The organism is Saccharopolyspora sp. NPDC047091 (genome assembly GCF_040643635.1).
In the GTDB taxonomy this organism is placed as follows: domain Bacteria; phylum Actinomycetota; class Actinomycetes; order Mycobacteriales; family Pseudonocardiaceae; genus Saccharopolyspora_C.
Genome location: NZ_JBEYUS010000049.1, coordinates 1 through 49713, shown reverse-complemented (window position 1 = coordinate 49713; position 49713 = coordinate 1). Strand labels below are relative to the sequence as shown.

41 protein-coding genes and 2 riboswitches are annotated in these 49713 nt (G+C 74.0%); of the genes, 18 read left to right on the top strand and 23 right to left on the bottom strand.

Translation table 11 applies throughout. The annotated features are described in order from the left end of the window. Positions 1-204, bottom strand: a 204-nt coding sequence (locus tag ABZ805_RS20285; RefSeq protein ID WP_358442396.1) for a hypothetical protein, incomplete at its 3' end; no start/stop codon positions are given. 225 nt (positions 205-429) lie between these two features. Here ABZ805_RS20285 and ABZ805_RS20280 point away from each other — a divergent pair. The 4 genes from ABZ805_RS20280 to ABZ805_RS20265 all read left to right on the top strand — a co-directional run bounded on the left by ABZ805_RS20280 (position 430) and on the right by ABZ805_RS20265 (position 4754). Next, positions 430-2103: a DNA repair helicase XPB gene (locus tag ABZ805_RS20280; RefSeq protein ID WP_358442393.1), complete on the top strand. Its 1674-nt coding sequence runs from the start codon at positions 430-432 to the stop codon at positions 2101-2103. Positions 2104-2262: 159 nt separating this feature from the next. Continuing rightward, the gene (locus tag ABZ805_RS20275) at positions 2263-2856 is read left to right on the top strand and encodes a suppressor of fused domain protein (protein ID WP_358442390.1); all 594 of its coding nucleotides are present in this window, start codon (positions 2263-2265) and stop codon (positions 2854-2856) included. Positions 2857-3044: 188 nt separating this feature from the next. Then, a complete protein-coding gene (locus tag ABZ805_RS20270) occupies positions 3045-4040 on the top strand; it encodes an o-succinylbenzoate synthase (protein WP_358442387.1) in 996 nt (331 codons plus the stop codon). A gap of 45 nt (positions 4041-4085) precedes the next feature. Further along, entirely contained in the window at positions 4086-4754 is a 669-nt protein-coding gene (locus ABZ805_RS20265) for a GNAT family N-acetyltransferase (protein WP_358442384.1), read from the top strand. A gap of 180 nt (positions 4755-4934) precedes the next feature. Here the strand turns inward: ABZ805_RS20265 and ABZ805_RS20260 are convergent, their stop codons facing one another. From ABZ805_RS20260 to ABZ805_RS20245, 4 genes are all read right to left on the bottom strand, one after another. Beyond that, positions 4935-6023, bottom strand: a complete 1089-nt coding sequence (locus ABZ805_RS20260) for an SRPBCC domain-containing protein (RefSeq protein WP_358442382.1) — start codon at positions 6021-6023, stop codon at positions 4935-4937. Positions 6024-6502: 479 nt separating this feature from the next. Next, the gene (locus tag ABZ805_RS20255; protein WP_358442380.1) at positions 6503-7039 is read right to left on the bottom strand and encodes a DUF4232 domain-containing protein; all 537 of its coding nucleotides are present in this window, start codon (positions 7037-7039) and stop codon (positions 6503-6505) included. An 87-nt stretch (positions 7040-7126) separates the two neighbouring features. After that, entirely contained in the window at positions 7127-8239 is a 1113-nt protein-coding gene (locus ABZ805_RS20250) for an XdhC/CoxI family protein (RefSeq protein WP_358442377.1), read from the bottom strand. A gap of 215 nt (positions 8240-8454) precedes the next feature. After that, positions 8455-9012, bottom strand: a complete 558-nt coding sequence (locus tag ABZ805_RS20245; RefSeq protein ID WP_358442374.1) for a suppressor of fused domain protein — start codon at positions 9010-9012, stop codon at positions 8455-8457. Between the two features lie 152 nt (positions 9013-9164). Between ABZ805_RS20245 and ABZ805_RS20240 the strand changes: the two genes are divergently transcribed. Then, the gene (locus ABZ805_RS20240; protein WP_358442371.1) at positions 9165-9518 is read left to right on the top strand and encodes a PspC domain-containing protein; all 354 of its coding nucleotides are present in this window, start codon (positions 9165-9167) and stop codon (positions 9516-9518) included. A 22-nt stretch (positions 9519-9540) separates the two neighbouring features. Here ABZ805_RS20240 and ABZ805_RS20235 read toward each other — a convergent pair whose 3' ends face one another. From ABZ805_RS20235 to ABZ805_RS20215, 5 genes are all read right to left on the bottom strand, one after another. Then, on the bottom strand, positions 9541-11559 hold the full coding sequence (locus tag ABZ805_RS20235) for a beta-N-acetylglucosaminidase domain-containing protein (RefSeq protein ID WP_358442368.1): 2019 nt from the start codon (positions 11557-11559) through the stop codon (positions 9541-9543). A gap of 449 nt (positions 11560-12008) precedes the next feature. Continuing rightward, the gene (gene groL / locus ABZ805_RS20230; RefSeq protein ID WP_224960042.1) at positions 12009-13643 is read right to left on the bottom strand and encodes a chaperonin GroEL; all 1635 of its coding nucleotides are present in this window, start codon (positions 13641-13643) and stop codon (positions 12009-12011) included. A gap of 301 nt (positions 13644-13944) precedes the next feature. Then, positions 13945-15369 carry a protein kinase gene (locus tag ABZ805_RS20225; protein WP_358442365.1) on the bottom strand — a complete coding sequence of 475 codons (1425 nt, stop codon included), beginning with the start codon at positions 15367-15369 and terminating at the stop codon, positions 13945-13947. A 134-nt stretch (positions 15370-15503) separates the two neighbouring features. After that, complete coding sequence (locus tag ABZ805_RS20220; RefSeq protein WP_184483357.1) at positions 15504-15707, bottom strand: cold-shock protein; 204 nt, start codon at positions 15705-15707, stop codon at positions 15504-15506. Positions 15708-16141: 434 nt separating this feature from the next. After that, positions 16142-16810 (bottom strand): TIGR00266 family protein, encoded by a 669-nt coding sequence (locus ABZ805_RS20215; protein WP_358442361.1) that lies wholly within the window; start codon positions 16808-16810, stop codon positions 16142-16144. Between the two features lie 99 nt (positions 16811-16909). On the opposite strand from ABZ805_RS20215, the gene glp reads away from it, so the two are divergent. The 5 genes from glp (at position 16910) to ABZ805_RS20190 (ending at position 25259) form a co-directional block, all read left to right on the top strand. Next, the gene (gene glp, locus ABZ805_RS20210; protein ID WP_358442358.1) at positions 16910-18154 is read left to right on the top strand and encodes a gephyrin-like molybdotransferase Glp; all 1245 of its coding nucleotides are present in this window, start codon (positions 16910-16912) and stop codon (positions 18152-18154) included. Between the two features lie 108 nt (positions 18155-18262). Next, positions 18263-20224: a M48 family metallopeptidase gene (locus tag ABZ805_RS20205; RefSeq protein ID WP_358442356.1), complete on the top strand. Its 1962-nt coding sequence runs from the start codon at positions 18263-18265 to the stop codon at positions 20222-20224. 633 nt (positions 20225-20857) lie between these two features. After that, positions 20858-21607 carry a phosphatidylserine decarboxylase gene (locus tag ABZ805_RS20200; protein ID WP_358442353.1) on the top strand — a complete coding sequence of 250 codons (750 nt, stop codon included), beginning with the start codon at positions 20858-20860 and terminating at the stop codon, positions 21605-21607. Next, positions 21604-22551, top strand: coding sequence for a CDP-diacylglycerol--serine O-phosphatidyltransferase (gene pssA / locus ABZ805_RS20195; RefSeq protein ID WP_358442351.1), 948 nt, complete (start codon positions 21604-21606; stop codon positions 22549-22551). Before ABZ805_RS20200 ends, pssA begins: the two co-directional genes overlap by 4 nt. Before the next feature lie 476 nt (positions 22552-23027). Continuing rightward, positions 23028-25259 (top strand): AAA family ATPase, encoded by a 2232-nt coding sequence (locus tag ABZ805_RS20190; protein ID WP_358442401.1) that lies wholly within the window; start codon positions 23028-23030, stop codon positions 25257-25259. A gap of 46 nt (positions 25260-25305) precedes the next feature. Here the strand turns inward: ABZ805_RS20190 and ABZ805_RS20185 are convergent, their stop codons facing one another. Further along, complete coding sequence (locus tag ABZ805_RS20185; RefSeq protein ID WP_358442348.1) at positions 25306-25959, bottom strand: LytR C-terminal domain-containing protein; 654 nt, start codon at positions 25957-25959, stop codon at positions 25306-25308. Further along, entirely contained in the window at positions 25959-26261 is a 303-nt protein-coding gene (locus ABZ805_RS20180; protein ID WP_358442398.1) for a DUF3263 domain-containing protein, read from the bottom strand. Before ABZ805_RS20180 ends, ABZ805_RS20185 begins: the two co-directional genes overlap by 1 nt. Before the next feature lie 370 nt (positions 26262-26631). On the opposite strand from ABZ805_RS20180, the gene ABZ805_RS20175 reads away from it, so the two are divergent. Next, positions 26632-27210 (top strand): peptide deformylase, encoded by a 579-nt coding sequence (locus tag ABZ805_RS20175; protein WP_358442345.1) that lies wholly within the window; start codon positions 26632-26634, stop codon positions 27208-27210. 229 nt (positions 27211-27439) lie between these two features. Here the strand turns inward: ABZ805_RS20175 and ABZ805_RS20170 are convergent, their stop codons facing one another. Beyond that, a complete protein-coding gene (locus ABZ805_RS20170; RefSeq protein WP_358442342.1) occupies positions 27440-28012 on the bottom strand; it encodes a Uma2 family endonuclease in 573 nt (190 codons plus the stop codon). A gap of 148 nt (positions 28013-28160) precedes the next feature. Further along, positions 28161-28286, top strand: a riboswitch (TPP riboswitch). A gap of 44 nt (positions 28287-28330) precedes the next feature. Between ABZ805_RS20170 and thiC the strand changes: the two genes are divergently transcribed. The 3 genes from thiC to ABZ805_RS20155 all read left to right on the top strand — a co-directional run bounded on the left by thiC (position 28331) and on the right by ABZ805_RS20155 (position 33200). Further along, a complete protein-coding gene (gene thiC, locus ABZ805_RS20165; RefSeq protein ID WP_358442340.1) occupies positions 28331-29923 on the top strand; it encodes a phosphomethylpyrimidine synthase ThiC in 1593 nt (530 codons plus the stop codon). A 149-nt stretch (positions 29924-30072) separates the two neighbouring features. Next, a complete protein-coding gene (gene thiD, locus ABZ805_RS20160; RefSeq protein WP_358442339.1) occupies positions 30073-30936 on the top strand; it encodes a bifunctional hydroxymethylpyrimidine kinase/phosphomethylpyrimidine kinase in 864 nt (287 codons plus the stop codon). Between the two features lie 296 nt (positions 30937-31232). Next, positions 31233-33200, top strand: coding sequence for an FUSC family protein (locus ABZ805_RS20155; protein WP_358442336.1), 1968 nt, complete (start codon positions 31233-31235; stop codon positions 33198-33200). A gap of 67 nt (positions 33201-33267) precedes the next feature. Here ABZ805_RS20155 and ABZ805_RS20150 read toward each other — a convergent pair whose 3' ends face one another. From ABZ805_RS20150 to thiO, 3 genes are all read right to left on the bottom strand, one after another. Further along, a complete protein-coding gene (locus tag ABZ805_RS20150; RefSeq protein ID WP_358442334.1) occupies positions 33268-34029 on the bottom strand; it encodes a thiazole synthase in 762 nt (253 codons plus the stop codon). A 1-nt stretch (position 34030) separates the two neighbouring features. After that, entirely contained in the window at positions 34031-34231 is a 201-nt protein-coding gene (gene thiS / locus ABZ805_RS20145) for a sulfur carrier protein ThiS (RefSeq protein WP_358442331.1), read from the bottom strand. Beyond that, on the bottom strand, positions 34219-35334 hold the full coding sequence (thiO, locus tag ABZ805_RS20140) for a glycine oxidase ThiO (protein WP_358442328.1): 1116 nt from the start codon (positions 35332-35334) through the stop codon (positions 34219-34221). The genes thiS and thiO overlap by 13 nt, the downstream gene beginning before the upstream one ends. Then, positions 35324-35429: riboswitch (TPP riboswitch) on the bottom strand. Its footprint overlaps the gene before it by 11 nt. 63 nt (positions 35430-35492) lie before the next feature. Here thiO and thiE point away from each other — a divergent pair. Continuing rightward, positions 35493-36167, top strand: coding sequence for a thiamine phosphate synthase (thiE, locus tag ABZ805_RS20135; RefSeq protein WP_358442326.1), 675 nt, complete (start codon positions 35493-35495; stop codon positions 36165-36167). Between the two features lie 92 nt (positions 36168-36259). On the opposite strand, the gene ABZ805_RS20130 is transcribed toward thiE, so the two are convergent. The 3 genes from ABZ805_RS20130 to ABZ805_RS20120 form a co-directional block, all read right to left on the bottom strand. Continuing rightward, entirely contained in the window at positions 36260-37381 is a 1122-nt protein-coding gene (locus tag ABZ805_RS20130; RefSeq protein WP_358442324.1) for a S1 family peptidase, read from the bottom strand. 173 nt (positions 37382-37554) lie between these two features. After that, entirely contained in the window at positions 37555-38559 is a 1005-nt protein-coding gene (locus ABZ805_RS20125; protein ID WP_358442322.1) for a hypothetical protein, read from the bottom strand. A 387-nt stretch (positions 38560-38946) separates the two neighbouring features. Further along, positions 38947-39702: a GntR family transcriptional regulator gene (locus ABZ805_RS20120; protein WP_358442320.1), complete on the bottom strand. Its 756-nt coding sequence runs from the start codon at positions 39700-39702 to the stop codon at positions 38947-38949. A gap of 316 nt (positions 39703-40018) precedes the next feature. On the opposite strand from ABZ805_RS20120, the gene ABZ805_RS20115 reads away from it, so the two are divergent. After that, complete coding sequence (locus ABZ805_RS20115; protein WP_358442318.1) at positions 40019-41050, top strand: SIS domain-containing protein; 1032 nt, start codon at positions 40019-40021, stop codon at positions 41048-41050. Positions 41051-41309: 259 nt separating this feature from the next. Here ABZ805_RS20115 and ABZ805_RS20110 read toward each other — a convergent pair whose 3' ends face one another. Beyond that, positions 41310-42149 (bottom strand): amidohydrolase family protein, encoded by an 840-nt coding sequence (locus ABZ805_RS20110; RefSeq protein WP_358442316.1) that lies wholly within the window; start codon positions 42147-42149, stop codon positions 41310-41312. Positions 42150-42265: 116 nt separating this feature from the next. Between ABZ805_RS20110 and ABZ805_RS20105 the strand changes: the two genes are divergently transcribed. Continuing rightward, positions 42266-43219 (top strand): BadF/BadG/BcrA/BcrD ATPase family protein, encoded by a 954-nt coding sequence (locus ABZ805_RS20105; protein ID WP_358442313.1) that lies wholly within the window; start codon positions 42266-42268, stop codon positions 43217-43219. A 174-nt stretch (positions 43220-43393) separates the two neighbouring features. Here the strand turns inward: ABZ805_RS20105 and ABZ805_RS20100 are convergent, their stop codons facing one another. From ABZ805_RS20100 to ABZ805_RS20090, 3 genes are all read right to left on the bottom strand, one after another. After that, positions 43394-44110 (bottom strand): DUF3159 domain-containing protein, encoded by a 717-nt coding sequence (locus tag ABZ805_RS20100; protein ID WP_358442310.1) that lies wholly within the window; start codon positions 44108-44110, stop codon positions 43394-43396. A 246-nt stretch (positions 44111-44356) separates the two neighbouring features. Continuing rightward, the gene (locus ABZ805_RS20095; RefSeq protein WP_358442308.1) at positions 44357-45067 is read right to left on the bottom strand and encodes an ESX secretion-associated protein EspG; all 711 of its coding nucleotides are present in this window, start codon (positions 45065-45067) and stop codon (positions 44357-44359) included. Positions 45068-45131: 64 nt separating this feature from the next. Further along, the gene (locus tag ABZ805_RS20090) at positions 45132-48299 is read right to left on the bottom strand and encodes a hypothetical protein (RefSeq protein WP_358442305.1); all 3168 of its coding nucleotides are present in this window, start codon (positions 48297-48299) and stop codon (positions 45132-45134) included. 549 nt (positions 48300-48848) lie between these two features. On the opposite strand from ABZ805_RS20090, the gene ABZ805_RS20085 reads away from it, so the two are divergent. Next, on the top strand, positions 48849-49713 hold an 865-nt coding region (locus ABZ805_RS20085; RefSeq protein WP_358442303.1), incomplete at its 3' end, for an SGNH/GDSL hydrolase family protein.

Genomic DNA, 49713 nt, shown 5'->3' with positions numbered 1-49713 from the left:
CTCACCGCGGTCCCGCTCGCGGTGGTTCTGCCAGTCGTGGTCCCGCCAGTCGTGGTCCTGCCAGCCCGGGTACTGCTGGTCCGGCTGGGACGAGAACCCCTGCGGATGGCCCTGCGCCACCCTCGGATGCCCGCCCGGCCCCCACTCCGGCGACGATCCCGACGGCTCGACCGGCGAGTGCGGACCCTGCGGCGGAACGCTCACGAAGACACAACTCCTAAATGATCTACGTCCGAGCGAAACCTAGCCGACGCCCGCGCGCGCCACGCAGGAACCGGGGGAAACGTTTCCAGAACCGTTCGGTTCCGACATCGCGGACGCCGCACCCGGGCGCGCCCGCGGCGGTGGAATACTGGAGCCCGGCCCGACCGTTGTCCCCGCAGGCCGATCACCTGCGCAAAGAGCCGCCCAGCCCGAGGAGCCGCACCCGTGACCGACGGACCGCTCATCGTCCAGTCCGACAAGACCCTGCTGCTCGAAGTCGATCACGCCCAGGCCGACGAAGCCCGCGGCGCCATCGCCCCGTTCGCCGAGCTGGAACGCGCCCCCGAGCACGTGCACACCTACCGGATCACGCCGCTGGCGCTGTGGAACGCGCGCGCCGCGGGGCACGACGCCGAGCAGGTGGTGGACGGCCTGGTCCGGTTCTCCCGCTACCCGGTGCCGCAGCCGCTGCTGGTGGACATCGTCGAGACGATGGGCCGGTTCGGCCGGTTGCAGCTCGCCCAGGACCCCGCGCACGGACTGGTGCTGATCTCGCTGGATCGCGCGGTGCTCGAAGAGGTGCTGCGGAACAAGAAGGTGCAGCCGATGCTCGGCGCGCGCATCGACGACGACACCGTCGCGGTGCACCCCAGCGAGCGCGGCAGGCTCAAGCAGCTACTGCTCAAGATCGGCTGGCCCGCCGAGGACCTCGCCGGTTACGTGGACGGCGAAGCGCACCCGATCGAGCTGAACCAGGACGGCTGGACCCTGCGCGACTACCAGCGCCAAGCGGTGCAGTCGTTCTGGGCGGGCGGCTCCGGCGTGGTCGTGCTGCCCTGCGGCGCGGGCAAGACCCTCGTCGGCGCGGCCGCCATGGCCGAAGCGGGCGCCACCACGCTGATCCTGGTCACCAACACCGTCGCGGGCAGGCAGTGGAAGCGGGAGCTGATCGAGCGCACCTCGCTGACCGAGGAGGAGATCGGCGAGTACTCCGGCGAGAAGAAGGAGATCCGCCCGGTCACCATCGCCACCTACCAGGTGATCACCCGCAAGTCGAAGGGCGAGTACAAGCAGCTGGAGCTGTTCGACTCCCGCGACTGGGGCCTCGTCGTCTACGACGAGGTGCACCTGCTGCCGGCGCCGGTGTTCCGGATGACCGCGGACCTGCAGTCCCGCCGCCGCCTCGGCCTCACCGCCACGCTGGTGCGCGAGGACGGCCGGGAGGGCGACGTGTTCTCGCTGATCGGGCCGAAGCGGTTCGACGCGCCGTGGAAGGACATCGAGGCGCAGGGCTGGATCGCGCCCGCCGACTGCGTCGAGGTGCGGGTGACGCTCACCGACGACGAGCGGCTGCGGTACGCGACCGCGGAAGCCGAGGAGCGCTACAAGCTGTGCTCCACCGCCCGTACCAAGGCGCCCGTGGTGCGCGCCATCCTCGACCAGCACCCCGGCGAGCCGGCGCTGGTCATCGGCGCCTACCTGGAGCAGCTGCACGAGCTCGGCGAGGCGCTGGACGCGCCGATCATCGAGGGCTCCACGAAGAACAAGGAGCGGGAGAAGCTGTTCGACGCGTTCCGCCGCGGCGAGATCTCCCGGCTGGTGGTGTCGAAGGTCGCGAACTTCTCCATCGACCTGCCGGAGGCCTCGGTGGCGGTGCAGGTGTCCGGCACCTTCGGGTCCCGCCAGGAGGAGGCGCAGCGGCTCGGCCGGTTGCTGCGGCCGAAGGCGGAGCGCAAGCAGGCGCACTTCTACTCGGTGGTCTCGCGCGACACGCTGGACACCGATTACGCGGCGCACCGGCAGCGGTTCCTCGCCGAGCAGGGCTACGCGTACCGCATCGTCGACGCCGACGACCTGCTCGGGCCGGCCCTGCCGGACGTCGGTCCGCATGGCGGCTGAGCCCCGGGACCACGGGCGTCGCCGGTCGGCTGATCGGTTGCGGTACCCGCCGCCGGCGCCGCGGAGCGAGGTCGTATTTTCGACGTCGTCGGTGAAACTGCCCGTGCCCCTCGCGGCACCGGTTACCGTTGCGACAGCACACGCAGCACTGGAGATCGGATGACCACCGAGAAGCACAACACCGCGATGGGTGGTGCGCACCGGTTCATCGGGCTGGCGGAGAACCTCGAACGTCACGCGGGCACCCCGACGGCCGCGGAGCCGCCCAACGTGCGCGGCGAGAACCGCGGCTACGGGCTGGTGTTCTTCCACTTGGAGCAGTACCACCTGAGCACCGTGATCAGCTCGGGGCTGCGGTTCCAGCCGCTGGGCGCGGATCCGGCGCAGGAATTGGCGTGCACCGTCTACAAGGAGCAGGCGGAGGCGGCCCGCCACCTGGTGGACGTGACGTCGGAGCTGCTGGTGCAGAGCGGCACGCACCTGGTCCCGGACCAGATCGTGCCGAACGAGGCGCCACTGCTGCCCGACACCGAGTTCTACGGGGTGCTGGCGAGCGGGCATCCGCTGTTCCCGCCGGAGTTCACCCGCTTCACCGATCCCGAGGGCATCGAGCAGCTGCAGGTGTACACGCTGCTGCCGGTCACCTTGGGCGAGCTGAACTACATCCTCGACAACGGAGTGACCGCGCTGCGCCAGCAGTGGGCCCGGTTCGAGGTCGACGTGTTCGACCTCGGCCGCCCCAGCGTCGCCTGACGCGCGCCGGTTCCCCGCACGCACCGGCCACCCGCGGAGGTGGCCGGTGCTTCGCGTCGTGACCGGTGCAGGAACACCTGCACCGCCCGCGACGTCATTGCACGTGCGTCCCGCTGCCCGCACGGGGCACCGGGACGACGATGTGCGCGACAGGACGCCGTGGTGACGGCCGAGCGGAAGGACCGAACATGACCGCGAACGGGGCGACGATCAGCCTGGCCGAGCTCGACGCGGTCCGCGTGTACGGCCTGCCGATGCGCACCCGGTTCCGCGGCATCACGCGCAGGCACGGGGTGCTGCTCGGCGGCCCGGCGGGCTGGGGCGAGTTCTGCCCGTTCGAGGACTACACCGACGCCGAATCCGTGCCGTGGCTGGCCGCCGCCCTGGAGTCCTGCGCGGGCGACTGGCCGGAGCCGGTGCGCGACGAGATCCCGGTGAACTGCACGGTCCCCGCGGTCGGCGCCGAACAGGCGCACGCCATCGCCGCCGCCTCCGGCTGCACCACCGCGAAGGTGAAGGTCGCCGAACGCGGCCAAGATCCCGGCGACGACCTCGAACGGGTCGCCGCCGTCCGGGACGCGCTCGGCCCGTCCGCCGCGATCCGCGTCGACGCCAACGCGGCCTGGGACGTGGACACCGCCGTCGCCCGCATCGCCGAACTGGACCGCGCCGCGGGCGGCCTGGAGTACGTGGAGCAGCCGAGCCCGACGATCGACGACCTCGCCGCCGTCCGCCGCAAGGTGCGGGTGCGCATCGCCGCCGACGAATCCATCCGCCGCGCCGAGGACCCGATGAAGGTCGCGGTCGCCGGAGCCGCCGACGTGGCCGTGCTCAAGGCCGCACCGCTCGGCGGGGTGCGGCGGGCCCTGCAGGTCGCCGAGGCCTGCGGCCTGCCCTGCGTGGTGTCCTCCGCCGTGGAGAGCAGCGTCGGGCTCGCCGCGCAGCTCGCGCTGGCCGGGGCGCTGCCGGAGCTGCCGTTCGCCTGCGGGCTCGGCACCCTGTCGCTGCTCGACGGCGACGTGGTCAGCGACTCGCTGCTGCCGCGCGACGGGGTGCTCCCGGTGCCGCGCCGCGCACCGCAGCCCGACCCGGCCCGGGTCGCGGCCGCCACGCCCACCGCCGACGACCAGCGCCGCTGGCTGGACCGCCTGGTGCGGGTGCACGCGCTGCTCGCCGCCCGGTGACCCGCCCTCCGAGCCGGAGCCGCGACCTGGTGGTTGGCTAGCGGCATGGAGCGCACTTCTCCCCCGCTGACCGACCTGGTCCGCCGGTGGCAGCACGGGTGGGGCGTCGCGTGCGGGCTCTCCCCCGCCGACGAGGCGGACGGCGCGCTGCACGTGCTGTCCGGCAAACCCGGCAGGAACCTGGAGAGCATCGTGCTCGACGCCGACGGGAACCCCGGCTCGTTGCGCCTGCACGCCGCGCAGGTCGCCGGCTCACCGCACCCCGACTGGCTGACCGTGCCGACCACCGACCCCGCGGCCGTCGAGGACGTGCTCAGCTCCGAAGGGCTGCGGCTCGCGCCCGCCCGCGAGCACTTCATGACCACCGACCTCACCGCGCACCCGCAGCGGACCGCGGGCGCCCGGTACGCCGTGGACCTGGTGCGGGAAGGCCCGATCCTCGCCGCCCGCATCACCGACGAGCACGGCGATCCCGCGGCGCACGGCGTGATGGTGGTGCACGGGGACGTGGCCGTCGCGCACAACATCGCCACCTACCGCGCGCACCGCAGGCGCGGCCTCGGCGGAGCGCTGATGAGCGCGCTGGTCCGGGAGTCGGTGCTGCTCGGCGCGAGCACCGGACTGCTCACCGCGAGCAAGCAGGGCCACCACCTCTACACCGCGCTCGGCTGGACCCGGCTGGCCGGAGTCGTCTCAGCGGGCACCCGCCGCTGACCTGGCACGGCACCCGGGTGGCGGAAACCTCGCCGCAGTCCGCGGTTCCCGGTCGGCGACCGAGCCGCCCGATCGACGGGTGCCGCCGCGGGTGCGCTGCGGTGCCCTCGCGAGGACGGCGAGTTCCCGGGCGGCCGCAGCCGATCTCGACGCACGGGAACTCGCGCGTGACAACAGCGGTCAGCCGCGGCGGCGGCGCAGCTTGCGCAGGAGCAGGACCGCGGCCAGAGCTGCGGCGGCGAGGGGCACCGCCCGCTTGAGCACCGGCTTGTCCGCGGTGCCGAGGAGGTCGACGGGTTCGTCCTGCGGGACCGGGGCGGCGGTGACCACGGCGTCCGCCCGGCTCGCGGAACCGTGCACGGCGGTGGTCGTGACGGCCACCGCGTCGGCGGGCGCGGTTCGCACCGCCGCGGCCGGCGAGGTGACCCGCCACGCCGGGTTGCGGCCGGAGGGGCGTTCGCCGTTGCTCGGGTGCCGGGAGCGGTCCGGCGAGCCGCGCCGCCCGGGTCCGTCCGGAGCCGGTGGCTCGGCACCGTCCGCGCTGCGGTCGTCGGGGCGCTGGTCGCCGGGGTTCCGGGCATCGGCGGGGTTCCGGGCATCGCCGGGATTCCGGACATCGGCGGAGTCCTGGGCATCGCCGGAGTCCTGGGCATCGCCGGAGTCCGCCGCGGCGGCGCGGTCCGGCGCGTTGCCGGGGGCCTGGGCATCGGCGCGGTCCCGGGCGTCGCCGGAGTCCCGGGCGTCCGCGGGGTCCGCCGCTCCTCCCGCCCGCTCGGCGTGGTCGGCACCGGCGCGCTCGGACTCCGGCCGGGCCGCCGCGGGGTCCTGCCCGGTGAGGCTGCGGGCCAGGTTCGCGGCGAACTGGTGCAGGACCTTGCCGACCACTTCGGACATCAGGCCGCGCCCCAGCTGCGCCGGTTTCCCGGTCACCTTCAGGTCGGTGTCCACCTGCGCCGTGGTGCCGCCGTCCGCTTCGGCGAGCGTCAGCGTCACCGTCGCCGCCGCGGTGCCGTTGCCCCGGAGGTCCGTGCCCGCGGCGTCGACCACGATGCGGCGCGCCGCCGCGTCGATCCGCTGGAACGAGCCGAAACCCTTGTACCGCAGGGAGATCGGCCCCAGCTTCACCGTCGCCGTGCCATTGAAGCGGTCGTCCTCGGAGGAGGTGAGCGTGGCACCGGGCATGCACGGGGCGACCTGCTCCGGGTCGATGATCGCCGGCCAGGCCACGTCGACCGGGACCGGAACGGTGAAGTGGTGCTGCAGCTGCACGGGACAGGTCCTCCTGGTAGATCGCCGCACTGCGTGCGGGGCGGTGCTCGGCGCTCCCGGTCGTCCGGCCGGGGACCTCCGCGCCAGTCTCCCCGCGCACGCCACCGCGCACCGGGAGGCCGGTGCACCCCGGGCGCGCCGACCCGTCCATTCCTACACCCGAGCGCCCCCGTCCACCGCCCGTCCGGCCCGCGGCCGACGGCCGTTCCCCCGCTCCCGGCGGACCGCGCCTTCGTCCTGCCGGCAGCGAACCCCCGAGCACCCGGCACCGCAGCGGGTTCGCAGCGCTTTCCTCGCGGGGACGCGTTGTCGCCTGTGGCGGAACCACCGGTGCAAACGATCCCGGAGCGAGGAAAGCGCCGACCGCCCAGCGGGTCTTGTTGGCCTCCCGTCAGCGGCGAAACCGCTGCGGTTCCGCCACCCGAGCACCACGCGGCAGAAGAGACAGGCAGTCGGCTCACCCCGAGGAAGGCGAACCGTCAGCCCAGCACCCCGTCCGGAGTCGCCTGCAGGGTGCCCACCTGGAGGCTCGTGACGGGGAGCAACGGGTACGGCTCCCCCGCCCCTTCGACCACGACCATGCTGTGGCCCGCGACGTCGTCGGGGGCCGCCTCGAACCCGACCGCGTTGAAGTCGGTCTCGCCGTACTCGGCGCGCACGCCGGCGTAGGCGGTCCCGCCGGGTGCCACCTCGTCGACCCCGGGCGGGCCGGGGACCTGGACGTAGTCGGTGGGCACGTCGATCGGCGTGCCCTTCGCGGTCTGCGGCGTCAAGCGCACCCAGCCGCCGACCTGGCAGGCCCGGTCCGAGGTGTTGCGCAGCTCCAGCAGGAACGAGCCCGGGTCGGCCTGCGCGCGCATCGTGACCGCGAAGTCCTCCCCGGAGCAGTTCGACGCCGCGGTGCCTCCAGCGGGCGGGTTCGCCGCCTCGGCCGCGACGGCCTGGCCGCCCCCGGCGAGCAGCAACGATCCGGCGCAGAGCGCGACGGCCGCAGTGGCGAGCTTCCGCTTCGGCATGCGTGGTATTCCCTTCCCGAGACTTCGCTTCCGGCCCGTAGGACGCACGGAGCGGCGCGGGGTTGTCCCGGGTGGGGAACGCCGCGGTCAGCGGTGGATGGGGCCTTCCGTCTCGGTGAGCCGGGCGCCGAGCCCGCCCCAGCGCAGCGCGATCAGCTCGGCGGCGATGGACACCGCGGTCTCCTCGGGAGTGCGGGCGCCGAGGTCGAGGCCGATCGGCGAGGACAACCGGGCCAGGTCGGCTTCCGGCACCCCGTTCTCCCGCAACCGCAGCATCCGGTCGTCGTGGGTGCGCCGCGAACCCATCGCGCCGACGTAGCCGAGCCGCTGCCGCAGCGCGATCTCCAGCACGGGCACGTCGAACTTCGGGTCGTGCGTCAGCACCATCACCGCGGTCCGCGCGTCCAGCCGCCCCGCATCGGCCTCCGCCTGGAGGTAGCGGTGCGGCCAGTCCACGACCACGTCGTCGACGCCGGGGAACCGGCTGCGGGTGGCGAACACGGGCCGCGCATCGCACACGGTGACCCGGTAGCCGAGGAACGAGCCGATGCGGGCCATCGCCGCGGCGAAGTCGATCGCGCCGAACACGAGCATCCGCGGCGGCGGTTCGAACGCGTTCACGAAGACCCGCATGCCTTCGCCGCGCCGCTGGCCTTGCGGCCCGTACTCGAGGACGCCGCTGCGCCCGCTGGCGAGCATGCCGCGGGCGTCGTCGGCGACGGCGGCGTCGGTCCGGTCGTCGCCGAGCCCGCCCGAGGTCCGCTCCGGCCACACCAGCAGGTGCGCACCGACCCGGGCCGGGTCGGGATGGTCCACGACGGTCGCGATCGCCACCGGTTCCTCGTCGCGCACCGACTTCACGACCACGTCGAAGTCGGGGAACGCGGCGCGGTCCACCCGTTCCACGAACACGTCGAGGATGCCGCCGCAGGTCAGTCCGACGGCGAACGCGTCGTCGTCGCTGACGCCGTAGCGCTGCAGCGCCGCCGGTTCGCCGTCGAGCACCGCGGTGGCCCGCTCGTACACGGCACCTTCCACGCAGCCGCCGGACACGCTGCCGACGGCCTCACCGCCCTGGGTGACCAGCATCGACGCGCCGGGCGGGCGCGGCGCGGACCGGAAGGTGGCGACCACGGTGCCGAGGCCGACCGCCTCCCCGGACTCCCACCGCTGGAACACCTCGTCGAGCACGTCACGCACGGCCCACCTCCACTGCACCTCGCCGCGTCATGGCCATCTCAGCACCCGGGGCGCCGATCGCATTCCCGTTGGGGCGGATCGAAGTCACATTCGTCCGGAGCCGCCGCGCGGTATCACCGACCGTCGCCGAACCGGCACGGAACGTTCTCGCGCCCACCGGCGGTGGACCCGCCGGGCCGCCCGATCGGGCACCACCCGTCCGGAAGGGCGACCGGTCAGGCCGCGGAGGGCCTGCGGATGTCGGTGAGGTCCACGTTCCGCTGCTCCCAGCGGTCGTAGAGGGCGTCCCGGCCGTAGCGGGCCACCAGCTGCGATTCGGCGCGGGTGACCGGCAGCAGCGTGATCAGCTGCAGCACCGGGCCGCCGTCCGCGTCCAGCAGCACGTCGAACTCGTCGGCCAGGTACGGGTGCGGGGCGGCGAGCGCGCCGGCGATCTCGGTCTCCGGCAGCAGCGCGCGGTCGTTCATGATCAGGGCGCCGTAGCCGACGCGGCTGTTCGATTCGGTGAACAGCTCGGCGACGACCGCCGTCAGGTGCCTGCCCAGGATCTCCTGGTCGGCGTGCACCGTGCACAGCACTTCCTGGGGCAGCGGGGCGCCCGCGGTGTGCTCGCGCAGGCCGCTGGTCAGCACCGACACGTACGGTCCGGAGTGGTGGTCGCAGTAGACGAGGTGGTAGGCGCGCTCGCGCCCGTCGGTGCCGCGGGAGTCCGCCCCGCGGACGGTGCCGACGTACTTCTCGACGTGCGCGGGGAACCCGCTGAACCGGCTCATGCCACCCCTTCCCTCGGAAGGCGATCATGCCACGGGCCGGGTGCCGGGCCGTCCGGGTGCGGGGCTTCCCGGAGGCGCGCGCCCCCGATGTCCGGGTGCGGCCCCGGGACTCCCCGGAGGCCCCGGGGACGCCCGGAGATCAGGCTGGTGGCATGACGGAGACGACGCACCAGCACACCACCGCGACCGACCCGGGCGGCGCCGCGACCGGGACCGCCACCGACCCGACCGGGCCCGCCACCGACTTCGCCGGGCCGACCGCCCACTTCGCCGGGTCGACCACGGACTCCGCAGGGCAGGCCACCGACTCCACCGCACAGGCAGAGCCCCGCCGGTTCCGCCGCCACCGCGACGGGATGATCGCCGGGGTGTGCGGCGGCGCGGCCGACCTGCTCGGCATCGACGCGACCCTGATCCGGGTCGGGCTGGTGGCGGCGACGATCCTCGGCTTCGGCACCGGAATCCTGCTCTACCTGGTCTGCTGGGTCCTGGTGCCGCAGGACTGAGCGGCGCCCGGCCGCGATCCGGCTACAGCTGCGGCGCCTGCCGGACGAACACGTCGAGCACCCCGTCGGCGAGGCGGACGGGGCCTTGCGGCCGGGTCTCGCCGGGGATGGTCTGCACCTGCTCGGCCCGGCGGGCCAGGTCCGCCGCGACGGCGAACCGCTCGTCGGCGACCTGCCCGGCGCCGTCCTCCCGCGCCTGCAAACCGTCCACAGTGGTCACCAGCGCGTCGCCCCACAGGTCGGTGGCCTGCAACCACGGCTCCGAGTCGGCGACGAAATCCGCGGGCGCCGACTCGCGGATGCGCTCCGGGGCGTCCGCGATCTGCCGCGCGTAGTCCCGCAGCCCGTTCAGCGCCTGCACCCGGTCCCCGCCGCTCCACCCGGAGCGGAACTCCTCGATGCGCCGCGCCAGCTCCGGCGCGGGCGGCAGCCACGGGGAACCGTTCGCCAGCGGCGCCATGCTGTTGAGGTCGAAGAACACCTGCAGCGCCTGCGTCGTCGCCGGATCAGCCGCCGTGGCCGGGCGCAACGCCGCCGCCGGATCGGTCGCCAGGTAGCGCGCCGCCGCCCGGTGCGCGCGCTGCGCGTCGAAGTCGTCGTCGTTCCAGGCGAAATCGGCCGCACCGATCTCGACGACCTTGCTGGCCGCGGCCTGGTTCATCGGGTTCACCACGTCGCCGACGAGCTGCTCGCCCAGCCCCGGTTCGCGTTCCCCGTACGGCCCGAGCAGCAACCGGCCCTCGGAACCGTCGAAGTCGTTGACCGGGTAGTTGTCCCACAGGAACACCTTCCGGCCCCACACCTGCGCGGCCTTCTCCGCGTCCGAGACGGTGATCTGCTCCGGGATCACGCCGTCCCCGGTCCACATCGCCACGACCCGCGGGTCCAGGCCGTCGCGCAGCGCCGTCTTGTACGGCGAGTCCTCGTAGTCGGAGTACTCGGTGGGCACCATCTGCAGCGGGCGCGCGTCGGGGTGGGCGTCGATGAACTCGCGCTGCACGCGGCTGAGGATCTCCGCCTGCGCGCGGCCCGCCGCCGCCTCGCCGGGGGCGCCGTAGTGCGCCTGGTCCGCCCCGCAGTTCCAGCGGGTGTAGGAGATGTCGTCGAACGGCACCGAGAAGTCCCGCACGCCCGAGTCGTACACGGCCTGCAGCTTCCCCAGCAGCGCCTGGAAGTCCGCCGGGTCGCTGAAGCAGATCGACTGCCCAGGGGAGAGCGCGAAGGTGAAGCGCACGTGGTGCGCCGCAGCCTGGCCGATCAGCTCGCGCACCTCGGAGAGCTTGTCCTCCGGGTACGGCTCGCGCCAGCGCTCCCGGTGGTACGGGTCGTCCTTCGGCGCGTAGACGTAGGTGTTGAGCTTGACGTCGCCGTAGAACGCCAGCTGGTCCATCCGCTCGGCGTGCGTCCACGGGCTGCCGTAGAAGCCTTCGATGGAGCCGCGGATCGGCATGTTCGGCTGGTCCACGACGCCGACCCCGGCGATCCGGCCGGGCGAGGCGAGCTGGCGCAGCGTCTGCACCGCGTAGTAGGCGCCCGCCGCGTCGTCGGCGCCGAGCACCACGCTGTCCTCACCGCCGTGCGCGGCGAGCACGTAGCCCTCCGCGGGCAGCGGGGACGGCGCGCCCCAGCCGTTGGCCTGCAGGCCCTTCACCACGCCGGGGGCCATCCGGTCGCCGATCCGCACCTGCAGCGTCGCGTCCTCGGCGCGCGGGCCGGGTTCGCGCACCACCACGTCGGAGGCGCCCGCTTCGCGGAGCACCCGCTGCGCCAGGTCCCTGGTCGGTTCGTCCACGAAGGGGTCGACGACGAGCTCGACCTTGCCGCGCACGGCCACGTCGTCACCGAGCCGCTCGGCCTTCTGCGGCTGCGGGACCACTTCGGGCACGCCTTCCGCCGGGTAGGACGACGGCCCCGCCTCGGCGCCCGCACCGGGCTGCTGCGGGGGTGGTGCCGCATCCGTGCAGCCCGCGGCGACCAGCGCGGCGCTGAGCACGATCGCCGCTGAACCACCGAACCGGCGCAGCGCACCTGGAATGGCCATTCGCCCGAACCTCCTCGACCTGAGCGGACGTGTGTCCCGTTCGGTGCTCAGGAGATCACATCGTCCGGCCGGTGGCCGCGACCTGACCGGCTTGCGCCACGCGTCCGGCCGCAGCATCCCCCGATCGGCCGCACGGGGCCGAGCGCGGGGCCGGACGACACGAGCGCCCGGGGTCAGCGCAGGATCCTGGACGGCACGAGAACACCGGGTCGCGCAGGGCCCCGGACCGCACGAGAACACCCGGGTGGCGCAGGGCCCCGGACCGCACGGGACTCCGGGTGGCGCAGGGCTCCGGGACGGCCTGGGAACCCGGGCGGGCGCAGACCCCGGACGGCGCGAGAGACCAGGTGGCGCGGGACCCCGGACAGCGAGAAGGGCCGCCCCGGAACGGGACGGCCCTTCTCGTGCGGTAGCTGGGATTCAGCGCGAACCCCGGTGACCGGCATGGGTCACATCATGCCGCCCATGCCACCCATCGGGTCGCCACCGCCGGCCGCACCGGCGGCTTCCTTCTCCGGCTTGTCCGCGACCACGGCTTCGGTGGTCAGGAACAGCGCGGCGATCGACGCGGCGTTCTGCAGCGCCGAGCGGGTGACCTTGGTCGGGTCCGGCACGCCGGCCGCCAGCAGGTCCTCGTACTCGCCGGTCGCGGCGTTGAGGCCGTGCCCGACGGGCAGGTTCTTGACCTTCTCCGCCACGACGCCGCCTTCGAGACCGGCGTTGATCGCGATCTGCTTCAGCGGAGCCTCGACGGCCAGCTTGACGCTGTTGGCACCGGTCGCCTCGTCGCCCTCGAGCTTGAGGCCGTCGAACGCGGACACGGCGGCCTGCAGCAGGGCCACGCCGCCACCGGCGACGACACCCTCCTCGACGGCGGCCTTGGCGTTGCGGACCGCGTCCTCGATGCGGTGCTTGCGCTCCTTGAGCTCGACCTCGGTCGCCGCACCCGCCTTGATGACGGCCACGCCACCGGCCAGCTTGGCCAGGCGCTCCTGCAGCTTCTCGCGGTCGTAGTCGGAGTCCGAGCGGTCGATCTCGGCGCGGATCTCGTTGACCCGGCCGGCGATCTGCTCGTCGTCGCCCGCACCTTCGACGATGGTGGTCTCGTCCTTGGTGACGACGACCTTGCGGGCCTGGCCCAGCAGCGGCAGGTCCGCGGTCTCCAGCTTGAGGCCGACCTCTTCGCTGATGACCTGGCCGCCGGTCAGGATGGCCATGTCCTGCAGCATCGCCTTGCGGCGGTCGCCGAAGCCGGGGGCCTTGACCGCGACGGACTTGAAGGTGCCGCGGATCTTGTTGACCACCAGGGTGGACAGGGCTTCGCCCTCGACGTCCTCGGAGATGATCAGCAGCGGCTTGTTGGCCTGCATGACCTTCTCGAGCAGCGGGAGCAGGTCCTTGATGTTCGAGACCTTGGAGCTCAGCAGCAGGATGTACGGGTCGTCGAGCGACGCCTCCATCCGCTCCGTGTCGGTGACGAAGTACGGCGAGATGTAGCCCTTGTCGAAGCGCATACCCTCGGTGAGCTCGAGTTCGAGCCCGAAGGTGTTGCTCTCCTCGACGGTGATGACACCTTCCTTGCCGACCTTGTCCATGGCCTCGGCGATGAGCTCGCCGATCTGGCGGTCGCCGGCCGAGATCGCCGCCGTGGAGGCGATCTGGTCCTTGGTCTCGATCTCCTTGGCGCTCTTGAGCAGCTGCTCCGCGATCGCCTCGGTGGCCTTCTCGATGCCCCGCTTGAGGGCGATCGGGCTGGCACCGGCGGCGACGTTGCGCAGACCCTCGCGCACCAGCGCCTGGGCGAGCACGGTGGCGGTCGTCGTGCCGTCACCGGCGACGTCGTCGGTCTTCTTCGCCACTTCCTTGACGAGCTCGGCCCCGATCTTCTCGTACGGGTCCTCGAGCTCGATCTCCTTGGCGATGGAGACGCCGTCGTTGGTGATGGTCGGCGCGCCCCACTTCTTCTCGAGCACGACGTTGCGGCCCCTCGGCCCGAGCGTCACCTTGACGGCGTCGGCGAGGGTGTTCATGCCGCGCTCAAGGCCGCGGCGGGCTTCCTCGTCGAACGCGATCATCTTGGCCATTGCGGTGTGGTCCTCCACCTATCTGGACGCCACGAAAGGCAGATTCACCCCGTGGCAGGACTCTGTGCTCGGCCAGGCTCGGTGCCCGCGACGGACGACCGGTCGCGCACCCGCCGTCGTGTGGCGGAGCGCGGACGGCCTCACCGTCCCGACCTGGCACTCAACTGCGCTGAGTGCCAAATCCAGGTTTAGCACTCACGCCCGGCGAGTGCAAGCCGCTCGGGCGCGCGCCGCCCCGACCAGCCGCATTTCCCCCGTTCGGACCGCACGCGGCCACCCGACGGGGTGGCCGACGCCATGTTCAGCGGCCGACGGTCGGGACCTCGGTGGGCAGCCCGCTCGGTTCCGCGGCGGACGAGTGCACGGCCGACGTGGTGGCCCCGCCGGAGCCGCCGGATCCACCGCCCGACGAGGACGCCGTCGCGATGAACACGATCACCACGATGATCGCGGCGACGGCGATCAGCAGCGGCACCAGCCACTTCGCCGAACCACCGCCCTTGGCGGTGGCGAACGACGAGGACTGCGCGGGCATCGGCGGGCGCAGCCGCACCGGATCGGCGCCCGGACCGGACATCGGGCGCGGCGGCTGCTGGTACTGCGGGCCGTACGGCCCGGACTGCTGCGGACCCGGCTGCTGCGGGCCGGACTGCTGGGGCCCGGACTGCTGCGGGCCGGACTGCTGCGAGCCGACCGGCTGGGGCCCGGACTGCGCCGGACCGGGCTGCTGCGGGGCCGGGTGCGGGCCGGACTGCGCCTGCTGCGGACCCGCGGGCGGCGGGACCGGGCCCGACTGCTGCGGCGAACGGGCCGGGGGCTGCGGCGCGGACTGGACCTGCTGCGGACCGGACGGCGGCCCGAGCGTCGGCATCGTCTTCTTCGTCGGCGCGTCCGGCGGCGCGTTCAACGCGGCCTTCGCCGCCGCCATCAGCTCCTTGCAGGTGTCGTAGCGCTGGTCGGCCTTCTTCGACATGCCCTTGCGCAGCACCTCGTCCAGCCCGGCCGGCAGCGCCACCAGCGGCAGCGCGGACGGCGCCGCGGTGCTCAGGTGCCCCTGGATGACCTCCTGCACCTGGCCCTGGAACGGCGGGCGCCCGGTCAGGCAGGCGAACAACATGCAGCACAGCGCGTACAGGTCGGTGCGGCCGTCCACCGGCTCGCCGCGCAGGTGCTCCGGCGCGGCGTAGGTCGGCGAGCCGAGGAAGTCCCCGGAGCTGGTGCGGTGCCCGGTGGCGCCGCGGCGGGTGAGGCCGAAGTCCGCGAGGTACACGTGCTCGTTCGAGGACTCCCGCGAGGTCACCAGCACGTTCGCCGGCTTCAGGTCGAGGTGCACCAGACCGCGCTCGTGCAGCATGTCCAGCGCCTCGGCGACCTGGCTGAGCAGCTCCAGCGCGCGGGGCGGCGAGATCGGCCCGTCCTTGATGAGGCTGGCCAGGTCGGACCCGTCGACCAGCCGCATCGCGATGTAGAGCATGCCGTCGACCTCGCCGAAGTCGTACAGCGGCACGATGTTCGCGTGGTCGATGGCCGAGGTGTTGCGGGCTTCGTCGACGAAGCGCTCGCGGAACTCCGCGTCACCGGTGATGTGCTCACCCATGATCTTGAGCGCGACCTTGCGGCCCAGCCGGGTATCGGTGGCGCGGTACATCACGCTCATACCGCCGCGGCCGAGCACTCCGTCGATCTTGTAGTGGCCGAGACGGCGCCCGGTGAGGTCTTCCGACACGTCAGGAAGCCTAACGTCCCGCGATCTTCCCCGTCTGCGGGTTCCACCGGTTCGGCCCCGGCAGCGCCCGGCAGGCTCCCCGGAAAGCCCAGTGGCCCGCCCCCTGCCGCGGGGCGGGCCACTGGCGGCGAGCTTCAGACCTTGCGGACGCCGTCGGCTTGGCTTCGACCGTCGCGCCCAGCCTTCACCTCGAATTCGACCCGGTCACCTTCGGCGAGAGTGCGGAAACCGGACATGTTGATAGCGGAGTAGTGCACGAACACATCGGAACCACCATCGGTGGCGATGAAGCCGTACCCCTTCTCCGAGTTGAACCATTTGACCGTGCCGACCGCCACGGCGTCCTCCTCGTTGAAATGTGATGCACGGCGCCCCGAAAAAGCGCCGATGGAGCACGGATGACGCTACCGGAGTCGGCCCGGTTCGTCCGCTGTTGACCATTGCGACTTTTCCGCGAAATACTGCTCCGAACGAGTGGATTTCCCAGCCACCGCGCGTAGCCGGAGCGCTCGCATTGGGCCGTTTCGCGGACGCGAGAATCACGGAATATTCCGAATGCCGCAGTGGTGCGAAAACCCGCCGGAGCCTGCGCCTGGCCACGACCTGGGCCGCGCCCGGCCCGCACCGGCCCACCCGGGGAGCGGGTATCGAAACGGCGCCCCGGAATGCCGCGGCGGCGCAATAACGATGAAGATCATTACCATTGCGCGCCGCCGGAACCCGCCGAAAGCGCTCCGCTTTCCCCGCTCGGCCGGAGCGGCGAATACCGCGCTCACGAACGCGACGCGCCCAGCCCCTGCGAATGCAACCAGCTCACCATCGAACGCGGATCCCGCGTCTGCACCAGCACCTGACCCGGGCCGGCGAAATCGAACACCAGACCCTCCCCCGTCTTCAACGACTGCGGCACCCCGTGGCCCAGTTGGCGCAATCGCGTCTGCACGGACTCCCCGTAGGCCACCACGTGCCCCGGGGCGACGGTGAGGAACTCGCCCGGTTGCAGCGTCATCACGTCCAGCGCGCCGTAGCAGGCCAGCACCACCGGGCCCTGCCCGCTGACGTGGCCGAGGAAACCGCGCTCCCCGCCGAAGAGGTTCTTGAACCCCGCCCACTGCTCGTCGAACCGCACCCCGGACGCCGACGCCAGCCACGCCGACCCCGCCACGCACCAACCCTGGCCGTCCGGCTCCAGCACGTGCAGATCGCCCGGCAGCGCGGGCGCGACGTCCACCCAGCCGCCCTGCTGCCCGGCGGTGCAGGTGGCCACCGCGGCCGACCGGCCCTTCGCCAGCGACTTGAGCAGACCTCCACCGCGCACCTCGACCGCCACGCCGTAGCTGGTGGCCAGCAGCGAGCCGGCGGCGATCCGGACGGGTTCGCCGGGCGCGAGCACCAACCGGGCCACTCCGAACGACGGCGTGTGCCGGTTCCGCACCTGCACGGCCCCACCCCTCCCCGCACCGCTCACACGATCGCCCGGCAGTCTGCCACGGGCGCCGCGGCGACTTTCCGCACGCCGGTGGCGACAGCCCGGTACCCGATGCCCGATGATCGGGGCGTGCCCCACGCAACTGGACCTTCCGGCCTGACCCCGGTGCCCGAGCACCGCGCGCGGGTCGCGGCGCTGCTGACCCCGGCGCCGGTGGAATCCCGTCCGCTCGCCGACTGCCTCGGGCTGGCGCTGGCCGAGGACCTGGTCGCGGCGATCCCGCTGCCGCCCTTCGACAACTCGGCGATGGACGGCTACGCGGTGCGGTCCGTCGACGTCACCGAAGCGAGCCCCGAGCAGCCGGTCCTGCTGCCGGTGGCCGAAGACCTGCCCGCCGGGCGGGTGGACAGCCCACCGCTGCTGCCCGGCACCGCGCACCGGATCATGACCGGCGCCCAGGTGCCGTCCGGCGCGGACGCGATCGTGCCGGTCGAGCGCACCGACGGCGGCACCGCCGAGGTGCGGGTGCACGCCCCCGCGCAACCGGGCGTGCACGTGCGACGCGCCGGCGAGGACGTGCGGGTCGGCACGGCCGTGCTGGCGGCGGGCGCCACCCTGGGCCCCACCCAGCTGGGCATCGCCGCCGCCGTCGGCGCCGCGCGGCTGCCGGTGCGCAGACCCGTGCGGGTGCTGGTGCTGTCCACCGGCTCGGAGCTCGTCGAACCCGGTTCCCCGCTGCGGACCGGGCAGATCTACGAGTCCAACGGGCTGATGCTGGCCGGCGCCGTGCGGGAGGCGGGCGGTCGCGCGGAGCTGCTGCGCTTCGTGCCGGACGACGTGGCGTCCTTCCACGCCGCGCTCGCCCCGCACCTGGACGAGACCGACCTGATCATCACCTCCGGCGGGGTCAGCGCCGGGGCCTACGAGGTGGTGAAGGACTCGCTGTCCGGCAACGGCGTCGAGTTCACCAAGGTCGCCATGCAGCCCGGCATGCCGCAGGGCGCCGGCCGGTACCGCGGCGGACCCGCGGTGGTGACGCTGCCCGGCAACCCGGTCAGCGCGATGGTCTCCTTCGAGGTCTTCGTGCGGCCCGCGCTGCGCGCCGCGGCCGGACACCACCGGGCCGAGCGGCCGAGCAGGAAGGCGGTGCTGACCCGCTCGCTGGAGGGCCCGCCCGGCAAGCGGCAGTACCGCAGAGCGCTGTACGACCCCGCCACCGGCGAGGTCACCCCGCACGGCGGCCCCGGTTCGCACCTGCTGTCCGCGATGGCGACGGCGAACTGCCTGCTGGAAGTACCGGAGGAGACGGTGGACCTGCCCGCCGGTTCCACTGTGGACGTACTTCTGATGGATTGACGTCCGGCTGATTTCCGCTAAGACTGCCCCCGCACGTCCCGTCGCTGCGCTCGTCGCGCCGGGTTCGGACCGCGAGCAGTCGACACCTCACTCAGGAGTTTCAACACCGTGCGTGGCCCCTGGCGCGCCACCTTGGCGCTGGCGTTGCACATCGGCTTCTTCGCCGTGCCCCTCTGCTCGGTGCTGGGCCTGCTCTTGATAGCGGCCTACACCGTCCGGCTCGACTTCGGAGGCGGCGTCCGCGCCGGCCTCGCCGCGGTCGTGGTCGCGGTGATGTTCGGCATCGGGCTGCGGACCGTGCTGCGCAGACGTGAACGCCCGCGCGGCGTCGAACTGACCCGCGGCGCGCAGCCCAAGGTCTGGAAGATGGTCGACTCGATCTGCTCGGGGTCCGGCGCGGCCGCCCCCGACGCGGTCCGGGTGACCTCGCAGCCGACCGCCCGGCTGCGGGAGGACACCGCGTTGCTGGGCCTCAAGGTCCGCTCCCGGCACCTGGAGATCGGGTTACCGCTGATCGCCGGGCTGTCCACCAGCGAGCTCCGCGCCGTGGCCGCCCGCGAGCTGGGCCGCACCGTCGGCGCCGGGAAGTTCGTCGTGCTGGCCGACCGGATCGACACCAGCGTGCGGCGCACCGCGACCGGCCTCACCGGCGGACCGGTGAAGTGGCTGTTCACCGGGTACGCCCGCACCTACTCGGCGGTGGCCGCCGGGGTCGGCGACAAGCTGTGGTTCGGCGCGGACACCATCGCGGTGAAGGCGGCGGGCAAGCGGGCCGCGGTCACCTCGCTGCGCAAGATGAAGGCGGTCGAGTTCGGCTGGCGCGACTACGCCGAGCAGTACTTGAGCATGGCCACCAAGGTCGAGCACACCCCGGACCTGCTGCTGGGCTTCCGCGCGTTCATGGACCACCCGGAGCGGAAGCCGCAGCTGGCCGAGCGGGTCAAGGAATCGCTCGCCGAGGAGCGCGACGTGCACCCGTCCACCCGGGAACGGGTGGAGGCGATGAAGCGGCTGCGCGGCGGCGACCGGGAGCCGGAGGAGGCGCCCGCGTTCGCGCTGCTGCGGGAACCGCGCAAGAGCGTCCCCGAGCTGGAGGACCGGCTGCTGGTGGACGGCCTCGGGCCGCGGCTGCCGTGGCCGGACCTGGCCCGCAAGGCGGGCGCCGCGGAGGTGGCCCGGCAGGCGGGCCTGCTGAGCTCGGCGGTGCAGCAGAGCGGCCTGGAGTGCCCGCCCGCGATCGGCGGCGTGCTCGCCGCCATCCACCGCGGCGAGGGCGCGGACCTGATCAACCCGGTGCTGAACCCGGGCCTGAGCCCGGAGCTGGTGGACGAGGCCGCGGTGGACACGCTCACCGAGCTGCTCGGCGGAGCCGTGGTGGACGCGCTGGTCTGCGCGGGCCGCGCGCAGCACGAGCTGGACTGGGCGGGCGAATCGGTGGTGCGGCTCAGCGGTGGCAGGCCGCTGGACCCGGACCGGCTGGTGCGGCCCGCGGTGGCGGATCCGCGGCTGGTGCCGGGGCTGCACCGCGCGCTGGTGGACCTCGGGGTCCCGCTGCAGCACTCCCGCGAGCCGGTGGCGGAACCGGAGCCGTCGGTGTCCGGGATCGTCAGCCCGGTGCAGTACGCGGGCGAGCGCTACGACCTGCTGGTGACGGATCGCGGGCTGGTGTTCCTGCCGAGTTCGGCGAGCACGGCGCGGCGGCTGCTGGCGGGCGCCTCGGCGCGGATGTGGCAGTCCGAGCTGGAAGAGCTCGACGAGCTGATGGTGGCGCCGGTGGACCGGCTGCGGGACCGGGACGGCGCGCAGTGGGTGGACAGCCGGGACGTGGCGGCGACGACGCTGGTGCAGGACCGCTCGGGCTGGTCGCTGAAGCTGGAGCTGTACCTGGACGACGCGTCGTCCTCGACGGTGCGCTCGGACGCGGTGGTGCACGGCGAGGACGACGTGGCGGAGCTGGAGGTGCGCAGCACGGCCGACACGGACGAGCGCGGCGACCCGTACAGCGGGCTCGACGAGCTGATGGGCGCGCGGATGCGGGTCGACGACCGCCGGGAGCCCTCGGACGAGTGAGTAACAACGGCCCAGATTTGTCACCCTCCGTCACAAATTTCGTGCCCAATGTCCTCCAATAGCGGCTACGTAGTTCGTGTGAGCTCAATTACACTGGAAAACGCGTAACAACCTGTCGATCGACTCCGTCTCTTCAGACGTCAGCCCCCTTCCACCAGGGAGGGAGCGGACACCGGGCTCCGTGTGCCGTCGGGGGGTGCACGGGCCCACATCGGGGACCGTTCGGCGCCCACGGGGAGGTGCCGTGCGGTTGGGTGCCGGGGTGGCACCGGCGCTTCGGGGGCGCCGGGCCACCCCGGCACTTTTCCGTTCACCTGCGACGATCCGGCTCCGCGGCCGCATCCGGCCGCGCTCCGCCAGGGCCATCGCCCAGCCGCCGCCGAACGCCTGCGGCGAGCCGCGGGCCCTCCGGAGCACCTCCGCGAACACCGCCCCGACGCCGCCCACCTCGCCTCACTCGTTCGGAGCAGCCCCGGCGCGACCCGCCGGTTCGCCCGGCGCACGCCCGCACCGCTGATCGACTCCGCCCCCTCGCGCAGCCGCCGCCACCCCGTCCGCGATGCTGTACCGGCCCGGCCGCAGCGCAGCCACCGCGCCGCGGTAACGACCTCCGATGCAGGGGTGTACAGCTCGATGAGCACCCAGACAGACCGGGGCACCGCCCCCGCCAGCGGCAACCCGCTCGCGCACCTCGCCAAGCTCGCCCGCGACACCGTGCCGCCGATGCACCCGGCGGGTCGCCCGTTCGTGCTCGGTGCCGCCGCAGGCACCCTGCTGCTGCGCCGCGCCTGGCGTCCCGCGGGCGTGCTCGGCGCCGTCGCCACCGCCTGGTGCGCCTGGTTCTTCCGCGAACCGCAGCGCGTCACCCCCACCCGCGCGGGCATCGCGGTCGCCCCCGCCGACGGCACCGTCGCGCACGTGGAGACCGCCACCCCGCCGCCCGAGCTCGGGCTCGGCGACCGGCCCATGACGCGGATCAGCGCCTTCCTGACCGTCTTCGACGTGCACGTGCAGCGGCTGCCCGTCGACGGCGAGATCGTGCGCGCCGCCTACCGGCCCGGGAAGTTCCTCTCCGCCGACCTGGACAAGGCCAGCGAGGACAACGAGCGCAACTCGCTGCTGCTGCGCACCGACGCCGGCCAGGAACTCGCCGTGGTGCAGATCGCCGGGCTCGTCGCCCGCCGCATCGTCTGCTCCGTGCAGAGCGGGGAACGCGCCACCGCGGGCAGCACCTACGGCCTGATCCGCTTCGGCTCCCGGGTGGACCTGTACGTCCCCGCGGGCAGCCGGGTCCTCGTCGAACCCGGGCAGCGCACCGTCGGCGGCGAAACCGTCCTCGCCGAACTGCCGGACCACGAGCAGGCGGGTGGCGAGCGGGCATGAGCGGCGCCCGCATCGCCCCGCCCGGAATCCGCCTGCTGCCCAACGCGATCACGGTGCTGGCGATGTGCGCCGGGCTCTCCGCCGTGCAGTTCGCGCTGAACGGGCAGCTGGTCGGCGCCATCGCGGCCGTCGCGGTGGCGGCGGTGCTCGACGGGCTGGACGGCCGCATCGCCCGGTTGCTGGACGCCACCACGCGGATGGGCGCCGAGCTGGACTCGCTGTCCGACGCGATGTCGTTCGGCGTGGCCCCGGCGCTGACGCTCTACGCGTGGCAGCTGCAGGACAACCGGGCGGGCTGGATCGCGGCGCTGATCTTCGCGGTGTGCATGATCCTGCGGCTGGCGCGGTTCAACACGCTGCTCGACGACACCGAGCAGCCCGCGTTCAGCAAGGAGTTCTTCGTCGGTGTCCCGGCCCCCGCGGCCGGGCTGCTGGCGCTGCTGCCGCTGGTGCTCACCGCGCACTTCGGCTATCCGGGTTGGTGGGCGCAGCAGCCGGTGGTGATGGTGTGGATGGTCGCCGTGGCCGCGCTGGCGGTGAGCCGGGTGCCGACGCTGTCGCTGAAGACCGCGAAGGTGCCCGCGCGGCTCGTCGCGCCGCTGCTGGTGCTGGTGGCCGTGCTGGCCGCCGCGGTCATCGTGTTCCCGCTGATCTCGCTCGCGGTGGCGCTCGTGGTGTACCTGGCGCACATCCCGTACGCCGTGTACCGGCACCGCTGGCTCGCGGCGCACCCGGAGGCGTGGGCGGCGGCCCCCCGCGAGCGGCGCGCCATCCGCAGGCGCACCCAGCGGCGGCTGGGCCTGCGCCCGCCGCACCCGCGCCGCGCTCTCGCCGGCGCCCGCCAGCGGATGCGCCGCAGCCGCGCGGGCGGCCCGGAAGGTCCTCGTCTGAGCTGGCGCCGCCTGGGCCTGCGCCGCAACCGCGGCAACCAGCACCCCCGCTGAGCGCTCCCCCGGCCGCTGCGAGCCGGGGCAGGTAGCGGAATCCCGTCGGCGGCCGAGTCGCCGAGCGGCGCCCACCGGATCGACCGGCACCGCCGCGGGTCCGCGGCGCCGTCCTCGGGAGGGCGGCGCCGTCGCACGTGGCGGAACCACCGGTGCCGGCGATCCCGCGGCGAACACGCCGCCGGGGTTCCGCCACCGGCCCCGCTCAGCGCCTGTCTCCGAACCTGCCCGGCGGGCCGGTTTCCTGTCAGCGGCGAAGCCGCTGAGCCGACGACCACCTGGGCAACTCGCACCGCAGCGGGTTCTCAGCGGCCTCCTCGCGAGGACAGCGTTGTCGCCTGCGGCGGAGCCACCTGCGAAAACGATCCCGCAGCGAGGAAACCGCTGAGGTTCCGCCACCCGAGCACCACGCGGCAGAAGCAGCACGAACGAACAGTTCCGGGGCGAGGCCTTACTGTCGGTGCGTGGCTTCGTTGATGTTGACCGTCCGGTTGTCCGCTTCCGCCGCCGACACCCGGCGCGGGGTGGTGCGGCTGCACCCGGAAGTGCTGGATGCGCTCGGCCTGCGCCCGTGGGACGCGGTGGCCCTCACCGGCGCCCGGGTGTCGGTGGCGCTGGCCGCCGCCGCGGACCGGGGCGGCCCGGCGGGCGTGGTGCTGGTGGACGACGTGGTGCTGACCAACCTGGGGCTGGCCGAGGGCGCCGAGGTCGGCGTCGCCCCGGTGCGCACGGCGCCCGCGCGCAGCGTCACGGTCGCCGGTTCCCGGTTGGCCACCGCGACCGCGCCGCCGGAGGCGATCCGGCTGGCGCTGACCGGGAAGGTCTTCCGGGCGGGCGACACCGTCTCGCTGCTGCCGCAGGACCTGGCGCCGTCGACGGCGGCCAACGCGGGGCAGGTGCGCAGCAGGCTGGCCGCGTCGATCGGCCGGACCTGGACCACCGAGCTGATCACGATCGCGGCCACCGATCCGGACGGCGCCGTCACCGTGCAACCGTCCACAGTGGTCTCCTGGCGCGGTTCCGCGCCGAGCGCCCCCGCGGGCGCCCCGCTCGACGTCGCCGCCCTCCCCACCACCGCGGCCGAAGCGCCCGAACCCGCCGAACGGGTCGAACCGGTCGAACCGGCGCTGCCGGTCAGCGATCTCGCGGGCGCGCAGGACACCGCCACCCGGCTCACCGAGTGGTTGCGGCTGCACTTCGAGGAACCGGAGCTGCTGCGCAGGCTCGGCGGCGGCGACCGGCTGGGCGTGCTGGTCAGCGGACCTCCCGGGGCGGGCAAGAGCACCCTGGCGCGCTCGGTGGCGGCCGCGGTCGGCGCGGAGCTCGTGGAGGTCACCGCGCCCAGCGTCGCCGCGCTCGAATCCCGCTCCGCCGCGCAGCGCCTGCAGCGGTCGCTGGACCGCGCGGCGGGAATCGCCGCGGGCGGCCGGAACTGCGTGGTGCTGCTCACCGACGCCGACAGCCTGCTGCCCGCCGCCGAGCCGCCGCCGCTGGCGACCGTCGCGCTCGACGCGCTGGACACCGCGATGCGCACCGAGCGGCTCGCCGTCGTGGTGACCAGCGCGCAGCCGCAATCCCTGGACCCGCGGCTGCGGGAGACCGGCCGGGTGGACCGGGAGGTGACCGTCGGGCTGCCGGACGCGGCGACCCGGGTGCAGCTGCTGCGGGTGCTGCTGCGCGGCACCCCGCTGGCCGCGGACGTGGAGCTCGGCGAGCTCGCCGAGCGGACCCCCGGCTTCGTCGTCGCCGACCTGGTGGCGCTGTGCCGCGAGTCTGCGGTGCGAGCCGCGCTGCGCCACCGCGGCGGGGCGGACGGCGAACCGGCGCTCGCCCAGCAGGACCTCGTCGACGCCCTGTCGTCCGTCCGGCCGCTGTCGATGTCCACATCGGACGATCTGCGCACCGGCGGGCTCACCCTGGACGACGTGGGCGACATGGTCGAGGTGAAGCAGTCGCTCACCGAATCGGTGCTGTGGCCGCTGCGCTACCCGGACTCGTTCACCCGGCTCGGCGTGGAACCGCCGCGCGGAGTGCTGCTGTACGGCCCGCCGGGCTGCGGCAAGACGTTCCTGGTGCGGGCGCTCGCGGGCAGCGGCCGGCTCAACGTGCTCTCGGTCAAGGGCGCCGAGCTGATGGACAAGTTCGTCGGCGAATCCGAGCGGGCCGTGCGGGAGCTGTTCCTGCGCGCCCGGAACGCGGCCCCCGCGCTGGTCTTCCTCGACGAGGTGGACGCGCTGGCCCCGCGCCGCGGCCAGTCCGGCGACTCCGGGGTGGGCGACCGGGTGGTCGCGGCGCTGCTCACCGAGCTCGACGGGGTCGAGCCGATGCGGGAGGTCGTGGTGCTCGGCGCCACCAACCGGCCGGAGCTGATCGATCCGGCGCTGCTGCGGCCCGGCAGGCTGGAGCGGCTGGTGTACGTGCCGCCGCCGGACGGGGATGCGCGGGCGGAGATCCTGCGCGCCGCGGCGCGGAACACGCCGCTGGCGTCCGATGTGGACTTGGCGGCGGTGGCGGCGGAGCTGGACGGGTACTCGGCGGCGGACTGCGCCGCGCTGGTCCGGGAGGCGGCGTTGACCGCGATGCGCGAGTCGCTCAGCGCCGCGGAGGTGACGGCCGCGCACCTGGCGGCGGCGCGCGGTGCCGTGCGCCCCTCGCTGGACCCGGCGCAGCTCGCGTCCCTGGAGTCCTACGCCGACCGGCGCGGCTGATCCGCGGTGCGCGGCCCACCCGCTCGGCGGGGCCGCGCACCGGGCGCTAGCTGCCCTTCGGCATGCCCTGGTAGTCGTTCGTGATGATCGCTATGACACCGGGGCTCGCCGGGGCGAGGCCCTCGAAGCGCGGTTCGGCGCGGGCCTGGAACGCGACGGCGATCTCCTTCGCCTGCGCCTCCTCCGGCGTGCCCGGCCGGTAGTACACCGTGGTGGTGGGGATGACGCCCTGCGAGTAGTTGCCGACCTCCGGCACCTCGTACCCGGCGCTGCGGAACTCGTCGGCGGCCCGGTGCGCCAAGCCCTTGATGGTGCTGTTGTTGTAGACCCGCACCACGATCCGCTGCCGCTGGTGGTCCGAACCGGTCGAGTCCGAGCCGGGCGAGTCCGGGCGCGGCTGGTTCGCCGGCGGCACCTGCGGTTCCGGGTCGGGCGTCTGCGCGGGCGGTTCGTCCGCGGCGGGCGGCGGTTCGGCGACCGACGAGGTCGGCGGCTGCGCGGAGCTCGTCGGGCCGGGCGGCAGCGGCGGCAGCGGAGCCGAGGTCTGCTGCTGGTCCACCGGCGGCGCGGCCGCGTCGTCGGACCCGCCGGAGACCAGCGTCGTCAGGCCGAGCACGGCCGATAGCGCGCCCACGCCGATGAGGGCGATACCGCCGATCTTCGCGGCGGACGGGCTGGTCGGGGGTTCCCCGGAAGTCATCAGTGCCACTCGATTCCCAGTCGGCGGGCCTGCCGGGCGCGCTGCCGACTCGCCCGCACCTTGCGCAAACGTTTGATCAGCATCGGATCGGCCCGGACCGCCGCCGGGTCGTCCAGCAGATCGTTCAGCACCTGGTAGTACCGGGTGCCGGACATGTCGAACAACTCGCGGATGGCCCGCTCCTTGCCACCCTCGCTCTTCCACCACTGCCGCTCGAACGCCAGGATGCTCAGCTCGCGGTCGCCGAGACCCCGCTCCGCCGCGGGCTCCTGATCGTCCGAAGTGGACTCATCCGGGGGGATGCGCGGCAGCGGTTCGGTGGGCGGGTCGACCGCCCGCAGGTGCCTGCCGGACGCGGGTTCACCCGCCGCTCCGCGCCCGTCGGTACGCGCCAGTTCCTCGCACTGCCGGGCGATCTCGTGCACGGTCAGCATCTGGGCGGCGTCCATCTGGCTCCTCGCGTCGCGATCCGGGGCCCCCGCGTTCGCCGGAATCACACGGGTGTGATTCCAAGCCCATTACATCACGCGAGCCCGCCCGCCGTGCGCGGCCAACACGCCCCCGGCGGAGATCCACCGGCAGCCCGGCGAAGATCACTCCGATGGGCGGCGCGCACCTCCGCGCCACCACTCCCGAGGCGCCCCGGAGACCGCTACCGATACCCTCCGCCGCATGGCTGTTCACCCGATCCGCATCGTGGGCGACCCGGTGCTGCACCACCCCACGCGCCCCGTCGAGCGGTTCGACGACGCGCTGCGCACCCTCGTCGAGGACATGTTCGAGACGAACACCGCCGCGAACGGCGCCGGGCTGGCGGCCACCCAGATCGGCGTGGACCTGCGGGTCTTCGTCTACGACTGCCCCGACGACGACGGGGTGCGGCACCGCGGCGTGGTGGTCAACCCGGTGCTGGAGACCAGCGAGCTCCCGCAGACCATGCCCGACCCCGAAGACGACTGGGAGGGCTGCCTGTCCGTCCCCGGCGAAGCGTTCCCCACCGGCCGGGCGAGCTGGGCGAAGGTCACCGGCTTCGACGTGGACGGCGCGCCGGTCGAGGTCGAGGGCACCGGCTTCTTCGCCCGCTGCCTGCAGCACGAGACCGACCACCTGGACGGGCACCTCTACCTGACCCGGCTCGTCGGGCGGAACGCGCGGGCCGCGAAGAAGGCCGTCAAGCGCAACGGATGGGGAGTTCCCGGTTTCTCCTGGGACCCGGCGATCGAAGGCGATCCGTTCGCTGAGGAGGATTGAGCCTTCTCCCGTTGCGGGCGGGGCGGTTGGCGGAACCTCAGCTGCTTCCTCGCTGCGGGATCGTTTTCACCGGTGGCTCCGCCACAGGCGAAAACGCTGTCCTCGCGAGGAAGCAGCTGAGAACCCGCGGCGGTGCCGGTGGCGTGCGTGGTCGGCGGCTCAGCGGCTTCGCCGCTGACAGGCGAAAGACGCGCTTCACCGGGCGGGTTCCGCGGACGGGCGGGGCCGTTCAGCGGGGGAAGGCCTCGGTTTCCAAGGTGACGTCGAACGGGGACGGCAGGTCGAGCGGCTTGCCGAACGGGACCGCGTGCGATTCGCGGTAGGCCTCGCCCGCCGGCTCGGAGAACAGGGTGGTGGTGGGCCCGTTCGGCGCGTAGCGGTCGATGCGCAGGTGGAGCGGGACGTCCGCCGCGGCGTACGCGCGGAGCTTGGCACCCCGGCCCGAGCCGGTGCCGCCGCGCACCGCGATCTCCGCCGCGAGCAGCGCGTGCGCACCCGTTTCCGCCGGGTCGCCGCCGGCTCGGTCGCGCGGGACGACGGCGAGGTCCGGCACGAGCACGCACGGCCCGTCCTGGACCAGTACGACCGGGTCGCGCAGGACGACCAGCCGCGACGGCAGCACCGCGTACAGGCACCGCACCACCGAGTCGGCGATCAGCTCGTGCCCCGGCTCCGGCGGCGGGGAGAGCACCATCCGCCCGTCGATCGCCTCCGACCGCCAGCCCGGCGGGAGGGCGGTGCGGCTCCGGAGCGCGCGGAGCTCGTGGCAGCAGCGGGATTCCACGTTCGGACGGGCCTTCACGGCCGATCACCTCCTGTGACCACTTGATCACCGATGGTATCTTCGGCTGAATCGGGCCGTCATCCACCCTGGTCACGTGCGTGGCCGCCGCCGCCCCCGGCGAGCCGGGACTTGGCAGGACGGCATCGCGGGGCTAGCCTCGGCGCCGACAACTGATCGCGGGAGCTCGCACCGGAAGCGGGCTGAGAGGGCGGCTGGATCATCCGATCCGGGGCCGCCGACCGCCTGAACCTGACCGGATAATGCCGGCGTAGGGAGTGAACGGCCGTGGCCGACGTGCGTCCTGAACCGTCCTCTGTGGACTCCGATTTCCCGGGTGTGACCACCGGACCGATCAGCGGTTCCCGCAAGGTGCACCGCGAGGTCGGCGACCTGCGGGTGCCCGCCCGCCGCATCGAGCTCAGCAACGGCGAGCACCTCGACGTCTACGACACCTCCGGGCCCTACACCGACGACGCCGCCACCGTCGACGTGCACGTGGGCCTGCCCCGCACCCGCGACGGCTGGCACCGCGAGCACCCCACCCAGCTCGCCGCCGCCAAGGCCGGGGCGATCACCCGCGAGATGGAGTTCGTCGCCGCCCGCGAGGACCTGCCCGCCGAGTTCGTCCGCGACGAGATCGCCCGCGGCCGCGCGGTGCTACCCGCCAACCACCGCCATCCCGAGAGCGAACCGATGATCATCGGGAAGAAGTTCCTGGTGAAGGTGAATGCGAACATCGGGAACTCGGCGGTGACCTCCTCGGTCCCCGAAGAGGTGGAGAAGATGGTGTGGGCCACCCGCTGGGGCGCCGACACGATCATGGACCTGTCCACCGGCAAGCGGATCCACGAGACGCGCGAGCGCATCCTGCGCAACTCGCCGGTGCCGGTCGGCACGGTGCCGATCTACCAGGCGCTGGAGAAGGTGAACGGCGACCCGGCGAAGCTCACCTGGGAGATCTACCGGGACACCGTGGTCGAGCAGTGCGAGCAGGGCGTGGATTACATGACCGTGCACGCCGGGGTGCTGCTGCGGTACGTGCCGCTGACCGCGCAGCGCGTCACCGGCATCGTCTCCCGCGGCGGTTCGATCATGGCCGCCTGGTGCCTGGCGCACCACCGGGAGAGCTTCCTGTACGAACACTTCTCCGAGCTGTGCGAGATCCTCCGCGAGTACGACGTCACCTTCTCCCTCGGCGACGGCCTGCGGCCCGGCTCCATCGCCGACGCCAACGACCGCGCCCAGTTCGCCGAGCTCGAAACCCTCGGCGAGCTCACCGGGATCGCCCGGGCGCACGACGTGCAGGTGATGATCGAAGGCCCCGGGCACGTGCCGATGCACAAGATCGCGGAGAACGTGCGGCTCGAGGAGGAGCTGTGCGACGAGGCGCCGTTCTACACGCTCGGCCCGCTCACCACCGACATCGCGCCCGCCTACGACCACATCACCTCCGGCATCGGCGCGGCGATGATCGCGCAGGCCGGGACCGCGATGCTCTGCTACGTCACGCCCAAGGAGCACCTCGGGCTGCCGGACCGGGACGACGTGAAGACCGGCGTGATCACCTACAAGATCGCCGCGCACGCCGGTGACCTCGCCAAGGGGCACCCGCGGGCGCAGGAGTGGGACGACGCGCTGTCCAAGGCGCGCTTCGAGTTCCGCTGGACCGACCAGTTCAACCTGGCGCTCGACCCGGACACCGCGAAGGCGTACCACGACCAGACGCTGCCCGCGGAACCCGCGAAGACCGCGCACTTCTGCTCGATGTGCGGGCCGAAGTTCTGCTCCATGAAGATCACCCAGGACGTGCGCGACTACGCCGAGAAACACGGCCTCACCAGCGTCGAGGCGATCGAGGAGGGCATGCGGGAGAAGTCCGAGGAGTTCACCGGCTCCGGCGGCGAGGTCTACCTCCCCATCGTGAGCTGATCGGAGTGAACGGACCGTTCGTCCCATCCGGTCGGACGAACGGTCCGTTCACCCGCTTCCGGACGCGGTGGGCGGTGCTCCGGTGTTTCGCATCGGCAGGTTCCGCACGGGCCGGATCGACGCCGGGAGAGGGTCGTAGCATGGGCCGGATGCACGAGACGCCCGCCCACCTGCAACGACCCGCGCACGACACGGCTCCGCCGACGGCGCTGACCATCGCCGGATCGGACTCCGGCGGCAGCGCGGGGATGCACGCCGACCTGCGGGCGTTCTTCTCCTGCGGGGTGCACGGCATGACGGCCGTGACCGCGGTGACCGTGCAGAACACCGTCGGCGTCACCGGTCTCGTGGAGATCCCGCCGGAGACGGTCGCCGCGCAGATCGGCGCCGTCGCCACCGACATCGGAGTGGACGCGGCGAAGACCGGGGTGCTGTCCTCGGCCGCCACCATCGAGGCCGTGCTCGCCGCCTGCGACGAGCACGGCATCGGCCGCGGCCGCCGCACCCCGTTCGTCGTGGACCCGGTCGCCGCGTCCCGCAGCGGGGAACCGCTGCTGCGCCCGGACGCGCTGGACGCGCTGCGCGACGAGGCCTTCCCGCGGGCGACGCTGGTGACGCCGAACCTGGACGAGGTGCGGCTGCTCACCGGCATCGACGCACGCAGCCGGGACGACCTGCTGGACGCGGCGAAGGCCGTGCACGACTTCGGCCCGGACTGGGTGCTGATCAAGAGCGGGCACCTGCTGGACGATCCGGAGTGCGTGGACCTGCTGTTCGACGGGACCGACGCGATCCCGCTGCCCGGGCCGCGCTACTCGACGGTGCACACGCACGGCGCGGGCGACGTGTTCGCCTCGGCGATCACCGCGGCGCTGGCGAAGGGCGCGGCGATGCCGGACGCGGTCGCCGCGGGCAAGCGGTTCGTGACGCGCAGCGTCGAGCACGCCTACCCGCTCGGCGCCGGGGTCGGGCCGGTCTCGACGTTCTGGCGGGTGAGCCCGCGCTCGATCTGACCGGGGTCGTTCCGGTGATCGGATCACGCTCGGTACCGTCGCCGGGCACGAGCGCTGCGCGGCAACCGCGCGAATGGCCCAGCGGACCCGCCGCGAACGAGCTTGAGATACCGAATCGGGTGATTTTGGCCCGCGCGGGTAACTCACCGGGCGGGTCCCGTCGACATAGTGCGTGAGGCCTGCAGCCCCCGCCGCGCTCCCGAGCGACGGCGCCGCGCGCGCTGCGCCCGTCCCGCACAGGCACCGAGAACGTCAGGAGCGAAGCGACCGCCGTGGCAGCACCCGGGTGGACGACCATGAAGGACCGGCTCCTCGCCGGGCTCAACACCGAGGCCGGTGCCCCCGACCTCAGACGACGCCAATACGCGATGGCGGTGCTGGTCACCGCGGTGGCTGCCACCGCCGTCGGCTGGCTGCTGGATCTGCGCACCCCCGCGCTCATCGGCGGGCTCACCGCCGTGTTCGCGCTGGTCGCCGCCGGCGGCCGGTCGCTGCGCTCCGACCTGCACCGGTTCGCCTGGTTCGGGCCCGCGCTGGTGCTGGTGATGGCCATCGGGCCGCTGCTCGACGCGATGCCGGTGCTCGCCGGGCTGCTCGTGGCGGTGGTCGTGTTCGGCTCCGGGATGCTGCCCGCGATCGGCGAGCAGTACCGGGTCAGCGGCCAGACCTTCGCCGCCGCCACCCTCGTGGCCACCACCACCGGCATCGGCTCCGGGGAACCCGCCTGGATGCTGTTCCTGTCCACCGGGGCGGGCGCCGCGTTCGCGCTGGTGCTGCGGGTGCTCATCGGCATCGGCGACCCGACCCGCGCCACCCGGCACGCCGTGGCCCGCACCCTGCTCGAACCGGGGCCGGGCGTGCTGGAGATCGCCGCGAGCGCCTGGCGCGCCGACGGGTCGAGCACCTGGCTCGGGCAGGTCCTCGCCGGGGCGGCCCGGTTCCGCGCCGCCCGCGAGACGCTGCTCGCCCAAGCCCAGCGGGCCGACCGGATCGAAGCGGAACGGCTGCACCGCATCGTCGTCGAAGCGGACCTGGTCGCCGCCGAACTCGCCCGCGCGGTGCGCTCCCGCGCCTGCACCGGGCTGCCCGCGATGGCCCGCGTCGACCCGGCACAGGCCGTCGTCGCCGCGGGCGGCAGGCAGGACCTGCCGGAAGCGGTGCGCGGCATGAACGAAGGACTCGACCGCATCCGCGGCGCCGTCGTGCAGCGCACCGAGTTCGCCGCCAGCCCGCCCGCGCCCGGCGGCCGCCGCCAGCGCGCCATCGGCGGCATCAAGGCGCACCTGTCGCTGCGGTCCTCGCTGTTCCGGCACGCGCTGCGCTGCACGCTCGCCGTCGCCGTCGGCATGGTGATCGTGCTGCTGCTGGACGACCCGTCCGCGTCCACGCTGCTGCTGGCGCTGTACGTGGTGCTCGCGCCCGCCGCGCGGGACAGCATGAACGGCGCGCTGGAACGCACCGGCGGCGCGGTGCTCGGCGTGGTGGTGCTGGCCGCGCTGATCACGCTGCTGCCCGGGGTGTACCTGCTGGTGCCGGTGGTCGTCGTGGGCATGCTGCTCGGCGTGGAACGGCTGCGCACCGACTACCAGGTGCTGCTGAGCTCGCTGATCGTGGTGACCGTGGTCGACCAGGCGATGCGGCTGGACCGGCCGCTCGCGAACATCGCGATCAGCTTCGCTTCCAACACGGCCGTCGGCGCGGCCATCGCGCTCGGCGTCGGCTACATCAGCTTCATCGTGCTGCCCAGCAGCATGGTGCCCGACGTGCGCGGGGCGATCCGGTCCACCGTGTGGTCGGTGTCCGAGCTGCTGCGCAGCGTGCGGGCCGCCGGGCAGGGCCACCAGGTCCGCGCCGCCATGCAGTCCGCGCACGTGCTGGCGCTGCGGCGGACCCAGGACCTGCTGGGCATGCCCGCGCTGCTGGACGAACCGGACTCGGACGAGGACCCGCAGACCACGCGGGCCGCGGCGATCGCGCTCGACGCGCTGCGCCAGGACGTGGCGACGCTGGCGTTCCGGCCCGAGGACGAGCTGGCGGTGGCGGTGCCCGCGCTCAAGGCGGTGGACCAGCTGCTCAGCGGGCGGAGCAACCCGAAGATCCCGGACATCCAGTCCGCCGGGGCACCCGAGACGGAACTGCTGGCCAGCTCGCTGGTGGAGAACGCGCTGCACGCCCGCGCGGCGATCGACCAGACCCTCGGCAACGAGCCGTGGAAGAGCTACACGATCAACTTCGTGCGGACCGAACGGCTCCGCATCCGCTGATCACCAGGTGCGCGGCCCGTTCGACCAGGCAGGTCGGGCGGGCCGTGTCACGTCGCGGCGGTTCGGTTCACCGCGCGAGGTCCGGGCTGGAGGCCCGCGCCCAGAAGCGCTGCGGGATGCGGCCCGCGCCGACCGCGAGGCGGCCCGCTTCGACCGCGGCGCGCATCGCGGCGGCCATCCGCTCCGGGTCCTGGGCCCGGGTGACGGCGCTGGCCAGCAGCACCGCGTCGCAGCCCAGCTCCATCGCCAGCGCCGCGTCCGACGCGGTGCCGATGCCCGCGTCGAGCACGACCGGCACCGACGCGCGGGACACGATCATCTCGATGTTGTGCGGATTCCGGATGCCCAGCCCGGTGCCGATCGGCGAACCCAGCGGCATCACCGCCGCGCAGCCCACGTCCTCCAGCCGGGTCGCCAGCACCGGGTCGTCGTTGGTGTACGCGAGCACCACGAAGCCCTCGTCGACGAGCTGTTCGGCCGCGTCGAGCAGCTCCACCGGATCCGGCAGCAGCGTGTCCTCGTCCGCCACCACCTCCAGCTTCACCCAGTTCGTCTCCAGCGCCTCCCTGGCGAGCTGCGCGGTGAGCACCGCCTCCGCCGCCGTGCGGCAGCCCGCGGTGTTCGGCAGCGCCTCGATGCCGAGCCGGTGCAGCAGGTCCAGCACACCCGTGCGTCCTCCGGCGTCGGCGCGGCGCATCGCCACCGTGGTCAGCTCGGTGCCGGACGCCAGCAGCGCCCGCTCCAGCACCGACAGGTTCGCCGCTCCCCCGGTCCCCGTGATCAGGCGGGAGCCGAACTCGCGGCCCGCGATCACCAGCGCGTCGTCCACGTCAGCCTCCCTGCACGGCGGTGAGCACTTCGACGGCCGCCCCGTCGCGGAGCTCCGTCGCCCGCCAGTTCGCCCTGGGCACCACGGTCCCGTCCACGGCGACCGCGACCCCGCGCTCGGGCACGCCGAACTCGGCGAGCACCGCCGCCAGCGTCGCGTCCGCCTGCACGGGCCGTTCCGCCCCGTTGATCACCACTTGCACGGTCGACCTCCTCCGTCGCCTGCGGGTACCGGTCCGGCGACCGGTGGTTCGCGGCCCGACAGCTCCGCCAGCACCGCGTCCGCGGTGATCGGCGCGAGCAGGAAACCGTTGCGGTGGTGCCCGGTCGCGGCCAGCACCCCCGGTTCCAGTTCGCCGATCACCGGCAGGTTGTCGTGCGTGCCGGGCCGCAGCCCGGCGACGGCTTCGAGCAGCTCGTACTCGGCGATGCCCGGCAGCAGCCGTTCCGCGTCGGCCAGCAGATCGCGGACGCCGCCCGCGGTGACGGCCTCGTCGAAGCCCGCGTCGTACTGGGTGGCGCCGACGACGAGCCCGCCGTCGTCGCGCGGCACCAGGTAGACCTGCCTGCCGTGCACCGGGCCGCGCACGGTCCGCGCCGGTGGGGGCACCGCGCTGGGGCGCGCCCGCAGGCGCAGCACCTCGCCCTTGACCGGGCGGATCCGGCCGCGGAGCGCCGGGTGCAGGTCACCGGAGCGGGCACCCGCGGCGATCACCACGACGTCGCAGCGCAGCACCTCCGCATCCAGCTCCACCTCGCCCGGCCGCACCCGCCGCACCGCGCCGTCGCGGAACCGGGCGCCCGCCGCCTCCGCCGCGGCCCGCAGCGCGGCCAGCGCCAGCCGGTTGTCCACCGCCAGATCTCCGGGCACTTCCAGGCCGCGCCGCACCGCGGGCCCCAGCGACGGTTCCAGCCGCCGCACCTCCCGGCCGCCGAGCCGGGTGACGGTGCGGCCCAGCGCGGCCAGGTGTTCGGCCAGCATGTCCAGCTCGGCGCGGTCCGCACCGTCCACGCCGACCACCAGCGTGCCCTCCCGGCGCAGCCCGGACGGCAGCCCGGACTCGCGGGCCAGGTCGGCGGCGAACGACGGCCAGCGGCGCAACGACTCGGACCCGAGCTCCAGCAGTTCCTCTTCGCCCGGCGCGGCTTCGGCGACCGGTGCGAGCATCCCGCCCGCGACCCACGACGCCCGCCGCTCCCCCGCGTCGACGACCTCCACGCGGTGTCCCGCGCGCGCGGCCGTCCACGCGACGGAGAGACCGATGATCCCGCCACCGACGACGGTGACGGCCGACTGCTGCTGCATCTGCGCTCCCTGCGCCGGCATGACCCGGATCAGGTTCGACGGTCGGGGCCTGCGCCCCCTCTCAGCCCGGATCCCGGGCTCCCGTGCCAACCACCACCACCGTACTCATCCGCCCGCGCGAGGTCAGCCGCCGCCCGGCCGCGGACTACCCTGGGGTCATGCCCGGATTGGACGGTGTCGGCATCCGCACGCGGCTCGCCGACGCACGGCTGTACCTCTGCACCGACGCGCGGGCGGAGCGGGGTGATCTGGCGGAGTTCGCCGACGCCGCGCTGTCCGGCGGCGTGGACATCATCCAGCTGCGGGACAAGGCTCCCGGCGGTGCTCCGCTGGAGGCGCGCCAGGAGCTCGCCGCGCTGGAGGTGCTCGCGGACGCGTGCGTGCGGCACGGCGCGCTGCTCGCGGTGAACGACCGCGCGGACGTGGCGCTGGCCGCGGAGGCCGACGTGCTGCACCTCGGCCAGGACGACCTGCCGGTGGCGACGGCCCGGCGCATCGTCGGCGACGAGGTGGTGGTGGGCCGCTCCACGCACGACGTGGTGCAGGCGGACGCGGCCGCGACCGAACCGGGCGTGGACTACTTCTGCACCGGGCCGGTGTGGACCACGCCGACGAAACCCGGCCGGGAGGCCGCGGGCATCCAGCTGGTCCGGCACGCCGCGGAGCACCGCGGGCACGGCAGGCCCTGGTTCGCGATCGGCGGCGTCGGCCACGACAACCTCGCCGAGGTCGTCGCGGCGGGCGCGGAGCGGATCGTGGTGGTCCGGGCCGTCACCGAGGCCGACGACCCGCGCGCCGCCGCCGAATCCCTCAAGGCCGGACTGTCCGCCTGACCCGGCGGGTCCCGGCACGACGAACGGGCTGCGTCTCGTGGGGCTGAGACGCAGCCCGTCCGGCTGCCATCACCCGGTGACCGGGCTCCCGATCAACCCGTGATCAGGGTCAGGCCGTAGGCGTCCAGGATCTCGTTGACCGGCTGGAAGTAGGTCGTGCCACCGCTGGTGCAGTCGCCGGACCCGCCGGAGGTCACGCCCTGGGCCTGGTCACCGGCCAGCCACGAGCCGCCGGAGTCGCCGGGCTCGGCGCACGCGTCGGTGCGGGTCAGCCCGGTGACGGTGCCCTCGGCGTAGTTCACCGTCTGGTTCTTGGCCTGGACGGTGCCGCAGTGCCAGCCGCTGGTGGAGCCGGAGCGGCAGATCGAGGCGCCCTCGGCGGCCTCGGTCGAACCGGCGACGCTGACGGTGCCGCCCGCGTAGTCGTTCACCAGGCCGCGCGGGGTCTCACCGGACGCGGTCTCCACGTAGGAGTAGTCGTCCCCGGGGAACGAGGAGCCCGCGAAGGTGCCGGACGGGGTGCTGGTGCTGTCGCCCTGGCTGCCGCAGTGCCCGGCGCTGACGAAGCCGCCCTCCACGGAGAAGCCCACGGAGCAGCGCGCGGAGTTCTCGATCGTGTAAGCGTTGCCGCCGATCACGTCGGCGAGGATGCGCGGTGCCTCCGCGGACTCGACGACGTGCACGGCCTGCGCGTCCACCCCGGTGGAGTGCACGAACTCGTTCGCGGCCGCACCGGCGCCCTCGGCGGCGGTGACCACGACCGAGTTGGCGGCCGAGTCCAGGTACCAGCCGGTGACGCCCTGCGGCGCCTGGCGGGTGTTGAGGCCGTCCACGACACCGGCGAGCTGCTTGGTGCTGTGCTCGACGACCTTCGGCTCGGCGCCCGCGGCGCGGATCTCGTCGGCCAGGTTCGCGTCGGTGGTGCCGACGACGAGCTTGCCGAGCCCGGCGTCGTAGCGCGAACCGCCGAACGAGTCGGCGAGCACGCCGCGCAGCGTCCGGTCCGCGGTGTTGGCGATGGCCTCGCTGTGCAGCCGGGCCTGCGCCTGGTCGGCGGTGAGGCCGAAGTCGCGCTGCATGGCTTCGAGCTGGGTGGCGGCCTTCGCCTGCGGCGCCGGGGCGACGGTGGCCGAGGCGGGCATGGTGAAGGCGGCGACGGTTCCGGCCGCCAGCACGATCGTCCCGGCCATTCTGGCCGCGAGCTTGCGCGTCATAGGTGGGTCTCCTACTCCTTGAGGTGGGGCTCAAAGATCCCTACGAGGAGCCAGTATTGGTGGGGACCACCACCCGGCACATCCACCTTTCGACGCATCGATGCGCAAAAATTCCCGGTTATCCGGCAGTTCTGCCGAATAACCGGGAATCATCACCATTCGCTGTGCTCCGGTCACGGAGCGTCCGGCTGCTCCTGCTGCGCTGATTCACCGCCCGCGGAACCGCGTTCTCCGGTGGTTCCGGATTCGGGCTGCCGCGCTCCGGTCGGTTCCGGGGCTTCGGAGGCGCCGGTATCTCCGGTGGGTTCGGTGGCCTCGCTCTGCCCGGTCTCGGTGGTCTCGGACGCGCCGGAGGTGGGTTCGCCGGAGGTGTTCTCCTGGGATTCGGAACCGGTCTCCTGCTCCGCCGAGCTGCTCGGTTCCGCGGTTTCCGACTCCTGCGGCACGGCGTCCCCGGTGTCGCGGTGCGCGGCGGGCGTGAAGACCTTGCTGATCGTGGTGCCGCCATCGCCGCCGGAGAGCGGCTTGCCGACGACGCCCTCGAAACCGGTGATCAGGAGCATGCCCAAACCGAAGATGAGGGCGCTGGTCGCGGCGACGACGCCCCAGCGGAGGCGGCGGCCGCGCGGCGGGGCGACGACCTCGGTGCCCGCTCCGGCGGCGTCCTCGGCGGCGGCGTCCTCGGCGGTGGAGTGCTCGGTGGTGGGGCGCTCGGCCGCGGCGGTGGCGTCACCGGCGGTGGTCCCCCAGCTCAGCATCCGGGTCCGCGCCTCGGCGGGGTCGAGCCTGCGCGTCGCGTCGGGATCGCGGTCGACCTGCTCACCGCCCGGCCAGTGCATCCCGGGCAGCTGGATCTTGCGGGTGGCCTCGTCGGCGGGCGCCTGCGGGCGGAGCGCCGGAGCCGCGGTGCCGTTGACCGGCGTGGCGGCCACGTACTGCTCGACCCTGGTGGGCTTCTTGATCCCGGCGCGGGCGACGACGACGTTCGCCTTGTCCTTGGTGACCTCCAGCTTCTCCTTGGTGGTCTCCAGCGAACGCTGGTACAGGGCGCCGCCGACGGTGATCACGACACTGGTCAGGCCCGCGCCGAAGACGGTGCCCGCGACCCCGAGGTACGACCCGAGGAACGCCGCGGTCACCGAGGCGAGCGCGCCTCCGGTGACCTGCGTGGCGGACAATTCGATCTTCTTCGATTTCTTTTCCGCGGGCTCATCGTCGTCGGTTCCGTTCGCCCCCCGTTCGGCATTCTCCTTCGCCACTGTGGCTCCTACTTGATCTGGTGCGCGCTCTCTCGAACCTGTCAACGGATGATCTCGCCACAATTCTCCCGATTGTTGCACTTTCGTGATGACTGCCACTTCGGGTAACGAGGAGAAGACCCGCTGATTTCGATCCAGGCGGTGTGGGAGCGGAGCGGTACGGCAGAACCGGCATTGCGCCGGGCAGCGGAAACCGGGCGCCGCGAAGGCGCGAACCGGTGGCCCCGACAAGGGGCGCTGCGGTCTCCGGCGGCACCGTCGGCGCGGGAGACAGCGCGGGACCCGGCTCGGCGCCGGGTCGGTCGATCACTGCGGCGGGTTGAGCCGGGCGACGAACTTGTACCGGTCGCCGCGGTAGATGGAGCGGACCCATTCGACGGGCTCGCCCGCGGAGTCGAAGGAGTGGCGGGACAGCAGCAGCATCGGCAGGCCCACGTCGGCGCCGAGCGTCTCGGCCTCCTCCGGGCTGGCCAGCGCGGTCTCGATGGTCTCGTCGGCGTGCCCGAGCTCCACGCCGAAGTGCTCGCGCAGCACCCGGTACAGCGAGCCGCCCGATTCGAGCCTGCCGGTGAGGCCGCGGAACCGGGACAGCGGCAGGTGGGTGGTCTCGATGGCCATCGGTTCCCCGTCGGCGAGCCGCAGCCGCCGCAGCCGCAGCGCGGTCGAGCCGGGCCGGGTGCCGAGCAGGGTGGCGAGTTCCTGGTCGGCGGGCTCCTCGACGACCTCCAGCAGCCGGGACGCCGGCTGGCGGCCCTGGGCGCGCATGTCCTCGGTGTAGCTGGAGAGCTGGAGCCGCTGCGCGACCTTCGGCTTGGCGGCGAAGGTGCCCTTGCCCTGCACCCGCAGCAGCCTGCCTTCGACCGTGAGCTCGGCGAGCGCCTGGCGCACGGTGGTGCGGGAGACGTCGAACTCGGCGGCCAGCGCGCGCTCGGTGGGGATCGGCGAGCCGGGGGGTAGCGAGCGCAGCATGTCGAGCAGGTGCTGCTTGAGCCCCCAGTACTTGGGTTCGCGCTGCGCGCGCACCGGGGTGTCCGCCCCGCCGGACACCGACGTTTCCAGCATTCGTCCTCCTACCGCCGAACCTGCCGCGATGGCCGCCGCTCCAGCACCCGATGTCCGGCCGCGGCCCCGGGCCGCCACCTCCCCGCACGAGGGGTGACCGCACGCGGCGGGGGTGGGTTCGCCCACCCGCGCGCCGCACCTGGCCCGTCCAGCATGCCTGACCGAGGACACGACCATCACGTTCTCCACAGTTTTCCCACATTGATGATCTTGGTCTGCACGCCGGGTGGCCGGAGGGGTGTCGCACGGGTCACGCTCGGGACCTCGGCACGTTCGATAACATTGGTCTAGACCTACCGGCCAGCGAGAGGCACCCATGAGCGAGGCGACACCCGGCGCGAGCATGCGCGCCGAGATCGACGAGCAGCCGCGGATCTTCGCCGAGCTGCTCGAAGCCACCGACATCGCCGCCGTCGCGGCCACCATCGCGCAGCGCAGGCCGCGGTTCGCGCTGCTGGCGGCCCGCGGCTCCAGCGACCACGCGGCGCTGTACGCCAAGTACCTCATCGAGGTGCTGCTGCAACTGCCCGCCGGGCTCGTCTCGCCGTCCACCACCACGCTCTACGGCGCGCAGCCCGACCTGCGGGACGTGCTGCTGCTGACCGTCAGCCAGAGCGGCGGCTCGCCCGACCTGATCGAGGTAACCGAGTCCGCCCGCCGCCGCGGCGCGACCACCGTCGCGATCACCAACACGCCCGACTCGGCGCTGAACCGGGCCGCCGAGCTCTCGGTACACGTCCACGCCGGGCAGGAGCTGGCGGTGGCCGCCACCAAGACCTACAGCGCCACGCTGCTCGCGCTGTACCTGCTCGTCGACGCGGTGCGCGGCGGGACGGGGCAGGCCGCGGCCGGGCTCCCCGACCTGGCGCGGCGGGCGCTCGCCGACGGCACCGCGGCGGTCGGCGAGGCGGTGCAGCGGCTGCGCGCCACCGAGCGGCTGGTCACCACCGCCCGCGGCTACTCGCTGGCCACCGCCCTGGAAGCGGCGCTGAAGCTCGCCGAGACGAGCTACCTGCCCGCCCGCGCCTACAGCGGCGCCGACCTGCTGCACGGGCCCGTCGCCGCCGTCGACCCCGCCACCGCGGTGCTCGCGGTCAGCGGCGAAGGCCGGGGAGGCGCGGCGATGCGCGAGGTGCTCGACGCGGTCCGCGAACGCGGCGCCGACGTGTGCACGCTCGGCTCCGGACCGGCCGCGGCGCACCACATCCCGGTGCCCGCCTGCGCCGAGGAGCTGGCGCCGGTGCTGGAGATCCTGCCGGTGCAGCAGCTCGCCCTCGAACTCGCGCTGGCCCGCGGCGGCGACCCGGACCGGCCGCGCGGCCTGTCCAAGGTGACCCGCACTCGATGATCGTCTGTTCGGACGAACGGACGACGCCCGCTCCGCGCGGTGCCGAGACCAGCACGTTCGGTGCCGCGCGGGGAAACGCCTGCTTCGACGGGGTCCGGCGGAGAAGTTAGAAGCCCGCCTCACCGAGGGGGCGGGGTGAGGCGGGCAGCGTCAGATTACGCCGAACGGGTCAGAAATGACCACCGTTCCGCGCCGGGAAAAACGGGACCGCCCGGGATGCGCCGAAGATCCCCTTCCGAGACCACCGCCGCGAACGGGCTCAGATCTCGTAGACCTCGCGGGCGTTGCCGTCGAAGATCGCCGACCGCTCCTGGTTCGACAGGCCGTCCAGCAAGCCCGACGTCAGCTCCAGCACCTCGCGGTAGGACGCCGACAGCAGGCACACCGGCCAGTCCGAGCCGAACAGCAACCGGCCGGGGCCGAACGCCGCCCGCACCACGTCCGCGAACGGCCGCAGCACGTCCACGTCCGGTTCCCGGCCCCAGCCGGCGGCCGTGACCAGACCGGACAGCTTGCACACCACGTTCGGGTGCTCGGCCAGCCTGCGCACCAGCACCGCCCACTCGGTCGGATCGCCGCCGACCGGCGGCCGGCCGCAGTGGTCCAGCACGAAGGTCAGCTGCGGGAACTCGGCCGCCGCCTTGATCACGGCGGGCAGCTGATCCGGCCGCGCCACCACCTCGAACAGCAGGCCAGCGTCCTCCACCGCGGCGAGCCCGCGCAGCACGTCCGGCCGGGCCATCCAGTCCGCGTCCGGTTCGGCCTCCACCCGGTGCCGGAGGCCGCGCAGCCACCGGCCCGCCGGGTGCGACAGCAGCGGACCGAGCTGCTCCCGCGCCGTGCGCGCGGTGAGGTCCACCCAGCCGACGACGGCGCCGATGCACTGCGCCGAATCGGCCAGCACCAGCATCTCCGGCGTCTCGTCCGGGTCCGCCGCGGTCTGCACCAGCACGGTGGTGTCCACCGAGGTGCCGCGGACGGCCTGCGCCAGGTCCGCGGGCCGGAAATCGCGGCGCAGCGGTTCCATCTCGGGTCCGGTGATCCACGGCTGGTCCCGGACGTCGATGTCCCACAGGTGGTGGTGCGCGTCGACGGTCATCGCTCGCTCGTCCTTCCCCGGATCCCGGCGATCAGCCCCACAGTGTGCTCGCCGCCCGGTGCGGAGCTCGGGGCGGGCGGGATTCCCGGCGCCGCGCGCTGCGGTACAACGGACGGATGCGGGAGTTGGTGCTCGGCCTCGACATCGGCGGCACGTCCAGCCGCGCCCAGGTCGGCGACCTGACCGGCCGGGTGCTCGGCAGCGGGTCCGCCGGGGGCGGCAACCCCAACTCGCACCCGCCCGAGCAGGCCGTCGCCCAGGTCGCGGCGGCGGCCCGCACCGCGCTCACCGGCCTGGACGGGGCAGCGGTGCGCTCCGCGGTGCTCGGCATGGCCGGGGTGAGCGCGATGACCGACCCGCGGGTGGCCGCGCTGTTCGAGGAGGGCTGGACATCGCTCGGGCTGGACTGCCCGGTGCGGGTGGTCAGCGACTGCGAGGTGGCGTTCGCCGCCGGGACCGGCGCCGCCGACGGGACCGTGCTCATCGCGGGCACCGGCGCCATCGCCGCCCGCATCGAGGACCGCCGGGAGGCGGCCGTCGCGGGCGGGCACGGCTGGCTGCTCGGCGACGAGGGATCGGCGTTCTGGCTCGGGCGGGAAGCGGTGCGGCACGCGCTGCGCACCGCGGACCGCGGCGAAGTGCCGGAGTCGGGGCTCGCCGGGGCGGTGCTGGAGCAGGTGCTCGGCGACACCGCGGGCGATCCGATGGCGGTGCGCAAACGGCTGATCACCGCGGTGAACGGGGCCGCGCCGATCCGGCTCGCCGAGCTGGCCCCGCTGGTCACCGCCGACTGCGCGGCGGGCGGGCCCGGGGCCGGGATCGTGGCCCGCGCCGCGGACGAGCTCGCCGACACGGCGGTGCGGGCGCGGCGGGACGGCGGCACGGGGCCGGTCGTGCTGGCCGGCGGGCTCACGGCCGACGGGAACCCGGTCGGCACCGCGCTGCGCGCCGCCCTCGCCGAACGGCTCCCCGGAGTACCGCTCCCCGCGGCGGGACCGGGCGCCGCCGGGGCCGCCTGGCTCGCCGCCCTGGACCGGACCGGCGACCCGCCGCGCTACCCGGGGATCTGACCCGCGCTCGCCGGGTCGGGTCCGCTTCCCGCCGGCGGCGAAGCGCGGAGCCGACGACCACCTGATCGACCGGGACCGCCGCTAGTGCTCAGCGGCCTTCTCACCAGGACGGCATCGTCCCTGGTGGCAGCGCCGCTCGGGGAACAGGTCCCGGGCCGCCGAGATCCCGCCACCTCACCCCTGCGCGACCTGCGGATGGCGGAGCCCGGGGTGGTCGGACGGCAGGGCCTTCTTCAAGACCCACCAGCTGCTCGCCACGCACAGCGCCACCAACGGCCAGGTGAGCGCCGCCTGCGCCGCGCTCAGCGCCAGCACCGCATCGGCCAGCCACAGCGGGATGAACACGAGCAGCCGCACCACGTACTGCCCGACCCACACCCAGCTGGCCAGGCCGTATCCGCGCAGCAGCGCCGGGTCCCGCCGCCACCGCTTCCCCTGCCCGAGCACGGCGCCGACGATGACGCCGAGCAGCGGCCAGCGGGCGGCGATGCTCACCATCCACATCAGCGCGCTCACCGCGTTGGTGACGAGCCGGGCGAGGAAGAAGTCCGCGGCGTTGCCGGTGTAGAGCGCGATCACCGCGCCGACCAGCACCGCGAGCAGGCTGATCAGCACCGCCAGCGGCCGGTCGCCCTTGCGCAGCCGCCACGCGCCGAGCACGGCGCCGACGGCCACGGCCGCCGCGCCACCGGCGAGGATCGATTCGCCGCCGAGCCACCAGCCGAGGCCGAACGCCACCGGCGGCAGGCTGGCGTCGAGCGCGCTGGTGCGGCCGCCGAGCAGCCCCATCAGCGAGTCCTGCTCGGATTCCGGGCGCCGCCCAGGGGTGCCCGCGTCCGGTTCGCCGTCGTCCGGGCCGGTCCGCGCCTGCCCCGTCTGCCGATCCTGCATCACGCTCTCCAGCCTGCCGCACCGGAGGCCGTGGACGCACCGGTGTCCCGGCGGATGCGCGTCACAGGCGGGGGTGTGCGGCTCGCATGCCTGTCTTCCAGCTCGTTCGCGGTGGTGGGGGCCGCGCGGTCGGGTCGGCGTCCGGTGGAGGTTCCGGCCGTGCCGGTAGGCAGTCAGCTCGCTCTCGATCATGTCACAGGAACGGCCACCGGTTTCGGGACGAACCGGACCGTTTCGCGCGGGTCGTCAGCCGCGGGCGAGGTGGGCGAGCTGGTCGGCCAAGAGCTCAGCGATGGAAGCCCGGTCCGCGGGCGCGCAGGTCACCAGCTCGCGGCCGTCCGGCGTGGTCTCGCCGAGCAGCGTGAACCGGCCGAGGTCGTTGTCGAACCAGGCGGGCCCGGCCGGAGCACCGCCGCGGCGGTCGCCGCCGGAGACCTGGAAGTGCCCGATGCGGTAGCGGGGCCGGGCGGTGATCTCCTCCAGCGCCCGGGAGTGCGCGGTCCGCTCGGCGCGCACCGGCTCGCCCGGCGGGATCGGTGCCTGCGGCAGCAGGTCGGCGCACACCTCGGGCAGGTCGTGCGGGTCGAGGAAGTCGAGCCGCAACCCGCGCCCGTCCAGCACGCCCACCACGCCCACCTCGCCGGTGGCGACGACGCGGGCGGCCAGCCGCTGCCCGGTGCGCACGTCGAGCAGCCCGGCCGCGGCGATGGACACCTCGGACCCGCACAGCAGGTACAGCGCGTCCTCCACCTCCGGTTCGGGCCTGCCGTCGGTGGCGAGACCGGCGGCTTCGAGCTCGCCCCACACCTGCCGGACGAGGCGGGTCCGTTCCTCGGCGGACTCCTCCGGCCGGGACAGTTCGAACGGGTACTGCCGGACGTCCAGGTCGAGCTGCTCGCCGAGGACGTCCACGGCGGGCAGCGAGAGGGCGATCGTGTCGACCATCGGCTGTCGCATCTCACCTTCGGTGCGGCGGGCTCGCTGCGGAGCCCGCCGGTCAGGGGGCGGAGCCCGGGGCTCCTCAGAAGTCGCGGTATCCCGGCGGTGCTTCGCCGAGCACCGGGGGTGCCACGAGGCGGCCGCCGCCGTACTCGTCGTCGTAGACGTCGTCGGCTTCGAGCAGGAACTGCGGGCCGCGGGTGCCCTCGTCCAGCTCGCCGGGGCGGTAGCCGCCGGTGCTGAACTCCCGTTCGCGGGACTCGTGCTGCGCTTCGTCGATCGCCGCCCAGGAGTTGCGGCGGGCGGGCCGCTGCGCGGAGGTGCGCGCCCGGGAGCTCATCGGGCCGAAGCCGCCGTCGGGGCGGGTTTCGGGCCGTTCCGGGAGCGCCGCCGGACGCTGTCGTTCGGGGCGCTGGGCGTCCTGCTGGTCCGCGGGGTGCGGGGGCTGCGGCTCGTTCGGACGCTGCTGCTCGACCGGACGCTGCGGCTCGACCGGACGCTGCTGCTCGACCGGACGCTGCTGCTCGACCGGACGCTGCTGCTCGACCGGACGCTGCGGCTCGACCGGACGCTGCTGCTCGACCGGACGCTGCTGCTCGTTCGGGCGCTGCTGCTCCGGCTGCCGGGGCGGCATCGGCGGCCGCACCGGTGCTCCCGGCGGCGGTCCCTGCTGGTGCGGCGGCGGCCCGTTCGGCGGCACGTCCGGCCGAGGCCCGGGCGGCATGCCCTCCGGCGCGGGCGGTAGGCCCGCTGCCGCGGGCGGTAGGCCCTCCGGCGCTGGAGGCAGGTCCGCTGGTGCTGAGGACATGCCTTCTGGCGCGGGGGGCAGTGGAGTGCCGTGCGGCGGCGAGAGCTGCTCAGGTCCGGGCGGCACCGGGTTGCCGGGAGACACCGGGACGCCGGGAGGCATCGGTGCACCGGAAAGCATCGGGGTGCCGGGCCGCGGTGGGCCCTGCTCGGCTCCCGGCGGCACCGGGTCGCCGGGCTGCGGGGCCTGGTCCCGCGCCGGAGCACCGTGCGGCGACGGGGTCTGCTCCGGCCTCGGCTGCTGCGGTCCGCCCGCGTCGGGCGGCAGCGGCGAGCCGGGTTCCGGGCGCGGCTGCACCGGCCCTGTGCCGGACGGCGGGGCGAGCTGCCCCGGCTGCGGGACCTCCGGCGGCTGCGGAATCCCGCGCGGCGCCGACTGCGGGTCGAAGCCGGATTGCGGCGCCGACGGTCCGCCATCGCCGGGTCGTCCCGGAACCGGCCCGGGGTGGCGTCCCGCGGGCGGCTCCGGGGCGGAGCCCGGTCGGCCTGCGGGCGGCGGGCCCTGGTGCGGCTGCTGCTCGAACTCGGCGGGCGGGCCGATCAGGCCGCCCGCCACGGCGGGGGCGTCCGGCAGGTCGAACAGGTTCGGCGGCTGCTCCGGAGGAGCCTGCTGGACTCCGCCGGGCTGCGGGCGTCCGCGATCGACCGGGCCGGGATGCGGTGGTCCGGGCGGCGGAACCGGTCCGCCCGGCGGCGGACCCTGCCTGCCGGGCGCGGCTTGCTGCGGCCCGGACGGCTGTTGACCGGGGTGCGGCGGACCGGCCTGGAACGGACCGGTGTGGGGCTGGCCCGGCTGAGGCTGGCCCGGCTGGGACTGGCCGGTCTGGGATTGGCCGACCTGGGGCTGGCCCGGCTGCGGCGAGCCGGTTTGGGCCTGGCCAGGTTGGAGCCGGCCGGGCTGCGACTGGCCCGGTTGGACGAGCCGGCCCGGCTGAAGCTGCTCGGGCTGCGGCGGCCCGGTTCGGCCCGGCCCCGGGCCGCCCGGCTGGGGCGCGCCGGGATGCGGCGCTCCTTGCCGTGGCAACGGCCCGGAAGCGTGCCGGTGCGGCGCCTGCTCGGGCGGCACCGGCGGACCGGCGGGCGGCCCCGGCACCGGCGTCGCACCGGGATGACCGGGCTGCACCGGCGCGGCCGCGTCGAACGGCTGCGGCGGGACCGGCTCGCGGGATCGGGGCGTTCCCGCGGCCGGCTCCGGCAGCGGGAGCTGCCCGGAGACCGGCCCTTCCGGCCGCACCTCCGCGCGGCCGCCGGGGCCGTGCGGGTGCGGTCCGGACTGCTCCGCCGCCCGGTCGGGCGCGGGCCGCCCGGTCCGCTGGGCGTCGAACGGGGGTCGTTCGGAGTCGAGCGGCTCGTCGTCGGTCCGCTGCTCCGCCGGCGCGTCCTGCTCCGGCGCGCCGGGCTGCGGCAGCGAGCCGAGCAGCGGGCCGGAGAAACCGGTGGGCCTGTTCGGCTCCCGCGGTTCGGCACCGGGCTCGGGCGACCGGGTCTGCTCGGCGAGTCCGACCAGGTCACCGGAGAGGGCCGAGGCGCCACCGGCCGGATCCGGCCGCTCGGGCTGCGCGGGCCGCCGCGGCGCGAGGCCGCGGCGCTCGTGCGCGAACCGGTCGCCGAGCCGTCCGATCCGGTCCCAGAGCACGAAGGGGTCGGGTTCGGCGGCCAGCGCCGCGAACTCGGCGCGCAGGTCGAACCGGCCGGGCCGGGTCGCCGGGCGCGCGGGCCTGCGCGCCTCCTCCGGGTTCAGCTCCCCCTGCGCCAGCGGCTCGCCGCGGGCGGGCGTGCCGGCCGGCGGTTCCGGGAGGCGCCCGGACGGCGGCGGCTCGCCGGGGCCACCGGGCCGCGGCAGCCTGCCGGAGTCGTGCCTGCCGCCGGGGCGCGGCGGTTCGGGGGTTCCGCCGGGCAGCGGCAGCTCCCCGGACGCCTGCAGATCACCGGCGCGGCGCAGGTCCGGCGCGGGCCTGCGAGGCCCGCCGCCGTCACCGTGCGCAGCGACGGCCCCGACCGGGTGCTCCCGGGCAGGTGATCCGGTGTGGTCGTGCGGAGTCCGCGCACCGGACTCGCGGAATTCCCCGGACATCAGGTGATCACCACCGAGAACGGATTCGGAATGGCGGAAATCTCCGGAAACGAGCGATTCGCCGGAAATGACGGTCTCGCCGGCGGAGAAGGATTCATCGGTGGTACGGCCGCCGAATTCGGGCATCCGCGGTTCGCTGCGGAAGGCCGCGTCCGGGCCGAGCTCGCCGCCGAGCCGGGCACCGCCGGGCGCGTTCACCGGGCGCGGCGGAGCGGGCCGCCGGGTGGCGACACCGGGCGCGGGTCTGCCCGGCCTGCGGGCGGGCTCGCCGGGTTCGGCGTCGCGCGGTGGTTCGGGCGCCCGGCGTGGCGCGGCGGGCAGCGGTCGGCCCGCTGGTCCCGGCGCCGCCGGGTCGTGCGGTGACGTCACTTCTCCCCCAGCTCTCGGATGCACTTCGGCCGCCGCGGGCCCCTCGCCCGGGCGTTCGGCACCGGTGCGGCGCGCGTCGGTCCGACGTTCGCGGTCCGGCCGTCGTTCCCGCTCACGCACCTGCGGTCCGGGTACCGGCGCCGGTCCCGGCCTGCCGGGGCCTCGCGGCGCGAAGCCCTGCGTCGACGTCGTCCCCCACCGCGCGCAGGGTCGCCACCTGCGTCGATCGCGACATCACGAGCCCCCTCGTTGCTTCTGCTACCGCCGAGCGACATTAGCAGTCGCGTTCGAGGCGTACGGTGGTTTCCCGGCAAGCCACCACTATTCCCGCGGGTGCACGCGCGTGGCATCGACCGGTCTCGTTCGGCAAGGTGCGGCGCATCGCACGTCCGGCGAGTTCTCCGACTCGGAACGAAGTGCACCGGCGCGGAATAAAATCGGAACATTCGAGTGCCGTTACTCACTCCACCCGTAACCGACGGTGGCGTAGGTCGCGATCGGAGGACCACTGTGTTCTCCGGCGAATCGAACAGCGCAGGAGGAGGGCCGATGAACGGCCGGGAGCAATGGGACGGCGGAGCACGGCGGGCGAACTGGGCCAGTTTCGCCGCGTTGGGCGACAGCTTCACCGAGGGGATCGCCGACCCGGCTCCGGGCGGCGGCTTCCGCGGCTGGGCCGACCGCCTGGCCGAGCACCTGACGACCCGGGAACCCGAGCTGCGGTACGCGAACCTGGCGGTGCGCGGCAAGCTGCTCCGCCAGATCGTCGAGACGCAGGTGCCGCAGGCGCTGGAGCTGCGGCCCGCGCTGGTCTCGCTCGTCGGCGGCGGCAACGACATCATCCGGCCCGGCGGCGACCCGGACGAGCTGGCCGCGATCTTCGACGACGCGGTGGCGCGGCTGCGCGCGACCGGTGCGGACGTGCTGATCGGCACCGGTTTCGACACCTCGACGACGCCGGTGCTGCGACGGGTGCGCGGCAAGGTGGGCACGTACAACGCGCACCTGCGGGCGGTCGCGGACAAGCACGGCTGCTTCGTGGTCGACCTGTGGTCGATGCGGGTGCTGCAGGACCAGCGCGCGTGGAGCGACGACCGGCTGCACCTGTCCGCGGAGGGCCACCGCCGGGTGGCGCTGCGGGCGTGCGAGGCGCTGGGCGTCGAGGTCGACCAGGACTGGCGCACCGCGTGGCCGGAGCTGCCGACCCGCACGTGGCGGGTGCAGCGGGCCGAGGACATCCAGTGGGCCCGGGAGCACCTGGCGCCGTGGATCGTGCGCCGGCTGCGCGGGCGCTCCAGCGGGGACGGTCGCGGGCCGAAGCGCGCTGATCGACTGGAGCTACGAGCTGTGCTCCGAGCAGGACCGGATCGCCTGGGCGCGGGTGTCGGTGTTCGCGGGCAGCTTCGGCCTCGCC

What these genes read in the sequence shown, in the direction of transcription:
- ABZ805_RS20155 (WP_358442336.1), top strand. Translation starts at nt 31,233, where the DNA reads ATGAAGGACCGGCTCCTCGCCGGGCTCAACACCGAGGCCGGTGCCCCC.
- ABZ805_RS20240 (WP_358442371.1), top strand. Translation starts at nt 9,165, where the DNA reads ATGACGGAGACGACGCACCAGCACACCACCGCGACCGACCCGGGCGGC.
- glp (WP_358442358.1), top strand. Translation starts at nt 16,910, where the DNA reads ATGCCCGATGATCGGGGCGTGCCCCACGCAACTGGACCTTCCGGCCTG.
- ABZ805_RS20100 (WP_358442310.1), bottom strand. Translation starts at nt 44,110, where the DNA reads ATGCAGGATCGGCAGACGGGGCAGGCGCGGACCGGCCCGGACGACGGC.
- ABZ805_RS20265 (WP_358442384.1), top strand. Translation starts at nt 4,086, where the DNA reads ATGGAGCGCACTTCTCCCCCGCTGACCGACCTGGTCCGCCGGTGGCAG.
- ABZ805_RS20275 (WP_358442390.1), top strand. Translation starts at nt 2,263, where the DNA reads ATGACCACCGAGAAGCACAACACCGCGATGGGTGGTGCGCACCGGTTC.
- thiD (WP_358442339.1), top strand. Translation starts at nt 30,073, where the DNA reads ATGCACGAGACGCCCGCCCACCTGCAACGACCCGCGCACGACACGGCT.
- ABZ805_RS20095 (WP_358442308.1), bottom strand. Translation starts at nt 45,067, where the DNA reads ATGCGACAGCCGATGGTCGACACGATCGCCCTCTCGCTGCCCGCCGTG.
- ABZ805_RS20130 (WP_358442324.1), bottom strand. Translation starts at nt 37,381, where the DNA reads ATGACGCGCAAGCTCGCGGCCAGAATGGCCGGGACGATCGTGCTGGCG.
- ABZ805_RS20115 (WP_358442318.1), top strand. Translation starts at nt 40,019, where the DNA reads ATGAGCGAGGCGACACCCGGCGCGAGCATGCGCGCCGAGATCGACGAG.
- ABZ805_RS20175 (WP_358442345.1), top strand. Translation starts at nt 26,632, where the DNA reads ATGGCTGTTCACCCGATCCGCATCGTGGGCGACCCGGTGCTGCACCAC.
- pssA (WP_358442351.1), top strand. Translation starts at nt 21,604, where the DNA reads ATGAGCGGCGCCCGCATCGCCCCGCCCGGAATCCGCCTGCTGCCCAAC.
- ABZ805_RS20270 (WP_358442387.1), top strand. Translation starts at nt 3,045, where the DNA reads ATGACCGCGAACGGGGCGACGATCAGCCTGGCCGAGCTCGACGCGGTC.
- thiE (WP_358442326.1), top strand. Translation starts at nt 35,493, where the DNA reads ATGCCCGGATTGGACGGTGTCGGCATCCGCACGCGGCTCGCCGACGCA.
- ABZ805_RS20255 (WP_358442380.1), bottom strand. Translation starts at nt 7,039, where the DNA reads ATGCCGAAGCGGAAGCTCGCCACTGCGGCCGTCGCGCTCTGCGCCGGA.
- groL (WP_224960042.1), bottom strand. Translation starts at nt 13,643, where the DNA reads ATGGCCAAGATGATCGCGTTCGACGAGGAAGCCCGCCGCGGCCTTGAG.
- thiO (WP_358442328.1), bottom strand. Translation starts at nt 35,334, where the DNA reads ATGCAGCAGCAGTCGGCCGTCACCGTCGTCGGTGGCGGGATCATCGGT.
- ABZ805_RS20190 (WP_358442401.1), top strand. Translation starts at nt 23,028, where the DNA reads ATGTTGACCGTCCGGTTGTCCGCTTCCGCCGCCGACACCCGGCGCGGG.
- ABZ805_RS20120 (WP_358442320.1), bottom strand. Translation starts at nt 39,702, where the DNA reads ATGCTGGAAACGTCGGTGTCCGGCGGGGCGGACACCCCGGTGCGCGCG.
- ABZ805_RS20245 (WP_358442374.1), bottom strand. Translation starts at nt 9,012, where the DNA reads ATGAGCCGGTTCAGCGGGTTCCCCGCGCACGTCGAGAAGTACGTCGGC.
- ABZ805_RS20235 (WP_358442368.1), bottom strand. Translation starts at nt 11,559, where the DNA reads ATGGCCATTCCAGGTGCGCTGCGCCGGTTCGGTGGTTCAGCGGCGATC.
- ABZ805_RS20105 (WP_358442313.1), top strand. Translation starts at nt 42,266, where the DNA reads ATGCGGGAGTTGGTGCTCGGCCTCGACATCGGCGGCACGTCCAGCCGC.
- ABZ805_RS20200 (WP_358442353.1), top strand. Translation starts at nt 20,858, where the DNA reads ATGAGCACCCAGACAGACCGGGGCACCGCCCCCGCCAGCGGCAACCCG.
- ABZ805_RS20185 (WP_358442348.1), bottom strand. Translation starts at nt 25,959, where the DNA reads ATGACTTCCGGGGAACCCCCGACCAGCCCGTCCGCCGCGAAGATCGGC.
- ABZ805_RS20110 (WP_358442316.1), bottom strand. Translation starts at nt 42,149, where the DNA reads ATGACCGTCGACGCGCACCACCACCTGTGGGACATCGACGTCCGGGAC.